Raw genomic sequence first — 55,952 nt, 5'->3', positions numbered from 1 at the left:
GGTTGTTGGTTAATTAACGCCATTTGTTCACGGGCTTTTTTGCGATCAGCCACTAATTCAGGATCTGAGGCAAAATATAGTGCACCTGCGATCATTTTTTCTTTTTCTGATTTAAATTCTTCCATTCCGTTACTCCTTTATCGTTAATTCTGCAAATATCGTTTCGGCTTTCGCTTCTAAAAAATAATAAGGTTGTTGTAAAAATAGCGGCGTTTGATTAATGGCTAAAATAGTTGCCGTTGGTTGTTTATAATGAATCAAATCGCAAAATGGATGCACTTGAAAACTCGTGCCGACAATCACGATTAAGTCGGCAGAAGCAACGGCCTGAATGGCTTTTTCGATTGCCTCTTCGGATAAGCCTTCTTCATACAAAGTAATAGCTGGACGGATTTGTCCATGACAGTCTGCGTGCCGATCACTAAGCAAATAGTCTTGCCAAGGAACCGTTGCACCACAAGTTTGGCAATAACATTCATATAAATTACCGTGAAAGTCCACCACTTCTTGGCTACCTGCTTTTCGATGAAGCCCATCAATATTTTGTGAAACAATTTTCCCCCGTTTCATTTGCTCTAATTGGGCCATTTTCTGGTGAATGATATTAGGTTGTGCGTCTGGATGATAGAGCGTTTTAACGAATTGATAAAACTTTTCTGGCTCTGTTTTTAAGCAAGTCCGGCTCAATAAGTATTCCGGTTGCTGGATTCCTTGATAGACACCTTTTAAGGAACGATAATCTGGCACACCTGAGGCTGTCGAGATACCCGCACCTGTTAAAAATGTGATTTTTTGTTGGGTTGCCAACCAATGAATTGCCTCGGCTTGCGTGATATCTTGCATATCGATTCAGCTCCTAATCTTCTATATTATAACGTATTTTAACATTAGCACCAAAAGTTTTTCCACTTTTTGAAAACTTCTTACCTATATATTGATTTATCTTGAAAGAGTTTGTGACAAATTTCTCAACTCGTGGTAAAATATGCATGAGTAAAAGTGAGGTGAAACAACAATGGTCGCATTTATTATTTATTGGGCTGCAATTATTGCCTGCATCGCTTGGGGCGTTTTAAGCATTTGGTTCTCTGTTTTTTATCTTTCTCGTAAAGAAAACGGAAATCTTTGGGCTTTTGCGTTCTTCAACGTTATCGCTATTATCGCCTTAGCAATTGTTTTATTAGTTTACAAAACTTGGGATTTCGGTATCTTAACTTACTCAAGTCTAATTTATACAATTTTAGCTTCTTTAGGTGTATTGACTGTTCTTCAAGCTATTTTAGGTCGTGAACCAAAAGCTGTCAAAGCTTAAGTAAAAAGCAACTGTTCCTTTAGGAATGGTTGCTTTTTTCGTATTAGTTTCTATTTCGTAGGGAAAATGTTACGCTAATTTCATGGTGTTTGTGTTCTCTTGATAAATTCCTTTGCTGGAACATATTGACTTTCTTCTGGATTTATCCTAAAATTAATAACTGAATTTAATAACTGAATAGTGCCTCAAAAAAGAGGTAGAGGTCGCGGTTTTTATTACGCTTGTGGAGTGAGAGGACACTGGGAAGCAAGTTTAGGATCAATCGCCGAAATGCATAACGGAGCCTCTTCTGTTGTGTGTTGGGACGTAAGTTAAGAGCTTGCGGACTGTCTTAGTAGTGATGCTAAGTTGTGCTATGTTTCGTTGAGGAATTTTTTTCGACATTACCTAGCAACCTTACATCTGTTTGGTTGTTTTTTTGTATTCAAAAATAGGTTGTGACAGAAGTATTCTCCTTTAAAAAGACAGAATCGCTTTTGCTCAGCTGATTATCAAAGCTTGTTGATTGAAAAAAGACAAAACGATCAATCAGACAAGAAATTTAAAGGAGAGAAAAAGATGAACAAAAAAGTTTTTTCATTCAGTCTACTACTTGTCACGCTATTTTCGTTACTTGGCATGACAACCAACGCTTCGGCGGAGGAAAATGGTGAATTTCGTGTCGGCATGGAAGCTGGCTACGCCCCTTTTAACTGGTCACAGAAAAATGATGCACATGGCGCAGTGCCTATTCAAGGCAACTCTTATGCAGGCGGCTATGATGTTCAAATTTCTAAAAAAATTGCCGATGGTTTAGGTCGTAAATTAGTAATCGTCCAAACCAAATGGGACGGCTTGGCGCCCGCCTTACAATCTGGAAAAATTGATGCCATTATCGCCGGAATGAGCCCAACCGCTGAACGAAAAAAAGAAATTGCTTTTACAAACCCTTATTATGAATCACAATTTGTCGTAATTGTTAAAAAAGATGGCAAATACGCTAATGCAAAAAGCTTGAAAGATTTAGCTGATGCTAAAATTACGGCTCAACTAAATACATTCCACTACGGATTAATTGATCAAATTCCAAATGTCAATAAACAGCAAGCAATGGATAACTTTTCAGCTATGCGAACAGCACTTGCTTCTGGCATGATTGACGGGTATGTTAGTGAACGCCCTGAAGGCATAACAGCAACTAGTGTCAATAAAGAATTAAAAATGTTAGAATTTCCAAAAGAAAATGGCTTTGATGCTAGCGCTGAAGACTCGCAAGTAGCAGTCGGCATGCGTAAAGGCGATCCAGACATTGAAAAAGTAAACAAAATTTTAGCAGGTATTTCTCAAGATGAACGGACAAAAATTATGGACCAAGCAATCAAGGATCAACCTGCAGCAATAGATAGTGATGAACAAAAAACAGGACTTATTAACGATTTCAAAAATATTTGGAATCAATATGGCGACATGTTTTTACGTGGTGCTGGTTTAACGCTATTTATCGCGTTAGTCGGGACGGTCGTCGGAACAACCCTTGGTTTACTAATTGGTGTCTTCCGTACAATTCCAGATTCTGAAAACCCAGTCGCTCGTTTCTTCCAAAAATTAGGAAATTTAATTCTTTCTATTTATATTGAAGTTTTCCGTGGTACACCAATGATGGTTCAAGCAATGGTTATTTTCTATGGTTTAGCTCTAGCTTTTGGCATCTCTTTAGACCGAACAGTGGCCGCATTATTTATCGTTTCTGTGAATACTGGTGCCTATATGTCTGAAATTGTTCGCGGAGGTATTTTCGCAGTGGATAAAGGACAATTCGAGGCAGCACAAGCGATTGGGATGACCCATGGACAAACAATGCGTAAAGTCGTTATTCCCCAAGTATTACGTAATATTTTACCTGCAACAGGGAATGAATTTGTCATTAATATCAAAGATACAGCCGTGTTAAGTGTTATCGGTGTCGCAGATTTATTCTTCCAAGGGAATGCTGCTTCTGGCGCAAACTTCCAGTTCTTCCAAACCTTTACAATTGTCGGCATCATGTACTTGGTAATGACTTTTGTGATTACACGAATCTTACGTGTTGTGGAACGTAAAATGGATGGCCCTTCTGCTTACGTTAAAGTAGAAGAATTAACTGAAGAAGGAAAAGAAAGCTAGGAGGCAAACAGATGAGTGCAATTATTGAAATTGAACATTTACGAAAAAGCTTTGGCGAAAACGAAGTATTAAAAGATATCAATATGAACGTCAACAAAGGAGAAGTTGTCACCATTATCGGTTCTTCTGGTTCTGGTAAATCAACGTTACTACGTTGTATCAATTTGTTAGAAAAACCAACAGATGGCAAAATCATCTATAATGGTAAAAATGTTTTAGAACGTGGTTATAGTTTGCCCAAATATCGGACCCATTTAGGCATGGTTTTCCAATCATTCAATTTATTTAATAACATGAATGTCTTAGAAAACTGTACTTCTGGTCAGATGACTGTCCTAAAAAGAAACAAAGAAGAAGCCAAAAAAATTGCCTTAGAAAATTTAGAAAAAGTTGGCATGGCTCGTTTTATTGATGCCAAACCTGCTCAATTGTCTGGTGGACAAAAGCAACGGGTAGCCATTGCTCGAGCATTATCAATGGATCCAGATGTTTTACTTTTCGATGAACCAACTTCTGCATTGGATCCTGAAATGGTTGGCGAAGTGCTAAAAACAATGAAAAATCTTGCCCATACAGGGCTAACAATGGTGATTGTAACACATGAAATGGAATTTGCGCGGGACGTATCCGATCGTGTTATTTTCATGGATAAAGGTGTCATTGCCGAAGAAGGGACCGCTGAAGATATCTTTGTCCATCCAAAAGAAGCTCGGACAAAAGAGTTCTTACATCGGATTTTAACGAAAAACTAGTAAAAAAGAGGCAGTCATTCTGGTTAGAGTGACTGCCTCTTTTTTACTAGTTTTTGTATTGACGAATCATTGGCGGTTCATAGGAATCAATAAATGCACCAATTTCTTCTAAGGAATCTGAAATGAAAATTTTAGCTCGATCCGCTTCTGTTAAGAAACTAGTTTCTACCATTTTATCAAAAAAAGCAGCTAATAAATCATAGTAACCATTCACGTTGTATAAAATACAAGGATTCATATGTTCACCGACTCGGCCCCAAGAGATCACCTCGCTAATTTCTTCTAGCGTGCCGGGACCACCGGGTAAAGCTAAATACACATCTGCCAATTCAATCATCTTTTTCTTACGCGCATGCATATCACTGACTGTATGCATCTTTGTAATGCCATTATGTGCAATCTCTCGTTCCATTAAAAAAGTGGGCATGACACCAATTACCTCTCCACCTTCTGCCAAAAGCGTATCAGCCACTGTACCCATTAGACCAACATTGCCACCGCCATAAACTAGATCATAGTGATTTTCTTTCATCCAAGCGGCTAACGCTACTGCAGCTTGCTGATAGATTGGCTCATTCCCCAGACTGGCGCCACAATATACTGCCATTTTTTTCACAAACATACCCTCCATTTAGATAGATTCTTTTTTACCATCTATCCTCTGGTAGCTATGGTAGCATATTTTGATTTTATCGAAAAGGTGCAGCCATTTTTCTTTTCGTTTTAAAAGTATTTGAATTTTCAGACAATAAATGCTATAGTCTTTTTATATTTTAAAATTTCAGAAAAAGGAGCCCTATTATCTTGTCTACCTCACTCACTATTCGCTTAGTTGCCGAAGCAGATTGGCCCGCATTACATACCTTGGACCAAATCATTTGGACAAAAAAGAATACCCCTGCCGAGATACAACCACTCTCGCTTGCGGCATATCAGGAAAAAATGAAGGATGAAACGATTTTCGTTGCCATCAGCGGACAACAACTTGCTGGATTTATTGAAGTCCATCCGCCCACTTCGTTAGCAGCTCATCAAAAGCAATGGCTACTAAGTATTGGCGTTTCGCCAGATTTCCAAGGTCAAGGGATTGGTGGTTCTTTGTTGTCGTATATCAAAGATATGGCTGAGATAAGCGGGATTCATAAGCTGAGTTTGCGAGTAATGGCTACCAATCAAGAAGCCATTCGATTCTATGAAAAACATGGTTTTGTGCAGGAAGCACATTTTAAAGAAGAATTTTATATAAATGGACACTATTGTGATGATTATCAGTATGCTTATTTCATAGAAAAATAAGAAAACTAATGTTTTCTATAAAAACTGGTTGCTCTCTGTTTCTTCTTCTGTTATTTTAAATAATAAGACAATATTAAGGAGTGTGAATCTATGCAAAAAAAGTTAGTTTGGCGTGATTATCTATACGTTGGTTCAATGTTATTCGGTTTGTTTTTCGGTGCTGGAAATTTAATTTTCCCTGTACATATGGGACAAGAAGCGGGGGCTTCCGTCTTTTTAGCAAACTTGGGCTTCTTAGCCACTGGAATTGGCTTACCTTTTCTTGGTGTCATTGCTATGGGTGTTTCTAAAAGTTCAGGTGTTTTTGACTTAGCTTCTCGGATTAATCGTCGTTATGCTCTTATTTTTACCTTACTATTATATTTAACGATTGGTCCTTTCTTTGCTTTACCAAGGTTAGCAACTACTTCTTTTGAGATTGGTCTTGCACCATTTGTTCCTAAAGACTTGCAATGGCTGGTTCTTGCTGGTTTTTCCGCATTATTTTTCTTAGCTGTTTGGCTCTTCTCTAGAAAGCCAAGTAAAATCTTAGATTATGTGGGTAAATTTTTAAATCCGTTATTTTTAGCATTGCTAGGAATTTTGATTGTTTTAGCCTTTGTAAAACCATTAGGTCATGTGGCCAGTGCCGCTGTTGGTGAAAATTATATTTCAAGTCCTTTCTTTAAAGGATTTACAGAAGGTTATAATACGTTGGATGCTTTAGCTTCATTAGCTTTTGGGATTGTTGTCGTTTCCACTTTACGAAATATGGGCGTCGAAAAACCAGGAGATATCGCTAAAGGAATGATTAAATCAGGTGCTTTCAGTGTTGTATTGATGGGGATTATCTATACCTTACTTGCTTATATGGGAACAATGAGTATCGGGGCTTTTCCAATCAGTGAAAACGGCGGGATTGCCTTAGCCCAAATTGCTAATTACTATTTAGGCCTACCAGGGAGTATTTTACTGGCTTTTATCGTAGTTCTTGCTTGTTTAAAAACCGGTATCGGCTTAAGCACAGCCTTTTCTGAGACTTTTGAAGAAATGTTTCCGAAAGTTTCCTATCAAAAATTCTTGGCAATTGTTGTTATTTTACCAGCTATTTTTGCAAATGTCGGCTTAACCAACATCATTCAATTTGCCGTTCCAGTCTTGATGTTCCTTTATCCATTGGCGATTACTTTAATGCTTTTGGTAATCATCAGTCCTATTTTCAAACATCGACGGGAAGTCTATCAAGCAACGACCTATATCACATTGATTGCTGCTGTTTTAGATGCATTAAATAGCGCGCCTGCCTTTATCAAAGATACGGCGTTTGTAACAACGCTTTTAGAAAAAGCCGGCCAATACTTACCATTGTTCACTATTGGCATGGGCTGGGTCGTTCCAGCAACGGTTGCTTTTCTAATTAGTTGGGTTTGGGTCATGATTTCTAAAAAAGATCCTATTCTTGATTAATTATTACTAAAACGGCACTAGAAAAATGCGGAAGCGCATCTTTTCTAGTGTCGTTTTTATGTATATTCGTTGTACCAAACTCTTGACTATGGTAAATTGAAGTTACCAACAAGTACTGGAGGAAATTGCCCATGTTAGTTACAACAACCGAGAGAATTAGCGGTCAAGAATATGAAATTATTGGAGAAGTTTTCGGGTTAACCACACGTTCTAAAAATATGTTTAAAGATTTAGGTGCTGGACTAAAAAGCGTAGTTGGCGGTGAAATTAAAGGTTACACTGATATGCAACGAGAAGCACGCGACCAAGCAATCGAACGTTTAAAAGCAGAAGCCTCTAAATTAGGTGCAGATGCCGTTGTGATGATGCGTTTTGATTCTGGCACAATTGGCACAGACATGCAATCTGTCGTGGCTTACGGAACAGCTGTTAAATACATCTAAATCTTGCAACCAAAAAGACGAAGACCTTTTCTTGTAAGGTCTACGTCTTTTTATTTTTCATATTTCACTTCTGCTAAATACAATCCTTCTGGATGAGCAGTTGGACCCGCTAAATTTCGATCTTTAGCTGCGATAATTGCTGGAATCGCGGTTGGTTCCAGCCGCCCATTGCCGATTTTCAATAGCGTACCAACTAAAATCCGAATCATTTTGTACAAGAAACCATCGCCCCGAAAAGTGAATGTTAATTCATCCCCCGTTTCATTGACATGAACACTGGCTTCATGAATGGTTCGGACTTTATCTTCTACTGAACTTCCTGAGGCACAGAAAGAGGTAAAATCATGGGTGCCTAATAAATCAGGCAAAGCTTGTTGGATTTTTTCGAGATCAATGGGATACGGAAAATAACTAGCATAAAAACGTCGAAATGGACTTCGTGGTTTGCCAATATCCACTTTAAATTGATAGGTTTTTTCGATCACGTGATAACGTGCATGAAAGTCTTCTGAAACACGTTCCACGCTGCGCACAGCAATGTCTTCTGGTGTTTGTGTGTCTAACGCAAAGCGCATTTTTTCCAACGGACGTTCCTGCGGATAATCAAAGTGAATCACTTGGCCCATTGCATGAACACCTGCATCTGTTCGTCCTGAACCAAAAACCGTCACGGAGCGTCCGTTATTCATGCGTGCTAACGTTTTTTCTATTTCTTCTTGAACGGTACGCTCATTAGGCTGCTTTTGAAAGCCATGAAAATGAGTGCCATCATAGGCAATGATTGCTTTATAGCGGGGCATAATTTTTCTTCACCTTTTCTAAGTTCTTAATACAAATAAGCCAATGGTTAACAAGACAAAGCCAAACATTACTATTGTATCTCGTAGGTGCCAATGAAGAATGCGGTATTTTGTCCGTCCTTCGCCACCTTGATAACCTCTTGCTTCCATGGCAGTCGCCAAATCTTCCGCACGATTAAAACTACTTACGAAAAGCGGAATTAACAGTGGAACAATAGCTTTCATTTTTTGAAGTAAGTTTCCTTCACCAAAATCAACACCACGGGCACGTTGAGCATTCATAATCTTTTCCGTTTCATCCATTAATGTTGGGACAAAACGTAAGGCAATTGATAACATCAATGAAACTTCATGAACTGGAAATTTCACTACACGAAGTGGGCGTAGCAAATATTCAATCGCATCTGATAACTCTAATGGTGCCGTCGTTAAAGTTAATAACGTTGACATGAAAATAATTAAAACAAAACGACAGAAAATAAATAGCCCATTCGTCACACCAAACTGGGTAATGGAAATAATTCCCCACTGAAAGTACACTTCTCCCCCTTGTGTAAACAAGGTTTGAAGAGCCACAGTAAACAGAATTAGCCATAATAATGGCCGAACACCGCGGATAAAGAAGCGGGCGCTGATTTTTGATAATGAAATAGCAAAAGCAGTAAAGGCTGCTATTAAAACATAACTCTGCCAATTATTTGCTAAAAAGATAATTCCAATAAAATAAAAACTAGCTAATAATTTTGCGCGCGGATCTAAACGATGGATAAAAGAATCACCTGGAATATAGCGCCCAAAAATCAATTTATTCATCATTTTGCCTCACCTGCTTCCTGCATTTTTTTCAGAAGCTGATCGGCTAATTGATCGGCCGTTAATGGTAATTGCTCAAAAGAAAAGCCTTTTGCCACTAATTTTTCAGCAAATTCGGCTGCAGTTGGCACGCCTAATTGTTTTTCTTTCAGCCATTGTGTCTCTTGAAACACTTCTTGTGGTGCTCCCGCTCGGACGATTTGTCCTTTTTCTAAAACAATCACATGATCTGCGTAATTAGCCACATCATCCATCAAATGTGTCACTAAAACGATGGTCATATTATGTTCCTTATGCAGACGACTAAACATCTCCATCATTTCTTTACGACCCTTAGGATCCAAACCAGCAGTCGGTTCGTCTAATACTAAGACTTCTGGTTCCATCGCTAGCACACCAGCAATTGCGACACGGCGCATTTGACCACCTGATAATTCAAACGGAGAATGTTGTAAGTATTTTTCATCTAAGCCGACTAAATCAAGCATTTTCTTAGCTAATTTTTTCGCTTCTTCGTCTGAAACACCAAAGTTTTTCGGTCCGAAAGCGATGTCTCGCTCCACTGTTTCTTCAAACAATTGTGCTTCTGGAAATTGAAAAACGATCCCAACTTTTTTACGAATTGGTTTTAAATTCTTATTATCAGTTTCTGGCGTAATTACACGCTCTCCAATTGTCACTTGGCCTTTAGTTGGTTTCACCAAAGCATTTAAATGTTGCAATAGCGTTGATTTGCCACTGCCAGTATGTCCGACAATCGCTGTATAAGAGCCGTCTTGAATCGTTAAATTAATATCGAATAATGCCCGTTGCTCAAAAGGAGTATTGGGTTGGTAAGTAAAATCTACTTGTTTAAAACGGATGTCCATAACCAATCCACCATCCCTTCTTCTGTTAAATAATTCGTTGGCACAACAACGCCACGCTCTTTCAAAGCTACTTTTAATTTTTCAGGAAACGGTAAATCCAAGCCCATTTCAACAAGCGCTTCTCCTGCAGAAAAAATCTTTTCTGGTGTTCCTTCGTTTGTCAATTGTCCTTGGCGCATCACTAAAATACGATTCGCATTAGCCGCTTCATCAATATCGTGGGTAATAGAAATAACTGTTAAATTGCTTTCTTCTTTAATCTTTTGAATGGTAGCAATTACTTCTGCACGACCTTCTGGATCTAACATACTTGTCGCTTCGTCTAAAATAATAATATCTGGTCGCAAAGCAACCACACCAGCGATAGCTACTCGTTGTTTTTGGCCGCCAGATAGCCGAGCAGGTTCTCGCTTGGCAAAATCTAACATACGAACCCGTTCTAATGCATCGTGAACACGTTCGACCATTTCATCACGCGGAATACCTTGATTTTCTAAACCAAAAGCCACATCGTCTTCGACTGTTGAACCGACAAATTGGTTATCTGGATTCTGAAAGACCATTCCTACCATACGCCGGATATCCCAGACGTTTGCTTCATTTAATTCTTTGCCGCCAACTTTAATAGTCCCAGCAGCTGGCAGTAACAGACCATTGATCGTTTTGGCTAACGTTGATTTACCAGAACCATTATGGCCAATAATAGCGACCCATTCGCCTTGTTGAATGGAAAAAGACACATCTTTTAAAGCGGGAGAAGCATCTTCTGGTTGATAATTAAATTGGATATTATTTAGTTCAATGATTGGTTGCATCGCGTACTCCCTCAATCTATTTATTCTTTCTAACACTACCAAAAAAGTAGCGTTTTTTCAATCATCTGTTCTGATTCTTCACACTATTTTTTATTATACCAAAAGAACGGTCATTATGGGAGCTCTTATCTGTCTTGACAGGTCTATTTTTCATAAAAATAACTTCTTGTTCTCATAAAACAAGAAGTTACTGATTTTCTTTTAAAAATGTGTCTTCAAATATTCAAATGCATATTGGGCATATAACTCAGCACCCATTGCCATCGCATCTTCATCAATATTAAAACGACCATGGTGATGTGCCCATTCTGTATCTTTCTCTGGATTACCGCTTCCCACTAAGGCAAAACAACCAGAAGCATGTTCAGTATAATAACTGAAGTCTTCACCACCGGTTGTCGGCTCTTCTTGTCTTAAGGCCGCTTCACCAAAATTTTCCTTAATTAGTGTTTGGGCAAACAAGGCATCCTGCTCATCATTAATCACTGGCAACGTTCCATATTGATAATCTAACGAAGCCGTCCCACCGTAAATAGCGGCTGTTTGTTCCGCATAGCGTTGCAGCGCCTGTTCTACTCGATTACGCGTTGCTACACTAAAGCAACGAACCGTTCCTTCTAAACGTGCATTCTCAGCAATCACATTAAAACGGGTCCCCACATCCATCCGTCCAATCGTGACAACTACTGGATCTAAAGGATCTGTCTCCCGAGAAACAATCGTTTGCAGATTCATCACGAAAGAAGAAGCTATAACTGCCGCATCAATACAAGCGTTTGGCATGGCACCATGGCCACCACGGCCTGTAAAATCAACAGAAAAAATATCTGCGGAGGCGAAACTTGAGCCCACTCGACACGAAGCGGTTCCTACAGGCATTTGTGACCAGATATGTAAGCCAAATACATCATCGACACCGGTCATTGCGCCTTGCGCAACCATTGCTTTAGCACCTTGCGCATTTTCTTCAGATGGTTGAAAAATTAACCTTACCGTTCCCTGAAGTTCTTCTTGGATTTCTTTTAATACTTTAGCCGCTGTTACTAACATCGCGGTATGGGAATCATGCCCACATGCATGCATCTTGCCAGCTTCTAAAGATTTATAAGCTAAATCTTCATTTAATTCCTGTACAGGTAAGGCATCCATATCCGCCCGCAGCGCAACCACTCGGCCTGGTTTGCCGCCCACAATTTCAGCAATTAAACCCGTCGGTTCTGTTTTGCGATAAGTAATTCCTAATTGATCAAGAACTTCCGCGACTTTTTCTGTCGTTCGAAATTCTTCAAATTGTAATTCTGGATGTTGGTGTAAATCCCGTCGAAAAGCAATCATTTCTTGTGCATGCTGCTTGACTAGTGCTTTGATTTTTTTCATACTTACGCCCCGTTTCTACAAACTTAATAAAATACTTGAAAAAATACCCGCTAAAATAACCGAAACAATAGTGACTGTTACGAAACCTGCCACTAACATCGGTGGCATTAAATGGCTAGTTAAAGCCGCCTGTTCTTGTTCATCTTCTGTCAATGATTGAATCACTTCATTCGTAATAATATAATCGGCTGGAAAGCCATATAAAGCTGTCAACGAAACAGCGAATGCCATCTCTTTACTCACACCTAATACACGACCAACAATTGCTGAAAAGATGTACATCCCGATAACGCCAATCACAATAATCCCAATCATTGGTAAAAATAAATCCATTAACATTTCAGGTGTGGCTTGTTTTAAGCCATCAAAGACAAAAAGCATTAACCCTAAAATCGCAAAACCAAAGCTATTTGCTTTCTGCAATGGTTGCTTTTCTAAAAAGCCTAAAGACGTTGCAATCACGCCAAAACATAAACACAGCACAAAAGGACTAATCGTCACAAACGGTGCCGTCCACACAGAAACATAATAAGCGAGTGTGGCAACTAAGGCTAAACGTAAAATTCGTGAATAATCTGTATGATATCGTTTGGGTACTTTTTCAAATAGTTTAGGCACATCTGGTTCTGCTCCTGTTTCTTGCCCCTCTTGTTCATGAACTGGCTGCCATGTCCCTGCTCGATATTCTTGAAGCTTCCGCTTTCCTTCTTTTTTTAGAACAATTGAAGTTAAGGGATAACCAGCAAACCCTTGAATGACATAAATTAAAATTGCCAAAACTGAAAGTGAGGCTAAACCAGCTGATTGAGCCGCTTCTGACATTACTAATGAAGAAACTAAACCTCCTACTAACGGCGGGATTGCAACTAAAACTGTTTTTAAGTCAAAAACAAAAGTCCCTACAGCTAATAACAAGGCAATAATGCCCAGAATACCTGACAAAGCAATCACAATCGTTTTCCATTGATTAACCAATTCTTTAACAGAGAGCAGAGTGCCCATATTAGTAATCAACAGATACATTAATAAAGTGGCAACCACTGTAGGAATCCCTGCCACTTCCACAATATTTTGTGGAAAAATAGTCCAATAACCAAGAATAAATAAAACACCACAAACAAAAACAGATGGAATCCAAGCTTTTGTTTTGATAGAAACTACATCACCAATGTATAAAATAACCATCAGCAACGAAAAAGCAAACATTTGCGACATATAATTCCCCCTTCTACTAACTCAGATGCTTAATTATCTGAAAATTCCAATTAATAACCAGTATAACAAACCGGAAAAGCTTCTGCAATGCTTTTAAGAAACAAAAAAGCTTTGAGAAAACAGCGTTTTCCCAAAGCAAAAAAAAATCACCTTTATATGATGAGTGCTCCCCTGCTAAAGCCATCTTTAGCAGGGAAAGCAGAGCTAGACTCGGAGTCGCCTCCAACATCATAACACTCTAAAAGAAACATCTATAAAGTGATCGGTTTATTAATTATTTAACAAATTCGATAACTACCATTGGTGCTGCATCGCCGCGTCTTGGTTCTGTCTTCAAGATACGAGTGTAACCACCTTGGCGTTCCGCGAAACGAGGTCCTAAATCGTTAAATAGCTTTTGTAAAGCTGATTCAACAACGATAGACTCATCTTCTTCACGAACACTAGCAACTTCATTACGAACGAAAGTAGCTGCTTGACGACGTGCATGAAGATCTCCACGTTTACCTAAAGTAATCATTTTTTCTACAGTTGAACGTACTTCTTTCGCACGAGCTTCAGTAGTTACGATGCGTTCGTTGATGATTAAATCAGTTGTAATATCACGTAGCATAGCTTTACGTTGGCTTGATGTGCGTCCTAATTTACGGTAACTCACGTTGGGTTCCCTCCTTCGTTTCTGTTCTCACGAGCCACTGCTGTTAAGCAGGACTGGAAACTTCGTAAAAGTCTTAATCGTCCTTACGTAATCCTAATCCTAGATCATGCAATTTGAGTTTTACTTCTTCAAGAGATTTACGACCTAAATTACGTACTTTGATCATTTCTGGTTCAGATTTGTTTGTAAGTTCTTGTACAGTATTAATGCCTGCACGTTTTAAACAGTTATATGAACGAACTGATAAATCAAGTTCTTCAATCGTCATTTCTAGCATTTTCTCTTTTTGAGTTTCTTCTTTTTCCACCATGATTTCAGCGTTTTTCGCTTCGTCAGTAAGGTTTACAAAGATATCTAAATGCTCAGTCATGATTTTCGCAGCTAAACTTAGTGCTTCTTGAGGAATGATTGAACCATCTGTCCATATTTCCATTGTTAATTTGTCGAAATCATCACGACGACCAACACGTGTATTTTCTACTTGGTAGTTAACACGACGAACGGGTGTGTAGATGGAATCAACTGGAAGTACACCGATTGGCATATCTTCTTTTTTGTTTTCGTCTGCTTGAACATAGCCACGACCAGGTTTCACTGTTAAGCGAGCATGGAAAGTAGCTCCTTCAGCAACACTACAGATAACTAAATCTTTATTTAGGATCTCAACATCACTGTCCACGATAATATCGCCGGCAGTCACGGTAGCGGGTCCTGTAATATCGATCTCAAGGGTTTTCTCTTCTTCAGCATATAATTTCAATGCTAAGCCTTTAATATTCAAAATAATTTGTGTTACGTCTTCTCGTACACCTGGAATGGTTGAGAATTCGTGTAAAACACCATCGATTTGAATATTCGTAATTGCAGCTCCTGGTAAAGAAGACAATAAAATACGACGTAGAGAGTTACCTAAAGTAGTTCCGTAACCGCGTTCTAATGGTTCAACGACGAACTTACCATAATCTCTATTTTCATCAATTTTTTCGATTCTTGGTTTTTCAAATTCAATCATTCTTATCTATACCCCTTTCAAAACGAAAAGTGTCTTGTTCAATGACGTTCCTAATTCAAACTCAGAATGAGTGGCGCTCATTAAACACGACGGCGTTTTGGAGGGCGGCATCCATTATGAGGAACTGGAGTCACGTCACGAATTGCAGTCACTTCTAAACCTGTTGCTTGTAATGAACGAATTGCTGCTTCACGTCCAGAACCAGGTCCTTTAACTGTTACGTCTACAGTTTTAAGTCCATGTTCCATTGCCACTTTAGTTGCGGCTTCTGCAGCCATTTGAGCGGCAAAAGGAGTTGATTTTTTGCTTCCTTTAAAGCCTAATGATCCTGCTGATGACCATGCTAATGCATTACCATGTGTATCAGTAATCATTACGATTGTATTGTTGAATGTAGAATGGATATGTGCTACACCTGATTCTATATTCTTTTTGACACGGCGTTTACGACTAACTTTTTTTGCTGCCATGAAGTTCTAACCTCCTTCACTTAGGAATTATTTTTTCTTGCCTGCTACTGTTTTAGTAGGGCCTTTACGAGTACGTGCATTATTTTTCGTGTTTTGTCCACGAGTTGGTAATCCACGACGGTGACGGATTCCACGGTATGAACCGATTTCCATCAAGCGTTTGATGTTTAAGTTCACTTCACGACGAAGATCCCCTTCAACTTTTAACTTATCAATTTCCGCACGAATCGCATCTGTTTGTTCGTTTGTTAAATCACGTACACGAACATCTTCAGATACGCCAACGTTTGCTAAAACTTTTTTAGCTGTAGTGTTACCAATACCATAAATGTAAGTAAGAGAAACTACTACACGTTTGTCACGAGGGATGTCTACTCCTGCAATACGAGCCATTATTCGTTACACCTCCTAATTATCCTTGACGTTGTTTATGTTTTGGATTTGCTGGGCAAATAACCATAACACGTCCTTTACGGCGAATTACTTTACAATGTTCACACATTGGTTTTACTGATGGTCTTACTTTCATGATAATACCTCCTGTGGTTTTACGGAGTACAATTATTTAAAGCGATAAGTAATACGGCCACGCGTTAAATCATACGGTGATAATTCAACTGTTACTTTGTCACCAGGTAAGATACGGATGTAGTGCATACGGATTTTACCTGAAACAGTAGCAAGAACTTGGTGTCCATTTTCTAGTTCGACTTTAAACATTGCATTCGGCAAAGTTTCGACGACTGTACCTTCGACTTCAATCATATCTTCTTTTGCCACGCACAGTACCTCCTTGTACTTGTTTCGCGTTTTCACACGATAAAACGGCGGAAACTCCAGCTCCCACCTAGAAATTCTCAACTAACTTCGTTATTCATTTTGATGTCACAAAACTGTAGAAGTCGGACTGATATATTCTACCATATTTAGTTATGTTTTGGCAAGAGAAACTGAATACAACAACAGGGTTAAACTGCGGGCAATTGGAAATTAGTTTTCGTCAATGATTTTTTTCACATCAGAAAAAACAGTATCGATTTCGCGATTGCCATCGATTGTATGCATCAAGCCTTGTTCTTTATAGAAAGCTAAGATTGGTGCGCTACTTTCAATGTTGACTGCCAAACGATTTTTAACCGTTTCGGGCTTATCATCTTCTCTTTGGTAGAATTCATGTCCGCCACAGCGATCACAAGTGCCTTCAACTTTTGGCGGGTTGAATAATTTATGATACGTTGCGCCACATGTGCGACAGATGAATCGTCCAGCTAAACGCTCGATTAATACATCTTCTTCTACATGGATGTCAATGACAGCATCAATTTTTTTGTTTAATTCTTTAAGCATTGTATCTAATGCTTTTGCTTGATCCAGTGTACGTGGGAAACCATCTAATAGGAATCCTTTGTCTGTATCTGGTTCAGCAAGGCGTTCTTTAACAATTCCGTTTGTTACTTCGTCAGGAACCAGTTCACCTTTATCGATATAAGATTTCGCTTCTAGGCCCAAGGCAGTTTCATTTTTCATTGCTGCACGGAACATATCTCCAGTAGAAATATGTGGAATGCCATACGTATCAATGATTTTTTCTGCTTGGGTGCCTTTACCTGCTCCAGGTAATCCCATTAAAATGAGGTTCATATATTCTCCTCCTAATTTTAAAGACCGGCTTATGAAGCTAGCCATATGTGAGAATGGTGCTGAGGTAAAACCTCAACACTCGATTCTTACTTATTGATAAAGCCGACATATTGACGTTTCATCATTAATCCTTCTAATTGTTTCGTTGTTTCTAATGCAACCCCGATAACGATTAGTAAACTTGTTCCACCTAAACCGATTGATTGAGGTAAGTTCCAAACCATTTGCGCAATGATTGGAAGTAAAGCAACAAGTCCTAGGAAAATTGAGCCGACAACACTTAATCTCATTAACACGCCAGATACATATTCTTCTGTACCTTTACCTGGTCGCACGCTTGGAATGTAGCTTCCTTGTTTTTGTAAGTTTTCCGCTAATTTCTCAGGGTTTACTTGAACAAATGCATAGAAGAACGTAAACGCAACGATTAGGACAGTATAGATGATTGCCCCTGGAACTGTGTTATAACTGAAGATTTTTGTCATAATGTCATACCAATTTTCACCAGCGAATTTTGATGAGAAAGCTTGTAAAATGGCATTTGGTGTTGCAATTAACGAGCTGGCAAAGATAACTGGAATAACCCCAGCAGCGTTTACTTTTAACGGTAAATAACTACTTGTTGGTGCACCAGAAACACGTTTTGTATATTGGATTGGAATCTTACGTTCTGCTTGTTGGAAGAACGTTACGACTGTAACAATCACCAAAATAGCAATAACTAAGATTGCAATGAAAATAACAGATTGCCAAATGCGAGAAGACTCGATATTGACGAAGTAATCTTCATAGATTTCTTTGACTGCTCCTGGCAAACGAGAAATAATCCCGGCAAAGATAATCATTGAAACACCATTTCCGATTCCTTTTTCTGTAATTTGTTCACCCATCCAAGTCACAAACATCGTCCCAGCAGTTAAAATAACTGCAATCATCACAAAGGTACCTAAGGTTGGATTGTTGACAATCCCAGTTTGACTTAAGCTATTAAAACCAGCAGTGATCCCCATTGACTGAGCCACACCCAAGACAATCGTTAGATATCTTGTAGCTTGATTTAATTTCTTACGCCCAACTTCCCCTTGTTTTGACCATTCTACAAATCTAGGTACAATATCCATTTGCAATAGTTGAATAATAATAGAGGCTGTAATGTATGGCGAAACCCCCATCGAGAAGATAGAGAAGTTTTGCATGGCACTACCACTCACCATATTCAACATATTCAAAAAGGGTAAGCTACTTAAATCAGACAATCCCTTTGCATTCACCCCGGGCACAGTAATGTGCGCACCTAGGCGAAATACAAACAAGATTAAAACTGTAAATAAGATTTTTGATCTAATGTCTTTGACTTTAAAGGCGTTCTTTAATAGCTTGAACAATTAGATCACCTCGATTGAACCACCAGCAGCTTCGATAGCTTCTTGTGCTGATTTCGAGAATTTAGCTGCTTTCACAGTTAATTTTTTCGTTAACTCACCATCTGCAAGAACTTTGATTCCCGCTTTTTCGTTTTTAACGATTCCTGCTTCTTTTAGGACAACAGGAGTTACTTCTGTTCCATCTTCAAAACGGTTTAAAGTATCTAAGTTTACAACAGCGTAATCTTTACGATTAATGTTTGTAAACCCACGTTTTGGTAAACGACGGAATAATGGAGTTTGACCCCCTTCAAATCCTAAACGAACACCACCGCCTGAACGGGCTTTTTGCCCTTTTTGTCCACGGCCAGCTGTTTTACCATTACCAGATGAAGTACCACGTCCAACACGGTTACGTACTTGGCGTGAGCCCTCAGCAGGTTTTAATTCATGAAGTTTCATAGGTTTGGCACCTCCTTAAGCAATCTTCTATTACAAATCTATAAATCTTAAACTTCTTCTACGTCCACTAAATGTGAAATAGTGTTAACCATACCTTTGATTGCTTCATTGGCAGGTTTTGTAACAGTACTATTCACTTTACCTAAACCTAACGCTTTAACTGTAGCACGTTGGTTTTGAGGACGTCCGATAACACTGCGTTTTAAAGTAATTTTTAATTCAGCCATTATTTTTGTCCTCCTTAACCGATAATTTCTTCTACAGATTTACCGCGAAGTGCTGCCACTTCTTCGGCACGTTTTAATTGTTTTAGACCTTCAACAGTTGCGCGAACAACGTTAATAGGTGTGTTTGAACCTAGTGATTTAGATGTAATATCTGCTACACCAGCTAATTCCAATACGGCACGAACTGGTCCACCAGCAGCTACCCCAGAACCTTCTACTGCAGGTTTCATAAGGATACGGCCGCCACCGAATACGCCAATTACTTCGTGCGGGATAGTAGAACCAACCATAGGCACTTCAACTAAGTTTTTCTTCGCGTCTTCGATTGCTTTACGGATAGCTTCAGGTACTTCTTGTGCTTTACCAGTACCGAAACCAACGTGTCCGTTTTTGTCACCGACAACAACTAAAGCTGCGAAACGTAAACGACGTCCACCTTTAACAACTTTTGTTACACGGTTGATCGCTACAACGCGGTCTTCTAATTCCAAATGTTTTGGATCAATATAAACCATGAATGGTGTTCCTCCTTCTCCTAAAATTCTAGTCCATTTTCACGAGCAGCTTCAGCTAAAGCTTGCACGCGGCCATGGTAAAGGTATCCACCACGGTCGAAGACTACTTTTTTGATGCCTTTTTCAGCGGCACGTTCAGCAACTAGTTTACCAACAGCTGCAGCTGTTTCTGTTTTTGTTCCACCTGAAATTTCTTTATCCAAGGCAGAGGCACTTGCTAGCGTCACACCCGCTACGTCATCAATGACTTGCGCGTAGATGTTTTTGTTAGAACGGAAAATGTTCAAGCGTGGGCACTCAGCAGTACCAGAGATTTTGTTACGTACACGACGATGTCTCTTTTGACGTGTTTTGTTTTTATCTGGTTTTGTAATCACAATTTTCACCTCTTTGATTTAATGTTTACTACTAATATTTCAAGCAGTCAGCAGATTACGGAAAAGAGAAGCTGGCAGACAAGACAAAAGCATTTTATTGGAAAAATCCCATAAAATGACAGTTGCTTGTTGTTGACTTCTGTTTTCTACACAGCTGTTATTATTTACCAGTTTTACCTTCTTTACGGCGTACAAATTCACCAACATAGCGAATCCCTTTGCCTTTATAAGGTTCTGGAGGACGAACGCCACGGATGTTAGCAGCTAATTCACCAACAACTTCTTTGTTGATGCCTTTAACGATAACTTGTGTGTTCGCAGGTACTTCAAATGTTACGCCTTCTGGTGCTGTCATTTCGACAGGATGAGAATAACCAACGTTTAAAGTTAATTTGTTGCCTTGTACTTGGGCACGGTATCCGACCCCGATAAGTTCAAGTGCTTTTTGGAAACCTTCAGAAACACCAACAACCATGTTGTTGAAGTTTGCACGAGTTGTTCCGTGGATTGTTTTCATTTCTTTTGAATCGTTTGGACGAGTGAATGTCACTTCGTTTCCTTCGATGTTCATTTTGATATCAGAAGAAAATTCGCGTGTTAATTCACCTTTAGGTCCTTTAACTGTAATGTTGTTTCCGTCTTGCTTGATTTCAACACCAGCAGGAAGAACAACAACTTTATTACCAATACGGCTCACTTAGAGACACCTCCTTGTGTATTTTTTAGAATTACCATACGTAGGCGATTACTTCGCCGCCGATATTTTTCGCTCTAGCTTCTTTGTCAGTAATTACACCCTCTGATGTAGAGATGATTGCAATTCCTAGACCGTTTAATACTTTTGGTACTTCGTCAGCTTTTACGTATGCACGTAAACCTGGTTTAGAAATACGTTTTAAGTTTGTGATAACACGTTCTTCGTTTTTACCATATTTTAGGAAAACACGGATTACGCCTTGTTTGTCATCTTCGATGTATTCTACGTCGCGGATAAATCCTTCACGTTTCAGGATTTCTGCGATATCACGTTTGATTTTTGAAGCAGGTACTTCTAAAGTTTCATGTTTAACCATGTTCGCATTACGAATGCGAGTTAGAAAATCTGCAATTGGATCTGTCATGACCATTGAACTATTTACCTCCTTTATGCGAGTTTACTTGTTTACCAGCTAGCTTTCTTCACGCCGGGAATTTGACCTTTATAGGCAAGTTCGCGGAAGCAAATACGGCAAAGATGAAATTTACGATAAACTGAATGTGGACGTCCACAACGTTCACAACGAGTATAAGCTTGTGTTGAATGTTTAGCAGGACGTTTGTTTTTAGCAATCATTGATTTTTTAGCCACGTAGTTCGCCTCCTTATATTATTTTTGGAATGGCATACCTAATTGTGCCAACAATTCGCGAGACTCTTCGTCAGTGTTCGCTGTTGTAACAATTACGATGTCCATACCGCGTACTTTATCTACTAAATCATAATCAACTTCTGGGAAGATTAATTGTTCTTTAATACCTAAAGTATAGTTACCACGACCATCGAAAGCTTTTTTGCTGACACCGTGGAAGTCACGTACACGAGGTAAAGAAACTGTTACTAATTTATCTAAAAATTCGTACATTCTTTCGCCGCGTAGCGTTACTTTCGCACCGATTGGCATTCCTTCACGTAAACGGAATCCAGCGATAGATTTTTTAGCTTTTGTGATAAGTGGTTTTTGACCAGTGATTAATGCTAATTCTTCAACAGCTTTGTCTAAGTTTTTAGCATTTGATACTGCATCACCCACACCCATGTTGATAACGATTTTATCAACTTTAGGTGTTTGCATAACTGAGCTGTAATTAAATTTTTCCACCAATGATGGTGTTACTTCTTTAATATATTTTTCTTTCAGGCGGTTCATTCAGTAAGCCCTCCTTCCGCAATTTTTATTTATCTAAAACTTCACCTGTTTTTTTAGAAACGCGGACTTTTTTGCCGTCGACTTCTTTAAACGCAACTTTAGTAGCTTCTCCGTTTGAAGGATCAATCACCATTACATTAGAAACATGAATTGGCGCTTCCACTTCAAGGATTCCACCTTGTGGGGCTGCTTGGTTTGGTTTTTGGTGTTTTTTAACGACGTTGACACCTTCAACGATAACTTTATCTTGTTTAGGAAACGCTGCTAAGACAACGCCTTCTTTGTTTTTATCTTTACCAGTGATAACTTTTACTTTATCGCCTTTTTTAACAAACATTACTGTTTCGCACCTCCTTTAACGTGGGCTCGAGATTATAATACTTCTGGTGCTAGAGAAACGATCTTCATGAAGTTGTTTTCACGTAATTCACGTGCAACTGGTCCGAAGATACGTGTTCCGCGTGGGCTTTTATCGTCACGGATAATTACCGCAGCATTTTCATCAAATTTGATGTAAGAACCGTCAGCACGACGAGCGCCAGATTTTGTACGAACGATAACGGCTTTAACTACTTCACCTTTTTTAACAACCCCACCTGGCGTTGCTTGTTTGACAGTAGCAACAATAACGTCACCGATGTTAGCAGTTTTACGACCAGATCCGCCTAGGACTTTGATCGTTAAAATTTCACGTGCGCCAGAATTGTCAGCGACTCTTAAACGACTTTCTTGTTGGATCACGATGTGTATCCCCCTTTCAGATTTTGTGCTTCAATCTATTAGGAAATTCTCGTTTTATTAGATAATAACTGCTTCTTCGACTACCTCTAGTAAACGGAAACGTTTTGTAGCTGATAATGGACGAGTTTCCATGATTTTTACGATGTCTCCAACTTTCGCTGTGTTGTTTTCATCATGCGCTTTATATTTTTTAGAATATTTCATACGTTTGCCATAGATAGGGTGGTTTTTCTTTGTTTCAACGACAACTGTGATTGTTTTATCCATTTTGTCTGATACCACGCGACCTTGGTAAACTTTACGTTGATTTCTTTCTTCAGTCATACGCGTTTGGCCTCCTTCCACTATTAGTTAGCTTGTTCACGCAATACTGTTTTGATGCGTGCAATCGATTGACGTACTTCTTTAATACGTGCAGTGTTTTCTAATTGACCTGTTGCTAATTGGAATCTTAAGTTGAACAATTCTTCTTTTAATTGTTTTTCTTTATCTAGCATTTCGGCAGTGGTTAATTCTCTGATTTCTTTAACCTTCATTCGATTCACCACCCATTTCCTCACGTTTTACGATCTTAGTTTTTACCGGCAATTTGTGAGATGCAAGACGAAGAGCTTCACGAGCTACTTCTTCAGGAACGCCTGCGATTTCAAACATGATTTTACCACGTTTAACTGGTGATACCCAGCCTTCTGGTGCCCCTTTACCTTTACCCATACGTACGCCGATAGCTTTACTTGTGTAAGACTTGTGAGGGAAAATTTTAATCCATACTTTCCCGCCACGTTTCATGTAACGAGTCATTGCAATACGGGCTGCTTCGATTTGACGGTTAGTAATCCAGTGAGATTCAGTTGCTTGTAAACCCCATTCACCAAATGCTACTTCTTTTCCGCCTTTAGCTTCACCGCGCATTTTTCCGCGGAATTCACGACGGTGTTTTACACGTTTAGGTACTAACATGATTATTTCCCTCCTTTCTCAGTGTTTTTTTTCGTTGGAAGAATTTCTCCACGATAGATCCACACTTTAACTCCTAGTTTTCCGTAAGTAGTGTCCGCTTCTTCCCATGCGTAATCAATGTCCGCACGTAATGTGTGAAGTGGTACAGTTCCTTCAGAGTATCCTTCTGAACGAGCGATATCCGCACCGTTTAGACGACCTGATACTTGAGTTTTGATTCCTTTAGCGCCAGCACGCATTGCGCGTTGGATGGCTTGTTTTTGAGCACGACGGAAAGCAACACGGTTTTCTAATTGACGTGCAATTCCTTCGCCTACTAATTTTGCATCTAAATCTGGTTTTTTGATTTCAACGATGTTGATGTGAACTCGTTTGCCAGTTAATTTGTTTAATTCTTTTCTTAGGTTTTCGACTTCAGATCCGCCTTTACCGATAACCATACCTGGTTTAGCTGTGTGAATTGAAATGTTAACACGGTTTGCAGCGCGTTCGATTTCAATTGTAGATACAGCAGCATCAGCAAGTTTTGTTGCGATAAATTTACGGATTCTTAAATCTTCGTGTAAGAATTCAGCATACTCTTTTTCAGCATACCATTTCGCATCCCAGTCGCGGATGATGCCTACACGCATTCCAATTGGATGTACTTTTTGACCCACTGATTGTCCCTCCTCTTAAATGTTTAAGCTCTGTTTTCATAAAGAAAACAGCCTATTTCATGAGACTTATTTCTCTGTTACAACTACTGTGATGTGACTAGTACGTTTGTTGATTGGTGAAGCTGAACCTTTTGCACGAGGACGGAAACGTTTCATTGTTGGTCCTTCGTTAACAAATGCTTCAGATACAACTAAGCTTTCAACGTCTAAGTCAAAGTTGTTTTCTGCGTTAGCAACTGCTGACATTAAAACTTTTTCAATGATTCCAGCAGACTTGTTCGGTGTGAATTTCAAGATTGAAATTGCATCCGCAACGCTTTTCCCTCTGATAAGATCGATTACTAAACGTGCTTTACGAGGTGAAGTGCGAACTGTTTTTGCAGTTGCTTTAGCTGATGTAATTTGTTCTGACATTTGCATATCCTCCCCTCAAAATTAGCGTTTAGTTTTTTTATCGTCAGCAACGTGGCCACGATAAGTTCTAGTTGGTGCAAATTCACCTAATTTATGTCCTACCATGTCTTCTTGAATGTAAACAGGGACATGTTTCCGTCCATCATATACAGCGATTGTGAAACCTACGAATGATGGAAAAATTGTAGAGCGGCGAGACCAAGTTTTAATTACTTTTTTCTTTTCGGCACCTTGTTGTGCTTCGACCTTTTTCATCAAATGATCATCGACGAAAGGTCCTTTTTTTAAACTACGACCCATGGTGAACCTCCTCTCAAAATGTACGACACATGGTCAAAAAAATTATTTAGTACGACGACGAACGATAAGTTTGTCTGATTTAGCTTTTTTATTACGTGTTTTGTATCCAATTGCTGGTTGACCCCATGGAGATACTGGCGCTTTACGTCCAATTGGTGTTTTACCTTCACCACCACCGTGTGGGTGATCGTTAGGGTTCATTACGCTACCACGAACAGTTGGGCGTTTACGCATCCAACGAGAGCGGCCAGCTTTACCAATGTTGATTAATTCGTGTTGTTCGTTACCAACTGAACCGATTGTTGCACGGCAAGTTGCTAAGATCATACGAACTTCGCCAGAGTTTAAGCGGATTAATACGTATTTGCCTTCTTTACCAAGTACTTGCGCGCTTGTTCCAGCTGAACGGATTAATTGTCCACCTTTACCAGGTTTCATTTCAATGTTGTGGATAACTGTACCAACTGGAATGTTTTCCAATGGTAATGCGTTACCTACTTTAATATCTGCTTCTGGACCAGATACTAGGCGCATGCCTACTTCTAATCCTTTTGGTGCTAAGATGTATGCCTTAACCCCGTCTTCGTAATGAACTAACGCGATGTTAGCAGAACGGTTTGGATCGTACTCGATCGTTTTAACAACCGCTGCGACGTTATCTTTATTACGTTTGAAGTCAATCACACGGTATTGACGTTTGTGACCGCCACCTTGGTGACGAACCGTAATGCGACCGTTGTTGTTACGACCGGCATTGTTTTTTAATGGCTGTAACAATGATTTTTCTGGTGTTGAAGTTGTGATTTCAGCGAAATCAGAACTTGTCATGTTACGACGGCCATTTGTGGTAGGTTTGTACTTTTTAATCGCCACGTCTTATTTCCCTCCTACGTTGATATTGTTCAGGACTGCTTATTCAGCAGCTTCGAATAATTGAATTTCTTTTGAATCTTCAGTTAATGTAACGATCGCTTTGCGACGTTTTTTTGTATAACCTGCATATTTACCCATGCGTTTGAATTTTGGACGCACGTTTAAGATGTTTACGTTTGCTACTTTAACATCGAATGCTGATTCAACAGCTTGTTTTACTAAAGTTTTGTTTGCGCGAGTGTCCACTTCGAAAGTATATTTCTTTTCGTCCATAGCTAACATGGATTTTTCAGTGATCACTGGGCGTTTGATTACGTCTAGTAATTCCATTATGCAAGCACCTCCTCAATTTGAGTAAGAGCTGTTTGTGTTGCCAAGACTTTGTTAGCTGACACAACATCTAACACACTAACGTTATCAGAAGTTACTACAGAAACGTTTGGTAAGTTACGAGCTGATAAAGCTGCAAAGTCGTTACCATTTTCTAAAACAACTAATACTTTAGTATCGATAGACAAGTTAGCAAGAACTTGTTTGAATTCTTTTGTTTTTGGTGCATCGAAGCTTAAACCTTCTACTGCTACCAAGTTATTTTCAGCAACTTTGTCTGATAATACAGATTTCATTGCTAAGCGACGAACTTTTTTAGGAAGTTTGTAGCTGTATGAACGCGGTGTTGGTCCAAAGACTACGCCACCTCCACGCCATTGTGGTGAACGGATTGAACCTTGACGAGCACGACCAGTTCCTTTTTGACGCCATGGTTTGCGGCCACCGCCACGAACAGCGCTACGGTTTTTAACTGCGTGTGTTCCTTGTCTTAATGAAGCACGTTGCATGATGATTGCATCATAGACAACACTTTCATTAGGTTCGATTCCGAAGATTTCTTCATTTAAAGTGATTTCACCGTTTTGAGTTCCATCTTGTTTGAATAATGCTACATTCGGCATTCCTTAGTTCCTCCTTTCCCTACACTTATTTAGCTTTCACAGCTGATTTGATTGTGATTAAAGATTTTTTCGCTCCAGGAATGTTTCCTTTGATTAAGATAACATTTCTTTCTACGTCCACTTTAACAACTTCAAGGTTTTGAATTGTTACGCGGTCGCCACCCATACGGCCGGCTAGTCGTTTATTTTTAAATACACGGTTAGGCGCTACTGGACCCATTGACCCAGGACGACGGTGATAACGAGAACCATGAGACATAGGTCCGCGGCTTTGGCCGTGACGTTTAATTGCCCCTTGGAATCCTTTACCTTTCGTAGTACCTGTAACATCAACAACGTCTCCTGCTTGGAAAACATCTACTTTGATTTCTTTACCTACTTCATATTCTCCTAGCTCAACATTCTTGAATTCTTTAATGAAGCGCTTAGGAGCCGTGTTTGCTTTTGCAACATGACCTTTCGCAGGTTTGTTTGATAAAACTTCACGTTTGTCTTGGTAACCAACTTGGATAGCTTCGTATCCGTCAGTTTCAACAGTTTTTACTTGTAAAACTACGTTTGGCGTAGCTTCAACTACTGTTACTGGAATTAATTCACCAGACTCAGTAAAGATTTGTGTCATTCCCACTTTTTTCCCTAAGATTCCTTTGGTCATGAGTACACCTCCATCTTAATTTTATAGTTTGATTTCAATATTAACACCAGACGGTAAGTCAAGCTTCATTAGAGCGTCAACTGTTTTTGGTGTTGGGTTCACAATGTCAATTAGACGTTTGTGAGTACGCATTTCGAATTGTTCGCGAGAATCTTTGTATTTATGAGTCGCACGAATAACTGTGTAAAGTGAGCGTTCTGTTGGTAATGGAATCGGACCTGATACGTCAGCTCCAGTTCTTTTTGCTGTTTCCACAATTTTATCCGCTGATTGATCTAAAATACGGTGTTCATACGCTTTTAAACGGATACGAATTTTTTGTTTTGCCATCTTGTTCCCTCCTTCGCCTATTTTAAAAGTAGACATAGCTCCACGAAAATTTATCCGGCATGCTCGTTCATGGCAAAGCGTCCGAGCGTGTCGCAACCTCTCGCTTCACAGCCGGCAAATCAAATCGTTGATCTACCAATGCTTTTTACACTCCTGTAAACAGCACCTTTTTGATTATACTATGAAAGGATAGTGTTAGCAAGGATTTTCTGCGTTTTTTTGAAAGAATTTTTTCTTATTTTGAAAAGCATTTGTTTTGTTTTTCAATTCTTTTCATTCTATTTTTATAAAAAAAGAATTTGGGATTCCTTTTTTACCAGAATCTCAAATTCTTTCTTTTTTATTCTATTAACCAATCCGGCGCATTGGAATATCATTGTTATCTGGATGAACCAATAAATATTGAATAACATCAATATTGCTTGGAATGATGCTGCACATGCTTGCAAATATAAGTCCCACATTCGATAGAAGCGCTCGCCTTTTTCGTCAACAATTTCTGTTTCTATATTATGGAAGTTTTTTGTCCAATGTTCCAACGTCAATTGATAATCTCTGCGCAAACTTTCCAAGTCAATCACTTGCAAGTCGTTTTCTGTCATATGGCCGACTAGCTCAGTGACACCAGGAATATAGCCACCTGGAAAAATATAACGATTAATCCAAGCATTTTTAGCCCCGCCTTGTTGGCGACTGATCCCATGAATCAACGCCGTACCTTTAGGCGCTAAATTTCGCTGAACGACATCAAAATATTCATGTAGATTTTCCGCACCGACATGTTCAAACATCCCGACACTCGTAATATGGTCAAAAGACTCTCCTTTTAAATCACGATAATCCATCAATTTGACAGTCATTCGATCTTGTAGACCTTCTTTTTCTATAATATGGCGAATATGATGAAATTGCTCTTCACTTAATGTAATCCCAGTTGCTTTGGCTCCATATTCTTTCACCGCAGTTAAAATTAACGTGCCCCAGCCGCAGCCAATATCCAGTAAAGTGTCGCCCTCTTTGATAAACAATTTATCTAAAATATGATGAACTTTATTCACTTGCGCTTGTTCTAATGTATCTTCAGGCGTTTTAAAATAAGCACATGAATACGTCATTGTTTGGTCAAGCCATTTTTTGTAAAAATCATTTCCTAGATCGTAATGGCTGTGAATATCCTCTTGCGAACGTTTTTTTGAATGACTTTCTTTAGGAAGCCATTTAATAAATTTAGCATTGTGTAAAAAGCTATCCTTTTGGTTATACACATCATAAATCAGCGCTTGGATATCGCCTTCGATTTCAATCTTGCGATCCATGTAGGCTTCCCCTAAAGTTAACGAAGCGTTATTCAGTAAATCCTTCACAGGAATTTTTTCATTGAATACAATTTTAAAAACCGGATCCCCCGACCCTTGCCCATACTCTTTGACGGTACCATCCCAGTATGTGACTTGTGTCTTTTTTGAAAAAGACCATTTAAACAGTTGACTGTACGTTTCTTTTTCTAACATTGCATTCCCTCCATTAAATACCATTTGAAGCCAAAACAAAAAGAAGTCGCTTTCCGGTAGTTCGTCAAAACAAACACCACAGTCCGTTCTAAACTGAAGCACAGAAAAGTTAACACCCCTTCTATGTTCCGCTTCTTTTTTTGCAATTACAGTTCTATTCTACTCCTCTTTTAAAAATTTGAACATTCTTTTAACGTAATACCTACTATTGTTATTCTTTATCACAAAAAAACTAGAGCCAGTCCTTGACAGACTCCTCTAGTTCTAAATATTATGCTTTCTTACGCATCCGTTGTTCCGCATGAGTGTATGCGCCATGCCACACGTGCCCCACATAAGGATTAACTTGAATACCGTGTTTAATCGCCGCTGCTACAAATTTTTTCGCTAAAGTTACTGCTTCTAACACCGAATAACCTTTCGCCAAGCCAGCTGTGATCGCCGCTGAAAAAGTACAACCTGCACCATGATTATAATCAGTAGGATATAATTCATTTTCCAAAAGATGCGCGGTGTGACCATCGTAAAACAAGTCCAGTGCTTTTTCACCAGCTAAGCGATGTCCCCCTTTAACCACGACATGTTTGGCTCCCATTTGTACAATTCGTTTTGCCGCTTCTTCCATCTCCGCCACGGAAGAAATTTCGCCTAAACCAGATAAGATGCCCGCTTCAATTAAATTAGGCGTGGCAACTAATGCTAATGGCAGTAAATCGTTTTTTAGGCCTTCCACACTTTTGGGTTGCAGAATTTGTGCCGTTCCCTTACAAGCAATGACTGGGTCAATCACGACTTTTTGAATTTTTTCTTGTTTAATGTACTTACTAGCCATTTTAATATTTTGTTCATTACCCATCATCCCTGTTTTCAAAGCCGCTACTGGACCGCCTGCAAAAACCGAAATCAATTGTTTTTCTAAGAGCGTTTCTGGCAATTCAGTTACTTCATGCGACCAGCCTGTCGTAGGATCCATCGTCACAATTGAGGTTAAACTTGAAAATCCAAAAACTCCATACTCTTCAAATGTTTTTAAATCTGCTTGAATCCCTGCCCCTCCAGTTGAATCGGAGCCTGCAATCGTCAATACTTTTTCCATTAAATCACCTAACCTTTTTCTCCAAGTATACTGAAGAAACAAGTCTGCTAAAACAGCCAATTGGCTTATTTTTTAGCCAGCCAATTTCTAAACAAAAAAAGACCAGAGAATAAATTCTCTGGTCTTACGTCCGAATACCCCAGTTTTTTACGCTGGTTAAAACTATAGTTAAAAAGTTAATTATTTAACGATTTCAGTAACAACGCCTGAACCTACAGTACGTCCGCCTTCACGAATAGAGAAACGAGTTCCGTCTTCGATAGCGATTGGGTGAATTAATTCAACGTCCATAGCAACGTTATCACCAGGCATTACCATTTCAGTACCTTCTGGCAATTCTACAACACCAGTAACGTCTGTTGTACGGAAGTAGAATTGAGGACGGTAGTTAGTGAAGAATGGAGTGTGACGTCCGCCTTCTTCTTTTGATAATACGTATACTTCAGCTTTGAATTTTGTGTGTGGAGTGATTGTAGCTGGTTTAGCTAATACTTGTCCACGTTCGATATCTTCACGTGCTACACCACGTAATAAAGCACCGATGTTGTCGCCTGCTTCAGCGTAGTCTAATAATTTACGGAACATTTCAACACCTGTAACAGTTGTTTTAGATGTTTCGTCTTTAATACCAACGATTTCAACTTCGTCACCAACGCGAACTTCACCACGTTCAACACGGCCTGTAGCAACAGTACCACGTCCAGTGATTGAGAATACGTCTTCGACTGGCATCATGAATGGTTTGTCAGTATCACGTTCTGGAGTTGGGATATATTCGTCAACTGCAGCCATTAATTCTAAGATTTTTTCTTCATAAGACTCGTCGCCTTCTAAAGCTTTCAAAGCAGAACCTGCGATAACTGGAACATCATCGCCTGGGAAATCGTATTCTGATAATAAGTCACGAACTTCCATTTCTACTAATTCTAATAATTCTTCGTCATCAACCATATCCATTTTGTTTAAGAATACAACGATGTATGGTACACCAACGTTACGTGATAATAAGATATGTTCACGTGTTTGAGGCATAGGACCATCAGCAGCAGAAACTACTAAGATAGCTCCGTCCATTTGAGCAGCACCAGTGATCATGTTTTTAACGTAGTCCGCGTGTCCTGGGCAGTCAACGTGTGCATAGTGACGAGTTTCAGTTTCATATTCGATATGAGAAGTGTTGATTGTGATTCCACGTTCTTTTTCTTCTGGAGCGTTATCGATAGAATCGTAGCTTTGTGCTTCCCCGCCACCGTGTTTTGATAATACAGTAGCAATTGCAGCTGTTAATGTAGTTTTACCATGGTCAACGTGTCCGATAGTACCAATGTTAACATGGGATTTAGAACGGTCAAATTTTTCTTTTGCCATTTTGAATGTTCCTCCTAAAAATATAAATTTTATTGTTTGTTTTATATGTGATAGACGTTACTAAAAATCGTCTGATCATCATAAGCTATTTTACACGAAATCTTGAAAAAAGGATAGTTCTAAAAACAAACCTTTTATTCTCAAGGAAAATTATGCGTTGCCGCCGTTTTTCTTGATGATTTCTTCTTGAACAGACTTAGGTACGTCTTCATAGTGGTCAAATACCATCATAAATGTACCGCGTCCTTGTGTTGCTGAACGTAATGTTGTAGCATAACCAAACATTTCAGCTAAAGGTACCATCGCATTAACGATTTGAGAGTTACCGTGTGCTTCCATACCTTCAACACGTCCACGACGACTTGTTACGTGTCCCATGATATCACCTAAGTAATCTTCAGGAACAGTAATTGTAACTTTCATCATTGGTTCTAAAATAACTGGGTTTGCATTTTTAGCCGCAGCTTTCAATGCCATAGAAGCAGCTACACGGAAGGCCGTTTCATTTGAATCGACATCGTGGTATGAACCATCGTAAAGTTTTGCTTTGATATCAACTAATGGATAACCAGCAAGAACACCGTTGTTCATAGAGTCTTCTAACCCTTTTTCAACTGCTGGGATGTATTCACGAGGAACCACACCACCGACAATTGCGTTTTCAAACTCGAAGCCTTTACCTTCTTCATTTGGTGTAAATTCAACCCATACGTGACCGTATTGTCCTTTACCACCAGACTGACGAACGAATTTACCTTCTGCTTTAGTCGCAGCACGGAATGTTTCGCGGTAAGATACTTGAGGAGCACCTACGTTAGCTTCAACTTTGAATTCACGTTTCATACGGTCTACTAAAACGTCTAAGTGCAATTCACCCATACCAGAGATAACTGTTTCACCAGTTTCAACGTTTGTTTCAACGCGGAATGATGGATCTTCTTCAGCAAGTTTTTGTAGAGCCACGCCCATTTTATCTTGGTCAGCTTTTGATTTAGGTTCAACAGCGACTTGGATAACTGGATCAGGGAATTCAATAGATTCAAGAATAACTGGTGCATCTAATGCACATAATGTATCACCAGTTGTTGTGTCTTTTAGACCAACAGCAGCAGCGATATCACCAGAGTACACTTTATCAATTTCTTGACGAGTGTTGGCGTGCATTTGTAGGATACGACCGATACGTTCTTTTTTGCCTTTTGAAGCGTTCAATACGTATGAACCACTTTCAAGGACACCAGAATAAACACGGAAGAAAGTTAAACGACCTACGAATGGGTCAGTCATAACTTTAAATGCTAATGAAGCGAAAGGTGCTTCGTCATCAGCTGGACGAGTTGTTTCTTCGTCTGTTTTAGTATCGATCCCTTTGATAGCATCGATATCTAATGGAGATGGTAAGTAATCAAGAACAGCGTCCAACATTAATTGAACCCCTTTATTCTTGAATGCTGAACCAGCTAATACAGGGAAGAACTCAACGTTGATTGTTGCTTGACGGATACCAGCGACTAATTCTTCTTCAGTGATTTCTTCACCTTCAAGATATTTCATCATTAAGTCTTCGTCAGTTTCAGCAACAGCTTCAACTAATTTTTCGCGCCATTCTTGCGCTTTTTCTAAATAATCTTCAGGAATATCAGTTTCTTGAATATCTGTTCCCAAATCATTTGTGTAGATTTCAGCTTTCATTTTAATCAAGTCAATGATTCCAGTGAAGTCTTCTTCAGCTCCGATTGGAATTTGAATTGGATGAGCGTTTGCTTGTAAACGATCATGTAATGATTCTACTGAATAGAAGAAGTCCGCACCGATTTTATCCATTTTGTTACAGAATACAATACGAGGAACTTTATATTCAGTCGCTTGACGCCAAACAGTTTCTGTTTGAGGTTCTACACCTGATTGAGAGTCAAGAACTGTTACCGCACCATCTAATACGCGTAGAGAACGTTGTACTTCAATTGTGAAGTCCACGTGTCCTGGAGTATCGATGATATTTACACGGTAGCCTTTCCACTGTGCAGTTGTCGCAGCGGATGTAATCGTGATACCACGTTCTTGTTCTTGTTCCATCCAGTCCATTTGTGAAGCACCTTCATGGGTTTCACCGATTTTATGGATTTTACCAGTGTAGTACAAGATACGCTCAGTTGTTGTTGTTTTACCAGCATCAACGTGGGCCATGATACCAATGTTACGAGTTTTTTCAAGTGAAAATTCTCTTGCCATTTTGTATGTTTACTCCTCTCTTTATTTAAATCGATTGTAAATTGACTTTCTGCTGCCACTTTACGCGACAGACAGAGAGGATCTTACCAACGATAATGAGCAAATGCGCGGTTTGCGTCTGCCATTTTGTGTGTGTCTTCGCGTTTTTTAACAGAAGCGCCAGTGTTGTTAGCAGCATCCATGATTTCTTTCGCTAGACGTTCTTCCATTGTGTGTTCACCACGTAGACGTGCGTAGTTAACTACCCAACGTAAACCTAAAGTTGTACGACGTTCTGGACGAACTTCAACTGGTACTTGGTAGTTAGAACCCCCAACACGACGTGCTTTAACTTCAAGAACAGGCATAACGTTTTTCATTGCTTGTTCAAAAACTTCCAATGGATCGTTACCTGTAGATTCTTTGATGATATCAAATGAATTATAGATAATGTTAGCAGCAATCCCGCGTTTACCGTCAACCATTACACGGTTGATTAAGCGAGTTACTAATTTTGAGTTATAAATTGGATCTGGTAAAACATCACGTTTTGCAACAGGACCTTTACGAGGCATCCGTAACTCCTCCTTCCGAAATATGATTTTTCAAGTTGTTATTGTCTTATTATAATTAAGCTTTAGGACGTTTTGTACCGTATTTAGAGCGGCTTTGTTTACGGTCGTTAACACCGGCAGTATCAAGCGCACCACGAACGATATGGTAACGTACCCCTGGTAAGTCTTTTACACGTCCACCACGTAATAATACCACGCTGTGTTCTTGTAAGTTGTGACCGATACCTGGGATATAAGCTGTAACTTCGATTAAGTTTGACAAACGAACACGGGCATATTTACGTAAAGCTGAGTTCGGTTTTTTAGGTGTCATCGTACCCACACGTGTACAAACTCCACGTTTTTGCGGAGAGTTAACGTTTGTTTGAGTTTTCTTAAAACTGTTATATCCTTTGTTTAAGGCTGGTGAATCAGATTTTTCTACTTTAGATTTACGAGGTTTACGTACTAATTGGTTAATTGTAGGCATTCCTTGTTCTCCTCCTTCCTTACTTCGCTTCTAGTTCCACACATCCAGGTGGTTCTTTTTTCGCGATAAAAAATAATGCAATCTCTGCACTCTTTATCAAATATGCTTTGATAGACAGTCAGCACGTCCCTATAAGGAACCTGTAGATAAAGCACCTTTGTTAGGATACCACGATAAGTATCATCTGTCAACCCTCTTCTTTCGCCTTTCGAAAAAAACCTTTTCCTTCTATTTAAACGCACTTTTCCTTTAAAAATTTTTATGACTTTTTCAAAAACTTTCTATCTTTTTTAGTTAAATAACGGTACAATATCTTTGACTATTGAAGGGGGCGGAAAACAGCGATGAATCTGAAACAAATGGTAGGAATCGAAGCTGCAAAATATGTAGAAGACGGCATGATTGTCGGTTTGGGTACTGGCTCAACAGCAAAATTTATGGTAGACGAAATTGGTCGTCGCGTAAAAGAAGAAGGATTGTCAATCGTAGGGGTTACTACTTCAAAAGAAACAGAGAAACAAGCCTTGGCCTTGGGCATTCCTTTAAAAAGTATTGATGAGGTTCCGTATGTGGATCTTACGATTGATGGCGCCGATGAAATCAGCGCTGATTTTCAAGGAATCAAAGGCGGTGGCGCTGCCTTACTTTTTGAAAAAATTGTGGCCACTTATTCAAAGAAATGTATTTGGATTGTGGATAAATCAAAAATGGTGGACGATTTAGGGGCTTTCCCACTTCCAGTTGAGGTTGTCCCTTATGGCAGCTGCCAACTAGTGCATTTATTTGAAGAAAAAGGCTATCACCCAACACTTCGTTTAAACGCTGCTGGCGAAACATTAATAACAGATGGAGGCCACCATATCATCGATTTGCATTTAGAAAAAATTACAGATCCAGAAGCTTTAGGTTCTTATTTAGACAACTTGGTTGGCGTCGTTGAACACGGCTTATTTTTAAATATGGTTTCTATGGTAATCGTCGGTTATGAAGATGGACCGAAAACCTTACATGTTCCCGCACGTTAAGAATGTGTGAAAAAAGATTATTTATATAGGAAGGATAATATATGAAACGAATTGGTTATGCACGCACAACTATTATTGAAGACGATTTAAAAAATCAACTAACCACTCTCCAATCGTTTGGTTGTGATGATATTTTCCAAGAGACATTTGATCCTCAAGCGGAGATCAGTGTCTTAGACGAAGTCGAAAAACTTCTTTCTGCTGGGGATACACTTATTGTTTGTAAATTGCACCATTTAGGTAAAACAACCCGCCAATTAACAGACTTTATGAAAATGTTAAAGGAAAAACAAGTTGATTTTGTCAGCATTTCAGAAGGAATTGATACTCACCTTCCAACAGGTGAAGCCTATTTCCAATTAATGGAGAGCTTATCTGCGATGGAATGTGCACTAATTAAAGAACGAACACTCGTCGGGCTCCACAAAGCTCGTGAAAACGGAAAAGTAGGTGGACGTCCAAAAATTGATGGACGTACCGTCCGCAAAATCCGTGCATTATATTACGAAAACAAAGAAACAATCCAATTTATTTCTAATAAATGCGGCGTTTCGGTGGGCACTTGTTATAAGTACATCAATTTACCTGAGACAGATGTCGAGCGGCTGTATTCCTAAGAAGAAAAAAGAAGTCCTTCAGATGGGGCTTCTTTTTTGATTCGATTTCACTCTAATTTTTCAGCAACTTTCACGTTTTTTTACTATTTTCCATTGGAAATCTTACGCAAAACGGTGTACAATAAACGTGGAAATCTTATTTTCAGAAAACTAAACTCAAAGGAGAGCTTATACATGCCAAAATTAGTTTTTTCTCGTCATGGACTTAGCGAATGGAATGCCTTAAACCAATTTACTGGATGGGCTGACGTAGATTTAGCACCTGAAGGTGTTGAAGAAGCAAAAGAAGGCGGCCGTAAAATTAAAGAAGCAGGCATCGAATTCGACGTTGCTTATACTTCTGTTTTAACTCGTGCCATCAAAACTTGTAACTATTTACTAGAATACTCAGATCAATTATGGGTACCTCAAATCAAATCTTGGCGCTTAAACGAACGTCACTATGGTAAATTACAAGGACTAAACAAAAAAGAAACTGCTGAAAAATACGGAGACGAACAAGTCCATATCTGGCGTCGTTCTTACGATACTCTTCCTCCATTAATGGAAGCAACAGATGAAGGTTCTGCAGCAAACGACCGTCGTTATGCAATGTTAGACCAACGCGATATTCCTGGTGGCGAAAACTTGAAAGTTACTTTGGAACGTGCATTACCATTCTGGCAAGATGAAATTGCGCCAGCTTTAAAAGACAACAAAACTGTCTTAGTAGCGGCTCATGGTAATTCATTACGTGCTTTAGCTAAACACATCGAAGGCATTTCTGATGAAGATATTATGGATCTTGAAATCCCAACAGGTAAACCATTAGTTTATGAATTAAACGATGATTTAACTGTGAAAGAAAAATACTACTTATAAGAACTTGTTTCTTATTAACAAAAGCGGTTTGCCAAGGCAAACCGCTTTTTTATGGATTAAATAAATTGACTTTCGGTTAAACAATCGTTATAAATCGCTACTATATCCGCTGCATCCAATGGCACATAAGCCTTTTCGGCAATTGCACTATGGGCCACAGCTTGTCGTGCCATTTCTTCAAATTTATCTGCTTCGATGCCAACTTCTGGTAATGTCATTGGAATGCCACAAGCCACAAAGTAATCATACAATGCTTGAATACCTTTTTTCGCTGCTACTTCCTCCTCTTGTTCGACTATTCCCCAAACATTTCGAGCAAACTGTGCAAACTTGCCTACGGTTTGTTCAGACAAAACGTAATTCATCCAACGAGGCGTTAAAATTGCTAAGCCAATCCCATGCGTAATGTCATAAAACGCACTTAATTCATGTTCCATTGGGTGACAAGACCAAACACCTTGTTTGCCGCGCCCTGTTAAGCCATTTAAGGCTAAACTACTTGCCCACATTAAATTAGCACGTGCATCATAATCTTCTGGATTTTCTAAAGCAATAGGACAATTTTTGATAACCGTTCGCATTAAGCCTTCTGACACAAAATCTTGGACGTCCGTGCCTGTCGAAATACTAAAATAGTTTTCAATCAAATGACTGAAAATATCCGCTGAGCCAGCTGCTGTTTGATTTTGAGGAACCGTAAAAGTATTCGTTGGATCCAAGAACGAAACTTTTGGAATCATATTCGGACCACCAAAGCCTAATTTTTGATTGGTTTCTAAGTTAGAAATGACAGCACCTGCGTTCATTTCACTACCTGTTGCTGCTAAAGTCAAGATGGTCACGATTGGTAAAGCAGGACCAGTATACCCTTTTCTGGCTGCAATAACTGTCCAGATATCTTCTTCCGAATAAAAGCCCGCAGCAATTGCTTTGGAACAATCAATGGTCGAACCACCGCCAACCGCTAAAATAACATCGACTTGGTTTTCTTTACACAACTCAATTCCTTTTCTAACGGTTTCAATGCGCGGGTTTGGTTCGACACCGCTCAACTCAATCAATGTATGCCCGTTTTTTTGGGCCAAATCAGTAATTTGTTGGTACAAGCCATTACGTTTGATACTACCGCCACCATAAACAAGTAAGACATTTTTGCCAAATTGATCTAACACAGCAGGTAATTCGTCTAAACGATCTTTCCCAAAACGGATGTCTGTTGGTACATAAAAATTAAAGTTTTCCATTCTTTCATCCTCCATTCAATGCTCTTACGCATTTATCATACTATTTTTTCAAAAATCCGCCAATAAAAAAGCCGAGCAAATGACAGTTGCTTTCACAACGATCGCTTGACCCAGCTTTTGATTCTTTTTTATAACGAATCGCTTGTTTTGATTAACAAATAAAGAAAATAAGGCGCACCGATGATCGCAACAATAATCCCTGCAGGCATTTCTCCATTGCCAGGCAATAGTCGACCAATCGTATCACTAACCAATAAAAGTAAACTCCCAAACAACGCCGCCAATGGCAATACCTGTTTTTGTTGCGTAAAACCACATTTGCGAGCAATATGTGGCGCAAGTAAACCTAAAAAATTAATTCCCCCTGTAACGGAAATCGCTGAAGCCGCCAACATCACCGCTAACAGCAACGAAACGATTCGTTCTTTTTTCACAGCAATACCTACAGAAATAGCTGTTTCGTCCCCCAATTGTAAAATATCCAACAGACGATGACGCTTCATCGCAAAAAAGAACCCGATGACTAGCCAAGGCAATAAAGCGCCCACAAAGAACCAATTACTGCCCCAGATACTGCCTGCTTGCCACATTGTAACAAAACGGTACTTTTCAGTGTCAATTTTTGATGTAATTAATAAGGTGAGTGCTGAAATACCCGTACTCAAAATGACACCCGCTAAGACCATTCGAACTGGCGTCAATCCTAAACGATGATGATACGCGATTACTAAAATCCCAACAGCCGCTAGCAAGCCGCCAACTAAGGCCACGAGCGGAAGTGCAAACGTCGTGATACTTGTCGTCTCAACAAAACTAATAAACAAAATCACTGCCAAACCCGCACCCGCATTAATGCCTAAAATCCCAGTATCTGCTAACGGATTCCGAGTAATCCCTTGAAGAATAGCGCCACTTAAGCCTAAAGCCGCGCCCGCAAGGACCGCTAGCACAATCCGTGGTAACCGAAAATCCCAAACTAACAGTTGTTTGGCCTGACTTCCCTGTCCCAAAAGAAGGGCTTTTAAATCCATGACGGAAACAGATAATTCCCCTTGCGTTAAACTGATACAAGCAGTTAGGATAATCCCAACTATTAAGACAGCCACCCAACGGGACACTTTTTTCTGTGTCATCCTAGTTGCCCTCCTTTACGAAATAAATAAAGAAAGAATGGGATGCCAATTAAGGCCGTGATAATCCCAAATGGTGTTTCAAAAGGCGGATTCACCATTCGAGCGATTAAATCTGCCACCAAAACGAGGAGCGCACCGCCTAACGCCGAGAACGGAATCAAGCGACGGTAATTTTCTCCAGAAACTGTTCGCATCACATGAGGCACCACCAAACCAACAAAACTGACCGAGCCAACCAGCGCCACAGACAATCCTGATAAAAGCAAAATCGTTATACTGGCGAACAACCGAATACGCTGCGGATTTCGCCCTAAACCAATTGTTGCATCATCGCCAAACCGTAAAATAGTCACCGACGGACTAATCAGAATTGCTAATGCAAATGCACCCAGAAAGATAGGGACGACTATTTTTAATTGTGCCCAAGAAATAACGCTGACACCGCCAAGAAACCAAAACGTTAACTCTTGACTCAAATTGAACTGAATGGCTAAGAATTGACTAAATGATAAAAAAAGGGCACTAATACCAGCTCCCACCAAGGTCAGACGCATGGGGCTTGCTCCTCGAATTGAATGATTAGAAAGATAATAAATCAGTGCCACACTCACGCCGGCACCAAGAAAAGAAACAACTAAAAGCCACCAATAACTTGCCTGAGGGAGGAAAGCAAAAACAAGCGCTAAGCCCAAGCCAGCCCCAGCATTGATACCCAGCAAGCCAGAATCTGCCAATGGGTTTTGCGTAATCCCTTGCGCTAACGCACCACTCACCGCTAAACTTGCTCCCACAAAAGCGGCGCCTAAAATCCGCGGCAACCGAACCGTTTGGATGACTTGATGCGCTTGATTGGTCGCATCGAAGTGCGTAAAAGATTCAATAATCGTTTGAATCGAAACCGACGTCGAACCAAACATCAGCGACAGAAGCATTGTCCCCAGTAGCAAAAAAAGACAGACAAGTAACACTTGCCATTGGTGTCTATAAAATCCGCTTATGCCTTTCATCCATCCAGCTCCATTTCCATCAACTCATAAGAAAGCACTAGTGGCCGCTGTGTCTGACTATGATAACTAATTTCTGCTTGAATAGCGAAAACATCTGCTAAGCCAGTAACAGTAATCACTTCTTGCGGTGTTCCCTCATTGATAATCTTTCCCTCTTTCATCGCAATCACGCGATCAGAAAAACGAGAAGCTAAATTAATATCATGAATCGTCATCACGATAGTTTTCTGATGTTCTTGATTAATTCGTTTTAACACATTTAAAATTTCTAGCTGATGCGCTGGATCCAAATAGGTGGTCGGTTCATCTAAAATTAAAATATCTGTATCCTGCACTAGCGCCATAGCAATCCAAACCCGTTGACGTTGTCCACCTGATAAAATTGCCACAGACTCTCTAGCTAACTCAGTTAAGCCTGTTAATTCTAATGCCCATTGTATGTACTCTTGATCTTCTGTGGTGACACTTTTCCAGCCCGATTGATAAGGATATCGCCCGAAAGAGACGAGGTCAAAAACAGATAAATCGATTGTATTTTCTGGCGTTTGTGATAAAATCGCTAGTTCTTGCGCCACTTCTTTTGAAGAAAAATGTTGAAGTTCTTGGTTCTTAATGAACACCTTGCCTTTCTCAGCTGGCAAAATACGCGCAAGTGTTTTTAACAAGGTCGATTTGCCACAACCATTTGGTCCAATAATACTTGTAATAGTTCCCGCTTCAAATGAACAGTTCAGCGCTTCACTAATCACTTGACGACCATATCCTGTAGTTAAGTCCTCTGCCTCTAAATAATTCATAACCATTCCTCTTTAATTTTTCTGTCGTTATTTTACATTTATTGAGAATCGTTCTCACTCATTGTTCCTTGATTATAAAAGACCCTTCCTTAAAAAGCAATGTTTCTTCCAATCAAAAAAACGAATTATCTAAAAAATGCAACTTATTTGCTCAAAAAAGCAAGCGATGATTGACAAACAGTCGTTTTTAACTGATAATGAGAATCGTTATCAACTAAAAATAAAGGAGTTACACAATGAAACTTTTAAAAAAGACGGTCCTAATTGGTACCACCCTTCTTCTTGGTTCATTCTTACTCGCAGCTTGTGGTAATACGAATAAAGAAGCCAACAACGCTGACAAAACACATGAAGTAACAGATACCTTAGGCAATAAAGTAACCGTCCCCGCGAAACCCAAACGGATTATTGCGAGTTATTTAGAAGATTATCTAGTTGCATTAGGAGAAAAACCAGTGGCACAATGGACAGTTGGACAAGGCAGCATTCAAGATTATTTAGCGAAAGAATTGAAAGATGTCCCCACTATTTCCTATGACTTGCCATATGAAGCGGTTCTAAAATTTGAACCTGACTTATTATTAATCAGTTCATCTGCTCTAGTTGAAGGCGGTAAATACAAAGAATACAGTAAAATTGCGCCAACTTATGTAGTCAAAAACGGCGAAAATGTCACCTGGCGTGATCAATTGGAAGATATTGCCACTGTTTTAGATAAAAAAGAACAAGCGAAAAAAGTGTTAGAAGATTATGATACCTTAACCAAAGGCGTCCAAGAAGACCTTGGCAAAAAAGATGCTGGCAAATCTGCGGCAGTCTTATGGGTAACCAACAACCAAGTCTTTATGGTTAGCGATAATCGCTCAAGCGGAACCGTGCTCTATCAAGACTTAGGCCTCCAAGTTCCAAAATTAGTGGAAGAAATTTCTAAAAATGCTACTGCGGATTGGAATCAAGTTTCTTTAGAAAAATTAGCTGAGCTTGACGCAGACCATATTTTCCTTGTAAATAGCGATGAATCAGCACCTCTTTTCCAAGAAGCAATTTGGAAGAACTTACCTGCTGTGAAAAATAACCAAGTTCATACCTATGATAAAAAAAGTAGTTGGTTATACAACGGACCTATTGCGAATACCCAAATTGTTGAAGATGTAAAAAAAGCGCTCTTAAATTAAAAAAATGCTTGGATGATTGTTTTCATCCAAGCATTTTTTTAATTAGCAATTGCCGTTTCTAAACCAACTTCAATCATTTCATTAAACGTCGTTTGGCGTTCTTCTGCCGTTGTTTCTTCGCCTGTCACCAAGCTATCACTCACCGTCATAATCGCCAATGCTTCTACATCAAATTTTGCTGCTAAATAATATAACATTGCCGCTTCCATTTCAATCGCTAATACCCCGTATCGACCTAAACGAAAGACATCATCTAAGCTATCTTTGTAAAAAACATCATCTGACAATACGTTACCAACATGGGTAGTAAAGCCTTTTGCTTTAGCAATTTCGTAAGATTTGAGTAAAAGATCAAAGCTCGCAATTTGTGGAAAATCATATTTAGGAAAATCATTGCGAATCGCGGAAGAAGGCGTCGCTGCTGCTTGTGCGATAACTAATTCACGAACGTTGACTTTTTCTGAAATAGAACCACACGTACCAACACGAATTAACTTCTTCACATCGTAAGAGTTGATTAACTCATGGGCATAAATACCTGCTGAAGGCATCCCCATCCCTGTTCCTTGGACCGAAACACGCTGTCCCTTATACGTTCCTGTGTAACCTAACATCCCACGAACTTGATTATAGCAGACAGGATTCTCTAAAAAAGTTTCCGCAATATATTTTGCTCGGAGGGGATCCCCTGGTAGTAAAATTTTATCGGCAATTTCACCTGGTTTTGCTTCGATATGCACACTCATTCTGGTTTACTCCTTTTTTTATAAAGCTGCTAGTGTTGCTTTCACTAACTCTTTGAATTGTCCTTTAACGCGTTCAGTTGTTTCAACTACTTCTGCATGATTTAAGCTACTTTGCATACCAGCTGCTAAATTCGTAATACAAGAGATGCCTAGTACTTTCATGCCACTATGCACAGCTACAATGACCTCCGAAACAGTTGACATGCCAACTGCATCCGCACCCATCGTCCGTGACATCCGAATTTCTGCAGGCGTTTCATATGTCGGGCCAGAAAAGCCCATATACACGCCTTCTTTTAAATCAATATTTTGTTCCGCAGCCACTTTTTTTGCCACTTCCCGATATTCTTGCGTGTAAGCATGACTCATATCTGGAAAACGCGGCCCGATTTCTTCATCATTTTCACCAATTAACGGATTATCGCCTGTAAAATTAATGTGGTCATTGATTAACATCAAATTCCCCGGTGTATATGTTTCATTTACGCCACCAGCTGCGTTGGTTACAATCATTGAACGAATGCCTAAAGCAGCCATCACACGAACGGGATAAGTGACCGTTTGCATCGAATGTCCTTCATAATAATGAAAACGTCCTTGCATCGCCAAAACTTTTTTTCCAGAAAGCGTTCCGTAAACTAATTGTCCAGCATGTCCAACGACTGTTGAAACAGAAAAATGGGGAATTTCAGAGAAAGGAATAGCAATCGCATCGGTTATTTCATTAGCTAATTCACCTAACCCTGAACCTAAGATTAGACCGAAGTCTGCTTGTTGCACCCCTTTTTCTTTCAAAAACTCAGTTGTTTCGTTTAAATGATTCGTTAACGTTGTCATGTGTTGCCTCCTCGAATTATTGTAATTGATTTAAAAAGCTTTGACCGTTTTCCGTTGCAGGAACTTCAAAGTTTTCAGCAATCGTTGCTGAAATATCTGAATAAAATCCTTGTGGCAAGCTGCCTTGTTTTGTCATTTTTTTACTATAAGCCAATAAAGGCACATATTCACGTGTATGGTCTGTTCCTGGGAAAGTTGGGTCATTCCCGTGATCTGCTGTAATTAAAAGCAAATCATCTTCGGCCATAGCTGCCATAATCTCTGGCAAACGACCATCAAAATCTTCGATGGCTTTTGCATAGCCCTTCACATCACGACGGTGGCCATACAGCGCATCGAAATCCACTAAGTTAGTAAAACTTAAGCCTGTGAAATCTTTGTTCATGACCGTTAATAATTGATCCACCCCATCCATATTGCTCTTCGTGCGGATAGCTTCAGTAATTCCTTGTCCATTAAAGATGTCGTTAATTTTCCCAACAGCGATCACATCATTGCCGTTTTCTTTCAACGAATCTAAAACAGTATGGCCAAAAGGATCTAAAGCATAGTCATGACGGTTACTGGTTCGAGTGAAATTACCTGGTTCACCAACATACGGGCGAGCGATAATCCGACCAATCATATAAGGTTCGTCTTTCGTAATGTCACGAACATATTGACAAATTTTATACAATTCTTCTAATGGAATAATGTCTTCATGCGCCGCAATTTGTAAAACAGGGTCTGCTGAAGTATAAACAATTAGATCCCCTGTTTTCATTTGATGTTCGCCATAATCATCAATGACTGCTGTCCCGCTATATGGTTTGTTACAAACAACTTTTCGCCCAGAAAAATCTTCAATTTGTTTCAGTAATTCTTCAGGAAAGCCGTTTGGGAATACCCGAAAAGGTTTTTTGATGTTCAAGCCCATAATTTCCCAGTGACCGGTCATAGTATCTTTTCCAACAGAAATTTCTTCTAATTTGGTGGCATAGCCATCGTGGTCTGCCACTGCTTTGACACCTGTTAAAGGAGCAATAGTTCCCAATCCAAGTTTTTCTAAATGAGGAATGGTTAGTCCCGCTTCTTTGGCAATATGACCCAGTGTATCACTGCCGACATCTCCAAATTTTTCAGCATCTGGTGCTTCACCAATACCGACTGAATCTAGTACGATTAAATGAACACGTTTAAACACACTTGCTTCCTCCTCTAAGGTCGTAAATACGTCAAGAATGACAATTATTTTACGCTAGCCTTTTAAATAGTCTCGAGAATCAAACAGAACAATCTATTTATTCTCAGCTCTTCAATTATACCATGAATCCGCTATTATTGCCTGAAAGAGCATTAAAATTTTCAATGATTCCTTCGATTTTAGCAGGGCTTAAAAATTGAAAGAAAAAAAGTCTCCCACCGTAATTAGGAAACTTTTTTATTGTTTTTTTCGAATAGCCTGCTCCTTAAAAAGAACACGACTCTTTATACAATCAAAACTTTTAACACTCCAAGCGGTCTCCCTCTTTTGGCACATTTAAATACCAGATAACCGCTTCTGATAAAATCACACCAATGCCAATGGGCGGATAAAAATAAATGCCGATATATCCGATTGCGAAAAGACAAAGATGAATGATTTTTGTTGCCTTACTATAAGATTTCGATTTTCTTAACTTAGCTGCACCTTGTGGATCTTTCACTGCATTGTCTTCATAAATGATCCTTGTTAACAAGAAGTAGGCAAAATCCCAAACCGTATACACAACAAGATAAAAATAAACAGGTGCCCGCATCCACCAAAATTCACTCACCCAAGCAGTTGCTACCGGAATGAAGGCCATGGAGAATAACCAAAAATTATTTGCCCAAAAAGCTTTTTTAGAAAACCAATGAGTTACGGACATTATGTAATGATGATTGTACCATGCGATACAGATAAAAATAAAACTAACAATAAACGATAAAAAATATGGGATATTTTCTATCAAACCTGCCAAAACACCCACTTGAGGAGTTTTAATTTCTAAAATCATGATGGTCATGATGATGGCGATGACTGCATCACTAAATGCTTCTACACGTGTTTTATTCATTGAACGTCCTCCACTTTTCCTATGCTTACTACAAACAAAAGTATAGCAGAAAAACCAACGATTTTTGAAAAAAATCTGCTAGACCTGTTTGGTTTTTTCAAAATTTCGACACTTCCTTCGAATTGTAAAGAACAGCTAAAAGAAAAAAGAAAAGTTACCTTTATCAACTCGCTTTTTTACAGTGAGGCAGTGCCTAATGCCGCTTGTGTTCAACTGATTATCCTAAGAAAAGAAATGGCCCCCGTCGCTTTGACGGAGGGCCTATTTCTTTTCTTATTTCGTTTTGACGTAATTTTTCCCGTTCGCTTTTGGTCCCGATGATTTTCCGAAGAACACAACTAGGACTAAAATGGTCAATACGTATGGTGCTGCTTGTAGATAAACTTTGGGAATTTCTGAAATAATTGGTAGGTTTTCCCCAGCAATACTTAAGTTTTGTGCAAAGCCAAAGAATAAGGCTGCGCCCATTGCCCCAAGTGGATTCCATTTACCAAAGATCATTGCGGCCATTGAAATAAACCCTTGTCCTGCAATTGTGGTAATCCCAAAACGACCCGCAATACTTTGAGCAAAGACAGCTCCGCCCATACCGCCTAAGAAGCCGGATAGTAAGACACCAGAATAACGCATTAAGTAGACATTAATTCCCAATGTATCTGCCGCTTGTGGATGTTCTCCCACAGAACGTAACCGTAAGCCAAAACGTGTTTTATAAATGACAAACCAAGCTAAAATCGCAATCAAAATTGCTACGAAAGCTGGCAAAGAGGTTTTTGCAAAGAATAGTTCACCAATCACTGGAATTTTTGACAATCCTGGGAAAGAAAAATAACCAAATGATTGTGTAATCATATCTGTTTGTCCTTTTTGATAAATAACTTTTACTAGGAAAACCCCTAGCGCCGGTGCCATCAAGTTAATGACAGTACCACTGATAATATGATCTGCTCGTAAGTTAATAGTTGCAACGGCATGTAAGAGAGAAAAGACAATCCCGACAACGCCTCCTACTAAACAAGCAATCCATGGTGTCGCCGCGCCAAATGTATCAGCAAACGTCAAGTTAAAAACGACCGAACTGAAAGCGCCCATTACCATAATACCTTCCAAACCAACGTTAACCACACCACTTCGTTCTGAGAATGTTCCGCCTAATGCTGTCAAGATGAGCGGAGTTGCATACACTAATGTTTGCGTGATGATTGAGGAAATTGTTGCTAAATCCATTAGATGTCTCCCCCCTCTTGATTGTTTTTGTCTGGCGCCGCTTCAATTGTTTCTACAATCGCTACTTCTTTTTTACTACCAGACGCTTTTGCTAACAAGAAACGAATTAAATAACTAATTCCCACAAAGAAAATAATCGCTGCAATAACAACATCAACTAATTCGGTTGGTACACCAGCTATCAACGGCATCCCTTGTCCACCAAGTTTTAACATCCCGAACAGTAATGCGGAAAGTAAAATCCCGATTGAGCTACCTGCTCCTAATAGAGACACGGCCATACCATCGAACCCAATGCTCAACGATGTGTTTTGAATAAAGAAGTTTTGGAAAGTTCCCAATCCTTGGACCGCACCACCTAAGCCAGCTAGCGTTCCTGAAATCATCATAGATAAAATAATTGTTCGCTTGCTGCTCATTCCAGCATATTCAGAAGCAAATGGGTTTAACCCCACCGACCGAATTTCAAAGCCAAGCGTTGTTTTTTTCATCAAGAACCACACCAGGATAAGGAAAATGAAGGCCAAGAAAATGCCGATGTTCAAACGAGAGCCATCACTGATACTTGTTAAAAACGGTGAGCGTAATGATGCATTCGCACCAATCATTTTGGTGATCCCTTTGTTCGCCATAATACTTGGTTTCATGACATTATTAGCAATATGATTTCCTGTGTACAATAAAATATAATTCAACATAATTGTAACAATAACTTCACTCGTCCCAAAATAGGCACGCAAGAAACCTGGAATGGCTGCTGCTAAAGCTCCTGCAACCGCGCCAACAATAATCGCCACCGGCAACGCAATCATCCGGGGTGCATCAGGCATGGATAAAGCGACCCAAATACTAGCCACCCAACCACATAAGGCTTGTCCAGAAAGCCCGATATTAAAGAATCCAGCCGAATTTGCCACTGAGAATCCTAAAGCGGTAAAAATCAACGGTGCTGCGGTGACAAAAATCTCACCAATACTTTTCTTCCCTTGGAAAGCTGTTTCAAACATCGCTTGATACCCAGCCACTGGGTCATAGCCAAAGATAACCATAATAATTGCCCCTAAGAGGAAACCCATAATAACAGATAACACAGGGACTAAAATATTTCTTATTTTTTCAGAACGATTATTCAACAGTTTCACCTGCCTCTACTTTTGATAACTCAGCACGGGCTTCTTCCAATGAGTAGCCAGCCATTAACAAGCCCAATTCATTTTCTGTCGTTTCTTTCGGATCAACAATTCCGACAATTTCCCCCGCATGAATAACAGCGATACGATCAGAAACATTTAAAATTTCATCTAATTCAAAACTTACTAATAAAACAGCTTTATTTTTATCTCTTTGTTCAATTAGTCGACGATGAATGTATTCAATGGCTCCGACATCTAAACCGCGTGTTGGTTGAGAAACAATCAACAAATCTGGATCACGGTCAACTTCTCGGGCAATAATTGCTTTTTGCTGATTCCCACCTGAAAGCGCCCGAGCTGGTACTAATTCATTAGGAGTCCGTACATCATATTCTTCAATTAATTCACGGGCGTGTTTGTTAATCATTCGATAGTTTAAAATACCTGTTGAACTGTATGGTTTTTGGTAATACGTTTGTAGGCCAATATTTTCAGCCAATGTCATCTCTAATACCAAGCCATATTTATGTCGGTCTTCAGGAACGTGGGCGACACCCATTTCCGTAATTTCCCGAGGTTTGCGATTAGTAATCTCTTTTTCATTCAAATGAATGGACCCGTTTTCGACTTTGGTTAATCCTGCTAAGGCTTGGATTAATTCTGTTTGTCCATTGCCATCAATCCCCGCAATCCCAACAACTTCCCCTGCTCGGACATCTAAGCTAAGATTTTTCACTGCATCTAAGCCGCGGCTTTCTTTCACTACTAAATCTTTAATTGATAAAATTGTTTCTTTCGGTTGCGCTGGTTTTTTCTCTGTTTTGAAGGAAACAGAACGGCCCACCATCATATCGGCTAACTGTTGCGAAGAAACATCTTTCACATTGACGGTGCCAATACTTTGCCCCCGGCGAATGACCGTACAACGGTCTGCCACTTTTTTAATTTCATCTAACTTATGTGTAATTAAAATGATCGATTTGCCTTCATCGGTTAGTTCTTTCAAAATAATCATTAATTCATCAATTTCTTGTGGTGTTAATACTGCGGTTGGTTCGTCAAAAATTAAAACGTTCGCACCACGATATAAGGTCTTTAAAATTTCAACCCGTTGTTGCATACCCACAGAAATATCGCGAATATAGGCATTGGGATTTACATCCAACCCGTATTGCTTAGACACTTCTTCAATCTCTTTTTTCGCTTTTTTCCGGTCTAAAATACCGCCATGGGTAGGTTCACTACCTAAGATAATATTTTCAGTCACAGTAAAGGCTTCAACTAACATAAAATGCTGATGGACCATTCCGATTCCTAAACGATTGGCTGCAGTAGGACTTGTAATGTTGACTTTTTCGCCATTCATATAAATCTCACCTGAGGTCGGTTCCAATAGCCCTGATAAGATATTCATCAAGGTCGACTTGCCTGCACCATTTTCACCTAGCAGTGCGTGGATTTCACCAGGTTTTACTTGTAAATCAATTTGGTCGTTGGCTTTGAACGTCCCAAATTCTTTGGTGATTTTACGCATCTCAATTACGTTTTCTTCTTGAGACAAGGTCTATTCACTTCCTAACAAAATTATATTGGCAATACTTTAGAGGGTAATTTTGACCCTTAACTAAGTAGTTGAAGAACCTCAACTATTTAGTTAAAAATCTAAACATCATAAAGGGTTTCCTTGGCAGCCGTCGCTGCCAAGGACCACTTTATTTTTAGAAGGAACAATAATGAGCCCTTCTTTTTTCATTTAGGAGCTTAAATTATTCTGGTTTTTCTGGGACTTTTACGTCACCTGAGATTACTTTATCTTTTGCTGTTTTAACAGCTTCTTTTGTTTTGTCGTTTAAATAGCCGTCTGTTAAGTCAACGCCACCATCTTTTAATCCATAAACTAAATGTTCGCCACCAGGGAATTTGTCTTCTAACGCACGGTTGGCAATATCTTGAACCGCTGTACCGACACCTTTAAGCGTTGAAGTTAACGTGAAGTTGTCTTCTTTGCCGTCTTTTGTTTTGTACTTGCCATCAGCATCTTGATCGCGGTCAACACCGATTACCCAAACTTTGTCGCCAGAGCCTGATTCATTCAAGTCTTTTGCTTCTTGGAAGACCCCTTGTCCAGTCGCACCAGAAGCATGGAAGATGATATCAACGCCGTTTTGATACATTGCAGCAGCTAAAGCTTTCCCTTTAGCAGGATCAGCAAATGAAGCCGCATATTTTGTATCAACAGTAATTTCTTTACCTAATTCTTTCGCAGCATCAGCCACACCTTTTTCAAAACCAGCTTGGAAACGGTCAATTACGACCCCTTCTTCACCACCAACAAAACCGACTTTGTTCGTTTTTGTTTCGTTTGCAGCAGCAACACCGGCTAAGTAAGCTGCTTCATTATCTCTAAATGTTGCAGAAACGACATTCTTTTTGCCATCGATTTGATCATCGATTAAAACAAAGTTTGTATCAGGGTTGGCATCTGCTGCAGAAGAAATTGCATCTTTTAGCAAGTAGCCAATACCAAAGATTGTGTTGAATTTACTTGATACCGCTTGGTCAATATTTGTTGTATAGTCAGCTGCATCATTCGATTGAATATATGCATACCCTTTTGAACCTTCTGGTAAATCATGTTCTTTACCCCAAGCTTGCAATCCTTCCCAAGAAGATTGGTTGAACGACTTGTCATCCACGCCGCCTGTATCTGTAATGATTACAGCACTATGCGCTGCATCCCCTTTGCCACCGCCGCTTTCAGCGGTTTTTCCTTTGCCACCACCACATGCTGCAAGTGAAACTGATAAACCTAATGCAATCAAACTAAAACCGAATAATTTTGCTTTTTTCATTTCTGTAAAGCCTCCTAAAAATAGTTTAATGTATTTAAACAACTAAGTTGTTTCTAAGGTTGGTCTGGGACTTTTACGTCACCAGAGATGATTTGTTCTTTGGCTTCTTTAACTGCCGTTTTGGCTTGATCGCTTAAGGCTTCTGTTGTTAAATCAACACCGCCATCTTTCAATCCATAAGTTAAATGTTCGCCGCCAGGGAATTTATCTTCTAATGCAAGATCAGAGATTTTTTTTACAGCAATATTTACACCTTTAATGGTTGAAGCTAACGTTAAGTTATCATCCTTGCCATCTTTGGTTGTATATTTACCGTCTTCGTTTTGGTCACGGTCAACACCAATCACCCAAACTTTATCTTTTGAACCTGTTTCATTTAGCGCTTTGGCTTCTTGGAAGATTCCTTGTCCTGTAGTCGCCGCTGCGTGATAAATAATGTCGGCACCTGCTTGATACATAGAAGAAGCTAAGGCCCGTCCTTTTGAAGCGTCTGCAAATGTCCCTGCATAAGTAGACGTAATTTGAATATCTTTGCCTAATTTTTTGCCAGCGTCTGCTACACCTTTTTCAAAACCAGCTTGGAAACGGCCAATAACAGGTCCTTCAACCCCGCCGATAAATCCTACTTTGTTGGTTTTCGTAGTGTTAGCTGCTGCCACACCTGCTAAATACGCAGATTCATTATCTCTAAATGTTGCAGAAGCGACGTTGTTTTTCCCATTAACTGTATCGTCGATTAGAACGAAATTCGTTTCTGGGTTGGCGTCCGCTGCATCTACTACTGCATTTTTTAGTAAATAGCCAATGCCAAAAATCGTTTTAAATTGACTTGAAATGGCTTGGTCAATGTTTGATGTATAATCAGATGCTTCATTTGATTGAATATACGCGTACCCTTGAGGTCCTTCTGGAAGTTTGTGCTCTTTGCCCCACTCTTGCATTCCTTCCCACGCAGATTGGTTAAAAGATTTGTCATCAATGCCGGCTGTATCTGTGACCATTACGACACTATGTTGTGGATCACCTTTTGTGTTGGCGTTCTTTTTGCTATTGCCACCACATGCAGCTAACCCAATGGTTAAGGCAACTGCCGCTAATCCTAGACCTAAAAATTTTGCTTGTTTCACTTTCCGAAAAGCCCCCTACTATTTTATCTATTATTTCATTCGCATTTATGCTATTGAAATCTACTTTGAGCCCAACGAAACCTTATGTCCTTTTTTTAAAAATCTTTATCTGTAAATGAATAGGGCAATAATGCCTCAACTGTCATTGTTTTAGTCGCGCCATCTTTACCAACTAGCGTGACCGGCATTTGTGGATCAAAGAATTCAGCCATTACTTGACGACAAGCGCCACATGGAGAAATGGGTGCCTCTGTATTACCTGCTACAACTAAATGTTGGAAGGTCCGTTCATCTTCTGAAATGGCTTTAAAAATCGCCGTTCTTTCTGCACAATTTGTTAAACCAAAGGAGGCATTTTCAATGTTGACTCCTTGATACATTTTCCCGTCTGCAGTCACTAAGCAAGCGCCCACAGGAAAATTAGAATACGGTACATAGGCGTGTGCCAATGCTTCTACGGCACAATCAAGCCATTCTTGTTTTACTGTCATCTTTTTCGCCACACCTTCGTTTAATTTGAAATACGAATTAATACCCTTCGCCAGTTGCGCCAGAAACAATTGCTACACCCGTACTTGCACCGATGCGTGTTGCCCCCGCTTCAATCATTGCTAACGCTTCTTCTGCATTATGCACGCCACCAGAAGCCTTAACGCCCATGTCAGGACCAACTGTCTCACGCATTAAACGAATGTCTGCTACTTTAGCGCCGCCTGTTGAGAAGCCAGTAGATGTTTTAACGAAATCGGCACCTGCTTCTTTGGCTAACTCACAAGCTTTAACTTTTTCTTCGTCTGTTAATAATGCTGTTTCAATAATCACTTTGACTAACGCTTTTCCTTTGGCTGCATCTACTACGCCTTGAATGTCTTGACGTACGTGATCATATTGTTGTGATTTTAATGCACCAATATTAATCACCATATCCACTTCATTCGCACCATTTTTAATCGCATCAGCTGCTTCGTATGCTTTAACTTCTGGTGTATTTGCCCCCAAAGGAAAGCCAATAACGGTACACACAGCGACGTCGGTATCTGCTAATTGCTCGCTAGCAAAAGCGACCCAACAAGGATTGATACATACAGAGAAAAAGTTGTACTCCTTAGCTTCGTCAATAATTTTTTGGACAGCGGCTTCTGTCGCTTCTGGTTTCAAAATAGTGTGGTCAATCATGCGGTTTAATTCCATGATGAGAATTCCTCTTTTCTTTTTGTTTTATTCCGTAATAATATCGTGAATCAAAATAGGCTCTTCGCCGGTTGGTCCAATTTCAATGTTTTTATAAAGCAATTGTTCAACTTCTGTCACGTCTTCACGATTGGCGTAAATGGTCAATAATGATTCGCCTTTTTCAACTGGGCTCCCCACTTTTTTGTGAAGTTTCAAGCCAACTGCAAAATCAATCGTATCTTCTTTCGTAGCACGACCAGCGCCCAGCAACATTGCGGCAACGCCAATTTCATTGGCAACGATTTTTTGTACCACGCCTGTTTCTTTGGCAGGTAAATCAAATTGATAAGTTGCGGTTAATAATTTTTCTGGCTGGTCAACAACGGAACTGTCGCCGCCTTGATTTTCAATCATTTCTTTAAATTTTGCGAGCGCTCGACCGCTTGTTAATGCTTCTTCTAATAAAGCCCGTGCTTCGTCTAACGTCTCGGCTTTTTTAGCTAAAACGACCATCTGACTTCCTAAGACATAGCACATCTCCACTAAATCTTCTGGCCCATTTCCTTGCAAGGTCTCGATTGCTTCAACGATTTCTAAACTATTTCCGATGGCCTCCCCTAAAGGTTGTGACATGTCTGAAATTACTGCCATCGTTTGGCGATTTGCCAGTTTTCCAATGCGAACCATTGTTTCCGCTAATCGACGAGCACTTGCTAGGTCTTTCATAAAGGCCCCTTCACCAGTAGTCACGTCTAAGACAATCGCATCTGCCCCTGCGGCAATTTTTTTACTCATAATGGAACTTGCAATTAATGGAATTGAGTCAACAGTGGCGGTCACATCGCGTAACGCATAAAGTTTTTTGTCTGCTGGTGCTAGATCACCTGACTGACCAATTACTGCCACTTTTGTATCGTTGACCAATTGAATAAAACGTTCTTCTGTCAATTCAACTTTAAAACCAGGAATCGCTTCTAATTTATCCAACGTACCGCCCGTGTAGCCTAAGCCACGACCAGACATTTTTGCTACATTGACCCCGACACTAGCAACTAATGGCGCTAAAATAAGCGTCGTAGTGTCGCCTACGCCACCTGTAGAATGCTTGTCGACTTTGATTCCTTCTATAGAAGAAAGATCCACAATTTCGCCTGAATGGACCATTGCTAACGTCATTTGTGTAATTTCTTCGTCTGTCATATCTTGGTAAAAAACAGCCATTAAAAAGGCACTTACCTGATAATCTGGAATTGAACCATCTGTGTATCCGTTGATAATAAATTGAATTTCTTCGCTTGTTAGTTGATGCCCGTCACGTTTCTTTTCAATAATGTCTACCATTCTCATGAATTCGTTCCCTCCGATTTCCCGATAATGTATTATACAACAAAATCGTTCAGCTTTAAACCATTTAGTAAACCAGTTTACTATTATTTTTTTCTTGTGAAAACGCAAACAACACGAACATTCTATTTCTAAGCTGTTTTTTAAATCGGTTTTGTGCTTTTTCTAGCAATAAACGTCGCATCAAAAACTTTATTTGGAACTTTCCCTGTTGGATCTGCAATAGCTTCCACCAAAAATTTTGCTGCATAATAGCCAATATCAAAACTCGGCTGATAGACGGTTGTTAAACTCGGCACCAAATATTCGGAAATTTCCAAGCCATCAAAACCAACCACCGAAATATCGTCAGGAATTTTCTTGCCCGCTTCTTCAATGGCTTGATAAGCTCCCATCGCCATTTCATCATTGCCACAAAAAATTGCTGTGATTTCTTCATTTTTCAAAACTTCTTTCGCCGCAGCATAGCCGCCATGCAAGTTCAATTCCCCAGCACAAACATAATGCGGACGAAAAGGTAAATTGTTGTCCTGTAACGCATGCTGATAC

At 39.6% G+C, this 55,952-nt stretch carries 71 protein-coding genes, 1 pseudogene and 1 riboswitch (2 of these 73 running past the window's edge); of the genes and pseudogenes, 10 read left to right on the top strand and 62 right to left on the bottom strand.

The genetic code is table 11. The annotated features are described in order from the left end of the window. A protein-coding gene (locus IGL07_RS01200; RefSeq protein WP_002363448.1) for a chorismate mutase crosses the window boundary here: on the bottom strand, positions 1–125 show its start. It extends 721 nt beyond the left edge of the window; the window shows 125 of its 846 coding nt (coding positions 1–125); its start codon is at positions 123–125; its stop codon lies beyond the left edge, outside the window. 4 nt (positions 126–129) lie between these two features. After that, complete coding sequence (locus tag IGL07_RS01195; RefSeq protein WP_002381369.1) at positions 130–843, bottom strand: NAD-dependent protein deacylase; 714 nt, start codon at positions 841–843, stop codon at positions 130–132. Between the two features lie 172 nt (positions 844–1,015). Here IGL07_RS01195 and IGL07_RS01190 point away from each other — a divergent pair, with 172 nt between their 5' ends. From IGL07_RS01190 to IGL07_RS01180, 3 genes are all read left to right on the top strand, one after another. Next, on the top strand, positions 1,016–1,312 hold the full coding sequence (locus IGL07_RS01190; protein WP_002356244.1) for a hypothetical protein: 297 nt from the start codon (positions 1,016–1,018) through the stop codon (positions 1,310–1,312). A 189-nt stretch (positions 1,313–1,501) separates the two neighbouring features. Continuing rightward, a riboswitch (Lysine riboswitch) is annotated at positions 1,502–1,676 on the top strand. Positions 1,677–1,870: 194 nt separating this feature from the next. Beyond that, positions 1,871–3,454 (top strand): ABC transporter substrate-binding protein/permease, encoded by a 1,584-nt coding sequence (locus tag IGL07_RS01185; protein ID WP_010711909.1) that lies wholly within the window; start codon positions 1,871–1,873, stop codon positions 3,452–3,454. Between the two features lie 11 nt (positions 3,455–3,465). After that, positions 3,466–4,206, top strand: coding sequence for an amino acid ABC transporter ATP-binding protein (locus tag IGL07_RS01180; RefSeq protein WP_002356242.1), 741 nt, complete (start codon positions 3,466–3,468; stop codon positions 4,204–4,206). Between the two features lie 46 nt (positions 4,207–4,252). On the opposite strand, the gene IGL07_RS01175 is transcribed toward IGL07_RS01180, so the two are convergent. Then, positions 4,253–4,837, bottom strand: coding sequence for a TIGR00730 family Rossman fold protein (locus IGL07_RS01175; RefSeq protein WP_002411019.1), 585 nt, complete (start codon positions 4,835–4,837; stop codon positions 4,253–4,255). A gap of 173 nt (positions 4,838–5,010) precedes the next feature. Here IGL07_RS01175 and IGL07_RS01170 point away from each other — a divergent pair, with 173 nt between their 5' ends. From IGL07_RS01170 to IGL07_RS01160, 3 genes are all read left to right on the top strand, one after another. Then, positions 5,011–5,502: a GNAT family N-acetyltransferase gene (locus IGL07_RS01170; protein WP_010711908.1), complete on the top strand. Its 492-nt coding sequence runs from the start codon at positions 5,011–5,013 to the stop codon at positions 5,500–5,502. A gap of 90 nt (positions 5,503–5,592) precedes the next feature. Further along, positions 5,593–6,948: a branched-chain amino acid transport system II carrier protein gene (gene brnQ / locus IGL07_RS01165; RefSeq protein ID WP_002361550.1), complete on the top strand. Its 1,356-nt coding sequence runs from the start codon at positions 5,593–5,595 to the stop codon at positions 6,946–6,948. 131 nt (positions 6,949–7,079) lie between these two features. Continuing rightward, on the top strand, positions 7,080–7,391 hold the full coding sequence (locus tag IGL07_RS01160; RefSeq protein WP_002381365.1) for a heavy metal-binding domain-containing protein: 312 nt from the start codon (positions 7,080–7,082) through the stop codon (positions 7,389–7,391). 50 nt (positions 7,392–7,441) lie between these two features. Here the strand turns inward: IGL07_RS01160 and truA are convergent, their stop codons facing one another. The 42 genes and pseudogenes from truA to rpsL all read right to left on the bottom strand — a co-directional run bounded on the left by truA (position 7,442) and on the right by rpsL (position 35,027). Beyond that, entirely contained in the window at positions 7,442–8,191 is a 750-nt protein-coding gene (truA, locus tag IGL07_RS01155) for a tRNA pseudouridine(38-40) synthase TruA (RefSeq protein ID WP_002376397.1), read from the bottom strand. Positions 8,192–8,209: 18 nt separating this feature from the next. Continuing rightward, positions 8,210–9,007, bottom strand: coding sequence for an energy-coupling factor transporter transmembrane component T family protein (locus IGL07_RS01150; RefSeq protein ID WP_002373841.1), 798 nt, complete (start codon positions 9,005–9,007; stop codon positions 8,210–8,212). Further along, positions 9,004–9,873, bottom strand: coding sequence for an energy-coupling factor ABC transporter ATP-binding protein (locus IGL07_RS01145; RefSeq protein ID WP_002381364.1), 870 nt, complete (start codon positions 9,871–9,873; stop codon positions 9,004–9,006). The genes IGL07_RS01150 and IGL07_RS01145 overlap by 4 nt, the downstream gene beginning before the upstream one ends. Next, positions 9,849–10,688, bottom strand: coding sequence for an energy-coupling factor ABC transporter ATP-binding protein (locus IGL07_RS01140; RefSeq protein WP_002359354.1), 840 nt, complete (start codon positions 10,686–10,688; stop codon positions 9,849–9,851). Before IGL07_RS01140 ends, IGL07_RS01145 begins: the two co-directional genes overlap by 25 nt. Positions 10,689–10,889: 201 nt before the next feature. Then, entirely contained in the window at positions 10,890–12,065 is a 1,176-nt protein-coding gene (locus tag IGL07_RS01135) for a M20 family metallopeptidase (RefSeq protein ID WP_010711907.1), read from the bottom strand. Between the two features lie 15 nt (positions 12,066–12,080). Beyond that, the gene (locus tag IGL07_RS01130) at positions 12,081–13,280 is read right to left on the bottom strand and encodes a DUF819 family protein (protein WP_002356229.1); all 1,200 of its coding nucleotides are present in this window, start codon (positions 13,278–13,280) and stop codon (positions 12,081–12,083) included. Positions 13,281–13,296: 16 nt separating this feature from the next. Continuing rightward, positions 13,297–13,509 carry a hypothetical protein gene (locus IGL07_RS01125; protein ID WP_002411018.1) on the bottom strand — a complete coding sequence of 71 codons (213 nt, stop codon included), beginning with the start codon at positions 13,507–13,509 and terminating at the stop codon, positions 13,297–13,299. Between the two features lie 45 nt (positions 13,510–13,554). Then, the gene (rplQ, locus tag IGL07_RS01120; protein WP_002356228.1) at positions 13,555–13,938 is read right to left on the bottom strand and encodes a 50S ribosomal protein L17; all 384 of its coding nucleotides are present in this window, start codon (positions 13,936–13,938) and stop codon (positions 13,555–13,557) included. A gap of 73 nt (positions 13,939–14,011) precedes the next feature. After that, the gene (locus tag IGL07_RS01115) at positions 14,012–14,950 is read right to left on the bottom strand and encodes a DNA-directed RNA polymerase subunit alpha (protein WP_002356227.1); all 939 of its coding nucleotides are present in this window, start codon (positions 14,948–14,950) and stop codon (positions 14,012–14,014) included. A gap of 80 nt (positions 14,951–15,030) precedes the next feature. Next, positions 15,031–15,420: a 30S ribosomal protein S11 gene (gene rpsK / locus IGL07_RS01110; RefSeq protein ID WP_002356226.1), complete on the bottom strand. Its 390-nt coding sequence runs from the start codon at positions 15,418–15,420 to the stop codon at positions 15,031–15,033. A 27-nt stretch (positions 15,421–15,447) separates the two neighbouring features. Then, positions 15,448–15,813 (bottom strand): 30S ribosomal protein S13, encoded by a 366-nt coding sequence (rpsM, locus tag IGL07_RS01105; protein WP_002356225.1) that lies wholly within the window; start codon positions 15,811–15,813, stop codon positions 15,448–15,450. A gap of 19 nt (positions 15,814–15,832) precedes the next feature. Next, complete coding sequence (rpmJ, locus tag IGL07_RS01100; RefSeq protein ID WP_002288710.1) at positions 15,833–15,949, bottom strand: 50S ribosomal protein L36; 117 nt, start codon at positions 15,947–15,949, stop codon at positions 15,833–15,835. 32 nt (positions 15,950–15,981) lie between these two features. After that, positions 15,982–16,200, bottom strand: a complete 219-nt coding sequence (gene infA, locus IGL07_RS01095; RefSeq protein ID WP_002356224.1) for a translation initiation factor IF-1 — start codon at positions 16,198–16,200, stop codon at positions 15,982–15,984. A gap of 210 nt (positions 16,201–16,410) precedes the next feature. Next, positions 16,411–17,061 (bottom strand): adenylate kinase, encoded by a 651-nt coding sequence (locus IGL07_RS01090; protein ID WP_002356223.1) that lies wholly within the window; start codon positions 17,059–17,061, stop codon positions 16,411–16,413. Between the two features lie 86 nt (positions 17,062–17,147). Beyond that, positions 17,148–18,446 (bottom strand): preprotein translocase subunit SecY, encoded by a 1,299-nt coding sequence (gene secY, locus IGL07_RS01085; protein ID WP_002359350.1) that lies wholly within the window; start codon positions 18,444–18,446, stop codon positions 17,148–17,150. Then, entirely contained in the window at positions 18,447–18,887 is a 441-nt protein-coding gene (rplO, locus tag IGL07_RS01080) for a 50S ribosomal protein L15 (RefSeq protein WP_002356221.1), read from the bottom strand. It abuts the gene before it with no gap. 47 nt (positions 18,888–18,934) lie between these two features. Beyond that, complete coding sequence (gene rpmD, locus IGL07_RS01075) at positions 18,935–19,114, bottom strand: 50S ribosomal protein L30 (RefSeq protein WP_002356220.1); 180 nt, start codon at positions 19,112–19,114, stop codon at positions 18,935–18,937. A 14-nt stretch (positions 19,115–19,128) separates the two neighbouring features. Continuing rightward, the gene (rpsE, locus tag IGL07_RS01070; RefSeq protein ID WP_002356219.1) at positions 19,129–19,629 is read right to left on the bottom strand and encodes a 30S ribosomal protein S5; all 501 of its coding nucleotides are present in this window, start codon (positions 19,627–19,629) and stop codon (positions 19,129–19,131) included. A 20-nt stretch (positions 19,630–19,649) separates the two neighbouring features. Further along, positions 19,650–20,006: a 50S ribosomal protein L18 gene (gene rplR, locus IGL07_RS01065; protein ID WP_002356218.1), complete on the bottom strand. Its 357-nt coding sequence runs from the start codon at positions 20,004–20,006 to the stop codon at positions 19,650–19,652. A 160-nt stretch (positions 20,007–20,166) separates the two neighbouring features. Next, complete coding sequence (gene rplF, locus IGL07_RS01060) at positions 20,167–20,703, bottom strand: 50S ribosomal protein L6 (protein ID WP_002356217.1); 537 nt, start codon at positions 20,701–20,703, stop codon at positions 20,167–20,169. Between the two features lie 31 nt (positions 20,704–20,734). Next, positions 20,735–21,133: a 30S ribosomal protein S8 gene (rpsH, locus tag IGL07_RS01055; RefSeq protein ID WP_002356215.1), complete on the bottom strand. Its 399-nt coding sequence runs from the start codon at positions 21,131–21,133 to the stop codon at positions 20,735–20,737. A 35-nt stretch (positions 21,134–21,168) separates the two neighbouring features. Beyond that, positions 21,169–21,354, bottom strand: a complete 186-nt coding sequence (locus tag IGL07_RS01050; RefSeq protein WP_002356214.1) for a type Z 30S ribosomal protein S14 — start codon at positions 21,352–21,354, stop codon at positions 21,169–21,171. Positions 21,355–21,372: 18 nt separating this feature from the next. Then, complete coding sequence (rplE, locus tag IGL07_RS01045) at positions 21,373–21,912, bottom strand: 50S ribosomal protein L5 (protein ID WP_002356213.1); 540 nt, start codon at positions 21,910–21,912, stop codon at positions 21,373–21,375. A gap of 25 nt (positions 21,913–21,937) precedes the next feature. Then, entirely contained in the window at positions 21,938–22,249 is a 312-nt protein-coding gene (gene rplX, locus IGL07_RS01040) for a 50S ribosomal protein L24 (RefSeq protein WP_002356212.1), read from the bottom strand. Between the two features lie 35 nt (positions 22,250–22,284). Then, a complete protein-coding gene (rplN, locus tag IGL07_RS01035) occupies positions 22,285–22,653 on the bottom strand; it encodes a 50S ribosomal protein L14 (protein ID WP_002356211.1) in 369 nt (122 codons plus the stop codon). A 57-nt stretch (positions 22,654–22,710) separates the two neighbouring features. Next, entirely contained in the window at positions 22,711–22,977 is a 267-nt protein-coding gene (gene rpsQ, locus IGL07_RS01030) for a 30S ribosomal protein S17 (protein ID WP_002359348.1), read from the bottom strand. Positions 22,978–23,000: 23 nt separating this feature from the next. Continuing rightward, positions 23,001–23,189: a 50S ribosomal protein L29 gene (gene rpmC / locus IGL07_RS01025; protein WP_002383858.1), complete on the bottom strand. Its 189-nt coding sequence runs from the start codon at positions 23,187–23,189 to the stop codon at positions 23,001–23,003. Further along, a complete protein-coding gene (rplP, locus tag IGL07_RS01020; protein ID WP_002356208.1) occupies positions 23,179–23,613 on the bottom strand; it encodes a 50S ribosomal protein L16 in 435 nt (144 codons plus the stop codon). Before rplP ends, rpmC begins: the two co-directional genes overlap by 11 nt. A 2-nt stretch (positions 23,614–23,615) precedes the next feature. Further along, positions 23,616–24,272 carry a 30S ribosomal protein S3 gene (rpsC, locus tag IGL07_RS01015; RefSeq protein WP_002356207.1) on the bottom strand — a complete coding sequence of 219 codons (657 nt, stop codon included), beginning with the start codon at positions 24,270–24,272 and terminating at the stop codon, positions 23,616–23,618. A 66-nt stretch (positions 24,273–24,338) separates the two neighbouring features. Then, complete coding sequence (gene rplV, locus IGL07_RS01010; RefSeq protein WP_002356206.1) at positions 24,339–24,686, bottom strand: 50S ribosomal protein L22; 348 nt, start codon at positions 24,684–24,686, stop codon at positions 24,339–24,341. Positions 24,687–24,707: 21 nt separating this feature from the next. Beyond that, complete coding sequence (gene rpsS, locus IGL07_RS01005) at positions 24,708–24,986, bottom strand: 30S ribosomal protein S19 (protein ID WP_002356205.1); 279 nt, start codon at positions 24,984–24,986, stop codon at positions 24,708–24,710. Positions 24,987–25,028: 42 nt separating this feature from the next. After that, positions 25,029–25,859 (bottom strand): 50S ribosomal protein L2, encoded by an 831-nt coding sequence (gene rplB, locus IGL07_RS01000; protein WP_002356204.1) that lies wholly within the window; start codon positions 25,857–25,859, stop codon positions 25,029–25,031. Positions 25,860–25,898: 39 nt separating this feature from the next. Next, positions 25,899–26,189 carry a 50S ribosomal protein L23 gene (locus IGL07_RS00995; RefSeq protein ID WP_002356203.1) on the bottom strand — a complete coding sequence of 97 codons (291 nt, stop codon included), beginning with the start codon at positions 26,187–26,189 and terminating at the stop codon, positions 25,899–25,901. After that, on the bottom strand, positions 26,189–26,812 hold the full coding sequence (gene rplD / locus IGL07_RS00990) for a 50S ribosomal protein L4 (protein ID WP_002356200.1): 624 nt from the start codon (positions 26,810–26,812) through the stop codon (positions 26,189–26,191). The genes IGL07_RS00995 and rplD overlap by 1 nt, the downstream gene beginning before the upstream one ends. Positions 26,813–26,837: 25 nt before the next feature. Then, entirely contained in the window at positions 26,838–27,467 is a 630-nt protein-coding gene (rplC, locus tag IGL07_RS00985; RefSeq protein ID WP_002356199.1) for a 50S ribosomal protein L3, read from the bottom strand. 21 nt (positions 27,468–27,488) lie between these two features. Beyond that, on the bottom strand, positions 27,489–27,797 hold the full coding sequence (gene rpsJ / locus IGL07_RS00980) for a 30S ribosomal protein S10 (RefSeq protein ID WP_002389727.1): 309 nt from the start codon (positions 27,795–27,797) through the stop codon (positions 27,489–27,491). A 348-nt stretch (positions 27,798–28,145) separates the two neighbouring features. Continuing rightward, a pseudogene (locus tag IGL07_RS00975) lies at positions 28,146–29,308 on the bottom strand (class I SAM-dependent methyltransferase). Between the two features lie 271 nt (positions 29,309–29,579). Further along, a complete protein-coding gene (gene thiD, locus IGL07_RS00970; protein WP_002364530.1) occupies positions 29,580–30,404 on the bottom strand; it encodes a bifunctional hydroxymethylpyrimidine kinase/phosphomethylpyrimidine kinase in 825 nt (274 codons plus the stop codon). Positions 30,405–30,584: 180 nt separating this feature from the next. Beyond that, entirely contained in the window at positions 30,585–31,772 is a 1,188-nt protein-coding gene (tuf, locus tag IGL07_RS00965) for an elongation factor Tu (protein ID WP_002356194.1), read from the bottom strand. A 150-nt stretch (positions 31,773–31,922) separates the two neighbouring features. Further along, the gene (gene fusA, locus IGL07_RS00960) at positions 31,923–34,004 is read right to left on the bottom strand and encodes an elongation factor G (RefSeq protein WP_002356192.1); all 2,082 of its coding nucleotides are present in this window, start codon (positions 34,002–34,004) and stop codon (positions 31,923–31,925) included. A gap of 83 nt (positions 34,005–34,087) precedes the next feature. Beyond that, on the bottom strand, positions 34,088–34,558 hold the full coding sequence (rpsG, locus tag IGL07_RS00955) for a 30S ribosomal protein S7 (protein ID WP_002356191.1): 471 nt from the start codon (positions 34,556–34,558) through the stop codon (positions 34,088–34,090). Between the two features lie 55 nt (positions 34,559–34,613). Further along, positions 34,614–35,027 carry a 30S ribosomal protein S12 gene (gene rpsL, locus IGL07_RS00950; RefSeq protein WP_002356190.1) on the bottom strand — a complete coding sequence of 138 codons (414 nt, stop codon included), beginning with the start codon at positions 35,025–35,027 and terminating at the stop codon, positions 34,614–34,616. Positions 35,028–35,371: 344 nt separating this feature from the next. Between rpsL and rpiA the strand changes: the two genes are divergently transcribed. From rpiA to gpmA, 3 genes are all read left to right on the top strand, one after another. Continuing rightward, complete coding sequence (gene rpiA / locus IGL07_RS00945) at positions 35,372–36,052, top strand: ribose-5-phosphate isomerase RpiA (protein ID WP_010816981.1); 681 nt, start codon at positions 35,372–35,374, stop codon at positions 36,050–36,052. A 41-nt stretch (positions 36,053–36,093) separates the two neighbouring features. Beyond that, the gene (locus IGL07_RS00940) at positions 36,094–36,669 is read left to right on the top strand and encodes a recombinase family protein (protein WP_002356188.1); all 576 of its coding nucleotides are present in this window, start codon (positions 36,094–36,096) and stop codon (positions 36,667–36,669) included. A gap of 174 nt (positions 36,670–36,843) precedes the next feature. Then, a complete protein-coding gene (gene gpmA / locus IGL07_RS00935; RefSeq protein ID WP_002359343.1) occupies positions 36,844–37,530 on the top strand; it encodes a 2,3-diphosphoglycerate-dependent phosphoglycerate mutase in 687 nt (228 codons plus the stop codon). A 56-nt stretch (positions 37,531–37,586) separates the two neighbouring features. On the opposite strand, the gene IGL07_RS00930 is transcribed toward gpmA, so the two are convergent. The 4 genes from IGL07_RS00930 to IGL07_RS00915 form a co-directional block, all read right to left on the bottom strand. Then, on the bottom strand, positions 37,587–38,789 hold the full coding sequence (locus tag IGL07_RS00930; protein WP_025189457.1) for an iron-containing alcohol dehydrogenase: 1,203 nt from the start codon (positions 38,787–38,789) through the stop codon (positions 37,587–37,589). Positions 38,790–38,902: 113 nt separating this feature from the next. Beyond that, positions 38,903–39,907, bottom strand: a complete 1,005-nt coding sequence (locus IGL07_RS00925; RefSeq protein ID WP_010816253.1) for a FecCD family ABC transporter permease — start codon at positions 39,905–39,907, stop codon at positions 38,903–38,905. Continuing rightward, on the bottom strand, positions 39,904–40,914 hold the full coding sequence (locus IGL07_RS00920; RefSeq protein WP_010816979.1) for a FecCD family ABC transporter permease: 1,011 nt from the start codon (positions 40,912–40,914) through the stop codon (positions 39,904–39,906). Before IGL07_RS00920 ends, IGL07_RS00925 begins: the two co-directional genes overlap by 4 nt. Next, positions 40,911–41,717 carry an ABC transporter ATP-binding protein gene (locus IGL07_RS00915; protein WP_002356183.1) on the bottom strand — a complete coding sequence of 269 codons (807 nt, stop codon included), beginning with the start codon at positions 41,715–41,717 and terminating at the stop codon, positions 40,911–40,913. The genes IGL07_RS00920 and IGL07_RS00915 overlap by 4 nt, the downstream gene beginning before the upstream one ends. A 230-nt stretch (positions 41,718–41,947) precedes the next feature. On the opposite strand from IGL07_RS00915, the gene IGL07_RS00910 reads away from it, so the two are divergent. Then, entirely contained in the window at positions 41,948–42,886 is a 939-nt protein-coding gene (locus tag IGL07_RS00910; protein WP_002361532.1) for an iron-hydroxamate ABC transporter substrate-binding protein, read from the top strand. 38 nt (positions 42,887–42,924) lie between these two features. Here IGL07_RS00910 and deoD read toward each other — a convergent pair whose 3' ends face one another. From deoD to IGL07_RS00845, 13 genes are all read right to left on the bottom strand, one after another. Next, positions 42,925–43,632: a purine-nucleoside phosphorylase gene (deoD, locus tag IGL07_RS00905; RefSeq protein ID WP_002359338.1), complete on the bottom strand. Its 708-nt coding sequence runs from the start codon at positions 43,630–43,632 to the stop codon at positions 42,925–42,927. 18 nt (positions 43,633–43,650) lie between these two features. Further along, on the bottom strand, positions 43,651–44,469 hold the full coding sequence (locus IGL07_RS00900; RefSeq protein ID WP_010711904.1) for a purine-nucleoside phosphorylase: 819 nt from the start codon (positions 44,467–44,469) through the stop codon (positions 43,651–43,653). A 16-nt stretch (positions 44,470–44,485) separates the two neighbouring features. Further along, positions 44,486–45,652 (bottom strand): phosphopentomutase, encoded by a 1,167-nt coding sequence (gene deoB / locus IGL07_RS00895; RefSeq protein ID WP_002356179.1) that lies wholly within the window; start codon positions 45,650–45,652, stop codon positions 44,486–44,488. A 301-nt stretch (positions 45,653–45,953) separates the two neighbouring features. Next, the gene (locus IGL07_RS00890; protein ID WP_002359336.1) at positions 45,954–46,547 is read right to left on the bottom strand and encodes a TMEM175 family protein; all 594 of its coding nucleotides are present in this window, start codon (positions 46,545–46,547) and stop codon (positions 45,954–45,956) included. Between the two features lie 273 nt (positions 46,548–46,820). Beyond that, positions 46,821–47,774, bottom strand: a complete 954-nt coding sequence (locus tag IGL07_RS00885) for an ABC transporter permease (RefSeq protein ID WP_002356172.1) — start codon at positions 47,772–47,774, stop codon at positions 46,821–46,823. Further along, on the bottom strand, positions 47,774–48,907 hold the full coding sequence (locus IGL07_RS00880) for an ABC transporter permease (RefSeq protein ID WP_002356171.1): 1,134 nt from the start codon (positions 48,905–48,907) through the stop codon (positions 47,774–47,776). The genes IGL07_RS00885 and IGL07_RS00880 overlap by 1 nt, the downstream gene beginning before the upstream one ends. After that, positions 48,900–50,468, bottom strand: a complete 1,569-nt coding sequence (locus IGL07_RS00875) for an ABC transporter ATP-binding protein (protein WP_002381361.1) — start codon at positions 50,466–50,468, stop codon at positions 48,900–48,902. The genes IGL07_RS00880 and IGL07_RS00875 overlap by 8 nt, the downstream gene beginning before the upstream one ends. A 205-nt stretch (positions 50,469–50,673) precedes the next feature. Continuing rightward, the gene (locus IGL07_RS00870) at positions 50,674–51,759 is read right to left on the bottom strand and encodes a BMP family lipoprotein (RefSeq protein ID WP_002356169.1); all 1,086 of its coding nucleotides are present in this window, start codon (positions 51,757–51,759) and stop codon (positions 50,674–50,676) included. Positions 51,760–51,812: 53 nt separating this feature from the next. Further along, on the bottom strand, positions 51,813–52,886 hold the full coding sequence (locus IGL07_RS00865; RefSeq protein ID WP_002356168.1) for a BMP family lipoprotein: 1,074 nt from the start codon (positions 52,884–52,886) through the stop codon (positions 51,813–51,815). A 95-nt stretch (positions 52,887–52,981) separates the two neighbouring features. Next, complete coding sequence (locus IGL07_RS00860; protein ID WP_002387503.1) at positions 52,982–53,446, bottom strand: cytidine deaminase; 465 nt, start codon at positions 53,444–53,446, stop codon at positions 52,982–52,984. Then, positions 53,415–54,077: a deoxyribose-phosphate aldolase gene (gene deoC / locus IGL07_RS00855; protein ID WP_002359333.1), complete on the bottom strand. Its 663-nt coding sequence runs from the start codon at positions 54,075–54,077 to the stop codon at positions 53,415–53,417. The genes IGL07_RS00860 and deoC overlap by 32 nt, the downstream gene beginning before the upstream one ends. A 27-nt stretch (positions 54,078–54,104) precedes the next feature. After that, entirely contained in the window at positions 54,105–55,406 is a 1,302-nt protein-coding gene (locus tag IGL07_RS00850) for a pyrimidine-nucleoside phosphorylase (protein ID WP_002356165.1), read from the bottom strand. Positions 55,407–55,546: 140 nt separating this feature from the next. Continuing rightward, a protein-coding gene (locus IGL07_RS00845; RefSeq protein ID WP_002356164.1) for a substrate-binding domain-containing protein crosses the window boundary here: on the bottom strand, positions 55,547–55,952 show its end. Its footprint extends 602 nt past the window's final position; the window shows 406 of its 1,008 coding nt (coding positions 603–1,008); its start codon lies beyond the right edge, outside the window — the gene reads right to left on this strand; the stop codon is at positions 55,547–55,549.

The sequence above is a fragment of the Enterococcus sp. DIV1368f genome, from assembly GCF_051712245.1.
Taxonomy (GTDB): Bacteria; Bacillota; Bacilli; order Lactobacillales; family Enterococcaceae; genus Enterococcus; species Enterococcus faecalis.
This window is presented reverse-complemented; position numbering and strand designations above follow the sequence as displayed.

Bases quoted from the DNA above. Each gene is read 5' to 3' on its own strand.
- IGL07_RS01195 (WP_002381369.1), bottom strand. From the start codon at position 843: ATGCAAGATATCACGCAAGCCGAGGCAATTCATTGGTTGGCAACCCAA.
- IGL07_RS01190 (WP_002356244.1), top strand. From the start codon at position 1,016: ATGGTCGCATTTATTATTTATTGGGCTGCAATTATTGCCTGCATCGCT.
- IGL07_RS01185 (WP_010711909.1), top strand. From the start codon at position 1,871: ATGAACAAAAAAGTTTTTTCATTCAGTCTACTACTTGTCACGCTATTT.
- IGL07_RS01180 (WP_002356242.1), top strand. From the start codon at position 3,466: ATGAGTGCAATTATTGAAATTGAACATTTACGAAAAAGCTTTGGCGAA.
- IGL07_RS01175 (WP_002411019.1), bottom strand. From the start codon at position 4,837: ATGGAGGGTATGTTTGTGAAAAAAATGGCAGTATATTGTGGCGCCAGT.
- brnQ (WP_002361550.1), top strand. From the start codon at position 5,593: ATGCAAAAAAAGTTAGTTTGGCGTGATTATCTATACGTTGGTTCAATG.
- IGL07_RS01160 (WP_002381365.1), top strand. From the start codon at position 7,080: ATGTTAGTTACAACAACCGAGAGAATTAGCGGTCAAGAATATGAAATT.
- truA (WP_002376397.1), bottom strand. From the start codon at position 8,191: ATGCCCCGCTATAAAGCAATCATTGCCTATGATGGCACTCATTTTCAT.
- IGL07_RS01150 (WP_002373841.1), bottom strand. From the start codon at position 9,007: ATGATGAATAAATTGATTTTTGGGCGCTATATTCCAGGTGATTCTTTT.
- IGL07_RS01145 (WP_002381364.1), bottom strand. From the start codon at position 9,873: ATGGACATCCGTTTTAAACAAGTAGATTTTACTTACCAACCCAATACT.
- IGL07_RS01140 (WP_002359354.1), bottom strand. From the start codon at position 10,688: ATGCAACCAATCATTGAACTAAATAATATCCAATTTAATTATCAACCA.
- IGL07_RS01135 (WP_010711907.1), bottom strand. From the start codon at position 12,065: ATGAAAAAAATCAAAGCACTAGTCAAGCAGCATGCACAAGAAATGATT.
- IGL07_RS01130 (WP_002356229.1), bottom strand. From the start codon at position 13,280: ATGTCGCAAATGTTTGCTTTTTCGTTGCTGATGGTTATTTTATACATT.
- IGL07_RS01125 (WP_002411018.1), bottom strand. From the start codon at position 13,509: ATGTTGGAGGCGACTCCGAGTCTAGCTCTGCTTTCCCTGCTAAAGATG.
- IGL07_RS01115 (WP_002356227.1), bottom strand. From the start codon at position 14,950: ATGATTGAATTTGAAAAACCAAGAATCGAAAAAATTGATGAAAATAGA.
- rpsK (WP_002356226.1), bottom strand. From the start codon at position 15,420: ATGGCAGCAAAAAAAGTTAGTCGTAAACGCCGTGTCAAAAAGAATATA.
- rpsM (WP_002356225.1), bottom strand. From the start codon at position 15,813: ATGGCTCGTATTGCAGGAGTAGACATCCCTCGTGACAAACGTGTAGTA.
- rpmJ (WP_002288710.1), bottom strand. From the start codon at position 15,949: ATGAAAGTAAGACCATCAGTAAAACCAATGTGTGAACATTGTAAAGTA.
- IGL07_RS01090 (WP_002356223.1), bottom strand. From the start codon at position 17,061: ATGAACCTCATTTTAATGGGATTACCTGGAGCAGGTAAAGGCACCCAA.
- rplO (WP_002356221.1), bottom strand. From the start codon at position 18,887: ATGAAACTTCATGAATTAAAACCTGCTGAGGGCTCACGCCAAGTACGT.
- rpmD (WP_002356220.1), bottom strand. From the start codon at position 19,114: ATGGCTGAATTAAAAATTACTTTAAAACGCAGTGTTATCGGACGTCCT.
- rpsE (WP_002356219.1), bottom strand. From the start codon at position 19,629: ATGGTTTATATTGATCCAAAACATTTGGAATTAGAAGACCGCGTTGTA.
- rpsH (WP_002356215.1), bottom strand. From the start codon at position 21,133: ATGGTCATGACAGATCCAATTGCAGATTTTCTAACTCGCATTCGTAAT.
- rplE (WP_002356213.1), bottom strand. From the start codon at position 21,912: ATGAACCGCCTGAAAGAAAAATATATTAAAGAAGTAACACCATCATTG.
- rplX (WP_002356212.1), bottom strand. From the start codon at position 22,249: ATGTTTGTTAAAAAAGGCGATAAAGTAAAAGTTATCACTGGTAAAGAT.
- rpsQ (WP_002359348.1), bottom strand. From the start codon at position 22,977: ATGACTGAAGAAAGAAATCAACGTAAAGTTTACCAAGGTCGCGTGGTA.
- rpmC (WP_002383858.1), bottom strand. From the start codon at position 23,189: ATGAAGGTTAAAGAAATCAGAGAATTAACCACTGCCGAAATGCTAGAT.
- rplP (WP_002356208.1), bottom strand. From the start codon at position 23,613: ATGTTAGTACCTAAACGTGTAAAACACCGTCGTGAATTCCGCGGAAAA.
- rplV (WP_002356206.1), bottom strand. From the start codon at position 24,686: ATGTCAGAACAAATTACATCAGCTAAAGCAACTGCAAAAACAGTTCGC.
- rpsS (WP_002356205.1), bottom strand. From the start codon at position 24,986: ATGGGTCGTAGTTTAAAAAAAGGACCTTTCGTCGATGATCATTTGATG.
- IGL07_RS00995 (WP_002356203.1), bottom strand. From the start codon at position 26,189: ATGGAATTACTAGACGTAATCAAACGCCCAGTGATCACTGAAAAATCC.
- rplD (WP_002356200.1), bottom strand. From the start codon at position 26,812: ATGCCGAATGTAGCATTATTCAAACAAGATGGAACTCAAAACGGTGAA.
- rplC (WP_002356199.1), bottom strand. From the start codon at position 27,467: ATGACCAAAGGAATCTTAGGGAAAAAAGTGGGAATGACACAAATCTTT.
- rpsJ (WP_002389727.1), bottom strand. From the start codon at position 27,797: ATGGCAAAACAAAAAATTCGTATCCGTTTAAAAGCGTATGAACACCGT.
- thiD (WP_002364530.1), bottom strand. From the start codon at position 30,404: ATGGAAAAAGTATTGACGATTGCAGGCTCCGATTCAACTGGAGGGGCA.
- tuf (WP_002356194.1), bottom strand. From the start codon at position 31,772: ATGGCAAAAGAAAAATTTGACCGTTCTAAATCCCATGTTAACATTGGT.
- fusA (WP_002356192.1), bottom strand. From the start codon at position 34,004: ATGGCAAGAGAATTTTCACTTGAAAAAACTCGTAACATTGGTATCATG.
- rpsG (WP_002356191.1), bottom strand. From the start codon at position 34,558: ATGCCTCGTAAAGGTCCTGTTGCAAAACGTGATGTTTTACCAGATCCA.
- rpsL (WP_002356190.1), bottom strand. From the start codon at position 35,027: ATGCCTACAATTAACCAATTAGTACGTAAACCTCGTAAATCTAAAGTA.
- rpiA (WP_010816981.1), top strand. From the start codon at position 35,372: ATGAATCTGAAACAAATGGTAGGAATCGAAGCTGCAAAATATGTAGAA.
- IGL07_RS00940 (WP_002356188.1), top strand. From the start codon at position 36,094: ATGAAACGAATTGGTTATGCACGCACAACTATTATTGAAGACGATTTA.
- gpmA (WP_002359343.1), top strand. From the start codon at position 36,844: ATGCCAAAATTAGTTTTTTCTCGTCATGGACTTAGCGAATGGAATGCC.
- IGL07_RS00930 (WP_025189457.1), bottom strand. From the start codon at position 38,789: ATGGAGGATGAAAGAATGGAAAACTTTAATTTTTATGTACCAACAGAC.
- IGL07_RS00925 (WP_010816253.1), bottom strand. From the start codon at position 39,907: ATGACACAGAAAAAAGTGTCCCGTTGGGTGGCTGTCTTAATAGTTGGG.
- IGL07_RS00920 (WP_010816979.1), bottom strand. From the start codon at position 40,914: ATGAAAGGCATAAGCGGATTTTATAGACACCAATGGCAAGTGTTACTT.
- IGL07_RS00915 (WP_002356183.1), bottom strand. From the start codon at position 41,717: ATGGTTATGAATTATTTAGAGGCAGAGGACTTAACTACAGGATATGGT.
- IGL07_RS00910 (WP_002361532.1), top strand. From the start codon at position 41,948: ATGAAACTTTTAAAAAAGACGGTCCTAATTGGTACCACCCTTCTTCTT.
- deoD (WP_002359338.1), bottom strand. From the start codon at position 43,632: ATGAGTGTGCATATCGAAGCAAAACCAGGTGAAATTGCCGATAAAATT.
- IGL07_RS00900 (WP_010711904.1), bottom strand. From the start codon at position 44,469: ATGACAACGTTAACGAATCATTTAAACGAAACAACTGAGTTTTTGAAA.
- IGL07_RS00890 (WP_002359336.1), bottom strand. From the start codon at position 46,547: ATGAATAAAACACGTGTAGAAGCATTTAGTGATGCAGTCATCGCCATC.
- IGL07_RS00885 (WP_002356172.1), bottom strand. From the start codon at position 47,774: ATGGATTTAGCAACAATTTCCTCAATCATCACGCAAACATTAGTGTAT.
- IGL07_RS00870 (WP_002356169.1), bottom strand. From the start codon at position 51,759: ATGAAAAAAGCAAAATTATTCGGTTTTAGTTTGATTGCATTAGGTTTA.
- deoC (WP_002359333.1), bottom strand. From the start codon at position 54,077: ATGGAATTAAACCGCATGATTGACCACACTATTTTGAAACCAGAAGCG.
- IGL07_RS00850 (WP_002356165.1), bottom strand. From the start codon at position 55,406: ATGAGAATGGTAGACATTATTGAAAAGAAACGTGACGGGCATCAACTA.